At 50.8% G+C, this 57,671-nt stretch carries 51 protein-coding genes and 1 pseudogene (1 of these 52 cut by a window edge); 32 read left to right on the top strand and 20 right to left on the bottom strand.

Annotated features, from left to right (window positions below; genetic code table 11):
- The 3 genes from lipA to recJ form a co-directional block, all read left to right on the top strand.
- Positions 1-190, top strand: the 3' end of a protein-coding gene (gene lipA, locus PGR91_RS02820; protein WP_118655606.1) for a lipoyl synthase. 695 nt of this gene lie to the left of the window's left edge; only the last 190 of its 885 coding nucleotides appear in the window; its start codon lies beyond the left edge, outside the window; it ends in the stop codon at positions 188-190.
- A gap of 7 nt (positions 191-197) precedes the next feature.
- Positions 198-875, top strand: a complete 678-nt coding sequence (gene lipB / locus PGR91_RS02815; RefSeq protein ID WP_101573615.1) for a lipoyl(octanoyl) transferase LipB — start codon at positions 198-200, stop codon at positions 873-875.
- An 89-nt stretch (positions 876-964) separates the two neighbouring features.
- Complete coding sequence (recJ, locus tag PGR91_RS02810) at positions 965-2,731, top strand: single-stranded-DNA-specific exonuclease RecJ (RefSeq protein ID WP_055202984.1); 1,767 nt, start codon at positions 965-967, stop codon at positions 2,729-2,731.
- A gap of 80 nt (positions 2,732-2,811) precedes the next feature.
- On the opposite strand, the gene PGR91_RS02805 is transcribed toward recJ, so the two are convergent.
- The 3 genes and pseudogenes from PGR91_RS02805 to PGR91_RS02795 form a co-directional block, all read right to left on the bottom strand.
- Positions 2,812-3,051, bottom strand: a complete 240-nt coding sequence (locus PGR91_RS02805; RefSeq protein WP_153497721.1) for a hypothetical protein — start codon at positions 3,049-3,051, stop codon at positions 2,812-2,814.
- Between the two features lie 71 nt (positions 3,052-3,122).
- On the bottom strand, positions 3,123-4,535 hold the full coding sequence (ahcY, locus tag PGR91_RS02800) for an adenosylhomocysteinase (protein ID WP_055203570.1): 1,413 nt from the start codon (positions 4,533-4,535) through the stop codon (positions 3,123-3,125).
- Between the two features lie 63 nt (positions 4,536-4,598).
- Positions 4,599-4,943 (bottom strand): annotated as a pseudogene (locus tag PGR91_RS02795) (riboflavin kinase); the annotation flags it as partial.
- Between the two features lie 203 nt (positions 4,944-5,146).
- Here PGR91_RS02795 and PGR91_RS02790 point away from each other — a divergent pair.
- From PGR91_RS02790 to PGR91_RS02770, 5 genes are all read left to right on the top strand, one after another.
- Positions 5,147-5,809 (top strand): MerR family transcriptional regulator, encoded by a 663-nt coding sequence (locus tag PGR91_RS02790; protein WP_409049076.1) that lies wholly within the window; start codon positions 5,147-5,149, stop codon positions 5,807-5,809.
- Between the two features lie 21 nt (positions 5,810-5,830).
- Positions 5,831-6,622: a Nif3-like dinuclear metal center hexameric protein gene (locus tag PGR91_RS02785; protein WP_118655602.1), complete on the top strand. Its 792-nt coding sequence runs from the start codon at positions 5,831-5,833 to the stop codon at positions 6,620-6,622.
- Between the two features lie 16 nt (positions 6,623-6,638).
- Positions 6,639-7,415: a zinc ribbon domain-containing protein gene (locus PGR91_RS02780; RefSeq protein ID WP_055202976.1), complete on the top strand. Its 777-nt coding sequence runs from the start codon at positions 6,639-6,641 to the stop codon at positions 7,413-7,415.
- A 270-nt stretch (positions 7,416-7,685) separates the two neighbouring features.
- Positions 7,686-8,270 (top strand): RNA polymerase sigma factor, encoded by a 585-nt coding sequence (locus tag PGR91_RS02775; protein ID WP_055202974.1) that lies wholly within the window; start codon positions 7,686-7,688, stop codon positions 8,268-8,270.
- 62 nt (positions 8,271-8,332) lie between these two features.
- Positions 8,333-8,473, top strand: coding sequence for a hypothetical protein (locus PGR91_RS02770; protein ID WP_153497722.1), 141 nt, complete (start codon positions 8,333-8,335; stop codon positions 8,471-8,473).
- A 71-nt stretch (positions 8,474-8,544) separates the two neighbouring features.
- On the opposite strand, the gene PGR91_RS02765 is transcribed toward PGR91_RS02770, so the two are convergent.
- The 4 genes from PGR91_RS02765 to PGR91_RS02750 form a co-directional block, all read right to left on the bottom strand.
- On the bottom strand, positions 8,545-9,675 hold the full coding sequence (locus tag PGR91_RS02765; RefSeq protein WP_101573623.1) for an enolase C-terminal domain-like protein: 1,131 nt from the start codon (positions 9,673-9,675) through the stop codon (positions 8,545-8,547).
- 19 nt (positions 9,676-9,694) lie between these two features.
- Positions 9,695-10,867: a C40 family peptidase gene (locus PGR91_RS02760; protein WP_101573625.1), complete on the bottom strand. Its 1,173-nt coding sequence runs from the start codon at positions 10,865-10,867 to the stop codon at positions 9,695-9,697.
- Between the two features lies 1 nt (position 10,868).
- Positions 10,869-12,284, bottom strand: coding sequence for a transglutaminase domain-containing protein (locus PGR91_RS02755; protein WP_118655600.1), 1,416 nt, complete (start codon positions 12,282-12,284; stop codon positions 10,869-10,871).
- A gap of 118 nt (positions 12,285-12,402) precedes the next feature.
- Positions 12,403-13,326: a ketopantoate reductase family protein gene (locus PGR91_RS02750; RefSeq protein ID WP_172970722.1), complete on the bottom strand. Its 924-nt coding sequence runs from the start codon at positions 13,324-13,326 to the stop codon at positions 12,403-12,405.
- Between the two features lie 145 nt (positions 13,327-13,471).
- Between PGR91_RS02750 and fabD the strand changes: the two genes are divergently transcribed.
- From fabD to PGR91_RS02735, 3 genes are all read left to right on the top strand, one after another.
- On the top strand, positions 13,472-14,356 hold the full coding sequence (fabD, locus tag PGR91_RS02745) for an ACP S-malonyltransferase (RefSeq protein ID WP_118655596.1): 885 nt from the start codon (positions 13,472-13,474) through the stop codon (positions 14,354-14,356).
- A gap of 310 nt (positions 14,357-14,666) precedes the next feature.
- The gene (locus tag PGR91_RS02740; RefSeq protein ID WP_055202962.1) at positions 14,667-15,896 is read left to right on the top strand and encodes an ROK family transcriptional regulator; all 1,230 of its coding nucleotides are present in this window, start codon (positions 14,667-14,669) and stop codon (positions 15,894-15,896) included.
- Positions 15,897-15,908: 12 nt separating this feature from the next.
- Positions 15,909-16,448 (top strand): GNAT family N-acetyltransferase, encoded by a 540-nt coding sequence (locus PGR91_RS02735; RefSeq protein WP_228385734.1) that lies wholly within the window; start codon positions 15,909-15,911, stop codon positions 16,446-16,448.
- On the opposite strand, the gene PGR91_RS02730 is transcribed toward PGR91_RS02735, so the two are convergent.
- A complete protein-coding gene (locus PGR91_RS02730; RefSeq protein ID WP_055202960.1) occupies positions 16,428-16,895 on the bottom strand; it encodes a type I restriction enzyme HsdR N-terminal domain-containing protein in 468 nt (155 codons plus the stop codon). The genes PGR91_RS02735 and PGR91_RS02730 overlap by 21 nt on opposite strands.
- A gap of 130 nt (positions 16,896-17,025) precedes the next feature.
- Between PGR91_RS02730 and PGR91_RS02725 the strand changes: the two genes are divergently transcribed.
- From PGR91_RS02725 to PGR91_RS02715, 3 genes are all read left to right on the top strand, one after another.
- Positions 17,026-19,305, top strand: a complete 2,280-nt coding sequence (locus PGR91_RS02725) for an NADP-dependent malic enzyme (RefSeq protein WP_101573633.1) — start codon at positions 17,026-17,028, stop codon at positions 19,303-19,305.
- A 115-nt stretch (positions 19,306-19,420) separates the two neighbouring features.
- Complete coding sequence (locus PGR91_RS02720; protein WP_118655594.1) at positions 19,421-21,277, top strand: glycoside hydrolase family 2 protein; 1,857 nt, start codon at positions 19,421-19,423, stop codon at positions 21,275-21,277.
- Positions 21,278-21,379: 102 nt separating this feature from the next.
- On the top strand, positions 21,380-23,242 hold the full coding sequence (locus PGR91_RS02715; RefSeq protein ID WP_055202955.1) for an SLC13 family permease: 1,863 nt from the start codon (positions 21,380-21,382) through the stop codon (positions 23,240-23,242).
- 322 nt (positions 23,243-23,564) lie between these two features.
- On the opposite strand, the gene PGR91_RS02710 is transcribed toward PGR91_RS02715, so the two are convergent.
- Entirely contained in the window at positions 23,565-23,807 is a 243-nt protein-coding gene (locus tag PGR91_RS02710) for a hypothetical protein (protein WP_118655592.1), read from the bottom strand.
- A gap of 359 nt (positions 23,808-24,166) precedes the next feature.
- Between PGR91_RS02710 and PGR91_RS02705 the strand changes: the two genes are divergently transcribed.
- Genes PGR91_RS02705 through PGR91_RS02680 form a run of 6 tightly spaced genes read left to right on the top strand, consistent with a single transcriptional unit; the run spans position 24,167 to position 31,123 of the window.
- The gene (locus PGR91_RS02705; RefSeq protein ID WP_055202951.1) at positions 24,167-24,841 is read left to right on the top strand and encodes a MarC family protein; all 675 of its coding nucleotides are present in this window, start codon (positions 24,167-24,169) and stop codon (positions 24,839-24,841) included.
- Positions 24,842-24,879: 38 nt separating this feature from the next.
- Positions 24,880-26,169 (top strand): metal-dependent hydrolase family protein, encoded by a 1,290-nt coding sequence (locus PGR91_RS02700; RefSeq protein WP_101573639.1) that lies wholly within the window; start codon positions 24,880-24,882, stop codon positions 26,167-26,169.
- A 10-nt stretch (positions 26,170-26,179) separates the two neighbouring features.
- Positions 26,180-27,655: a TolC family protein gene (locus PGR91_RS02695; RefSeq protein ID WP_118458098.1), complete on the top strand. Its 1,476-nt coding sequence runs from the start codon at positions 26,180-26,182 to the stop codon at positions 27,653-27,655.
- 10 nt (positions 27,656-27,665) lie between these two features.
- Positions 27,666-28,658 (top strand): HlyD family secretion protein, encoded by a 993-nt coding sequence (locus PGR91_RS02690; RefSeq protein ID WP_101573687.1) that lies wholly within the window; start codon positions 27,666-27,668, stop codon positions 28,656-28,658.
- 7 nt (positions 28,659-28,665) lie between these two features.
- On the top strand, positions 28,666-29,844 hold the full coding sequence (locus PGR91_RS02685; RefSeq protein ID WP_118655590.1) for an ABC transporter permease: 1,179 nt from the start codon (positions 28,666-28,668) through the stop codon (positions 29,842-29,844).
- Entirely contained in the window at positions 29,828-31,123 is a 1,296-nt protein-coding gene (locus PGR91_RS02680) for an ABC transporter permease (protein WP_118655588.1), read from the top strand. Before PGR91_RS02685 ends, PGR91_RS02680 begins: the two co-directional genes overlap by 17 nt.
- A 12-nt stretch (positions 31,124-31,135) precedes the next feature.
- On the opposite strand, the gene PGR91_RS02675 is transcribed toward PGR91_RS02680, so the two are convergent.
- Positions 31,136-32,275 (bottom strand): acyltransferase family protein, encoded by a 1,140-nt coding sequence (locus PGR91_RS02675; RefSeq protein ID WP_118655718.1) that lies wholly within the window; start codon positions 32,273-32,275, stop codon positions 31,136-31,138.
- A 528-nt stretch (positions 32,276-32,803) separates the two neighbouring features.
- Here PGR91_RS02675 and PGR91_RS02670 point away from each other — a divergent pair.
- The 7 genes from PGR91_RS02670 (at position 32,804) to PGR91_RS02640 (ending at position 40,977) form a co-directional block, all read left to right on the top strand.
- The gene (locus PGR91_RS02670; RefSeq protein ID WP_007756660.1) at positions 32,804-34,087 is read left to right on the top strand and encodes a site-specific integrase; all 1,284 of its coding nucleotides are present in this window, start codon (positions 32,804-32,806) and stop codon (positions 34,085-34,087) included.
- A gap of 63 nt (positions 34,088-34,150) precedes the next feature.
- The gene (locus PGR91_RS02665; RefSeq protein ID WP_007756662.1) at positions 34,151-35,437 is read left to right on the top strand and encodes a PDDEXK nuclease domain-containing protein; all 1,287 of its coding nucleotides are present in this window, start codon (positions 34,151-34,153) and stop codon (positions 35,435-35,437) included.
- Between the two features lie 12 nt (positions 35,438-35,449).
- Positions 35,450-36,514, top strand: a complete 1,065-nt coding sequence (locus PGR91_RS02660; RefSeq protein ID WP_115485124.1) for a hypothetical protein — start codon at positions 35,450-35,452, stop codon at positions 36,512-36,514.
- Positions 36,515-36,735: 221 nt separating this feature from the next.
- Positions 36,736-37,044, top strand: coding sequence for a DUF3853 family protein (locus PGR91_RS02655; RefSeq protein WP_005654521.1), 309 nt, complete (start codon positions 36,736-36,738; stop codon positions 37,042-37,044).
- A gap of 11 nt (positions 37,045-37,055) precedes the next feature.
- Complete coding sequence (locus tag PGR91_RS02650; protein WP_117589719.1) at positions 37,056-38,123, top strand: AAA family ATPase; 1,068 nt, start codon at positions 37,056-37,058, stop codon at positions 38,121-38,123.
- A gap of 211 nt (positions 38,124-38,334) precedes the next feature.
- Positions 38,335-39,291 carry a toprim domain-containing protein gene (locus tag PGR91_RS02645; protein WP_032839816.1) on the top strand — a complete coding sequence of 319 codons (957 nt, stop codon included), beginning with the start codon at positions 38,335-38,337 and terminating at the stop codon, positions 39,289-39,291.
- Between the two features lie 282 nt (positions 39,292-39,573).
- A complete protein-coding gene (locus PGR91_RS02640) occupies positions 39,574-40,977 on the top strand; it encodes a mobilization protein (protein WP_270399127.1) in 1,404 nt (467 codons plus the stop codon).
- Positions 40,978-41,123: 146 nt separating this feature from the next.
- Here PGR91_RS02640 and PGR91_RS02635 read toward each other — a convergent pair whose 3' ends face one another.
- The 4 genes from PGR91_RS02635 to PGR91_RS02620 are packed head-to-tail and all read right to left on the bottom strand — an operon-like array spanning position 41,124 to position 43,965.
- A complete protein-coding gene (locus PGR91_RS02635; protein ID WP_005924033.1) occupies positions 41,124-41,999 on the bottom strand; it encodes a radical SAM mobile pair protein B in 876 nt (291 codons plus the stop codon).
- Positions 41,996-42,664 (bottom strand): radical SAM mobile pair protein A, encoded by a 669-nt coding sequence (locus tag PGR91_RS02630; protein ID WP_005924036.1) that lies wholly within the window; start codon positions 42,662-42,664, stop codon positions 41,996-41,998. Before PGR91_RS02630 ends, PGR91_RS02635 begins: the two co-directional genes overlap by 4 nt.
- Before the next feature lie 23 nt (positions 42,665-42,687).
- Positions 42,688-43,152, bottom strand: a complete 465-nt coding sequence (locus PGR91_RS02625) for a cupin domain-containing protein (protein WP_005924039.1) — start codon at positions 43,150-43,152, stop codon at positions 42,688-42,690.
- Between the two features lie 33 nt (positions 43,153-43,185).
- Positions 43,186-43,965 carry an MBL fold metallo-hydrolase gene (locus tag PGR91_RS02620; RefSeq protein ID WP_005924041.1) on the bottom strand — a complete coding sequence of 260 codons (780 nt, stop codon included), beginning with the start codon at positions 43,963-43,965 and terminating at the stop codon, positions 43,186-43,188.
- Between the two features lie 136 nt (positions 43,966-44,101).
- Here PGR91_RS02620 and PGR91_RS02615 point away from each other — a divergent pair, with 136 nt between their 5' ends.
- From PGR91_RS02615 to PGR91_RS02605, 3 genes are all read left to right on the top strand, one after another.
- Entirely contained in the window at positions 44,102-45,001 is a 900-nt protein-coding gene (locus PGR91_RS02615; protein ID WP_270399126.1) for a helix-turn-helix domain-containing protein, read from the top strand.
- Between the two features lie 1,019 nt (positions 45,002-46,020).
- A complete protein-coding gene (locus PGR91_RS02610) occupies positions 46,021-46,326 on the top strand; it encodes a helix-turn-helix domain-containing protein (protein ID WP_009133522.1) in 306 nt (101 codons plus the stop codon).
- Positions 46,323-47,588 (top strand): type II toxin-antitoxin system HipA family toxin, encoded by a 1,266-nt coding sequence (locus tag PGR91_RS02605; protein WP_259336704.1) that lies wholly within the window; start codon positions 46,323-46,325, stop codon positions 47,586-47,588. Before PGR91_RS02610 ends, PGR91_RS02605 begins: the two co-directional genes overlap by 4 nt.
- A gap of 206 nt (positions 47,589-47,794) precedes the next feature.
- On the opposite strand, the gene PGR91_RS02600 is transcribed toward PGR91_RS02605, so the two are convergent.
- Both PGR91_RS02600 and PGR91_RS02595 read right to left on the bottom strand, forming a co-directional pair.
- Positions 47,795-48,202 carry a hypothetical protein gene (locus PGR91_RS02600; RefSeq protein WP_118655584.1) on the bottom strand — a complete coding sequence of 136 codons (408 nt, stop codon included), beginning with the start codon at positions 48,200-48,202 and terminating at the stop codon, positions 47,795-47,797.
- The gene (locus PGR91_RS02595; protein ID WP_118655582.1) at positions 48,195-49,109 is read right to left on the bottom strand and encodes an IS1595 family transposase; all 915 of its coding nucleotides are present in this window, start codon (positions 49,107-49,109) and stop codon (positions 48,195-48,197) included. Before PGR91_RS02595 ends, PGR91_RS02600 begins: the two co-directional genes overlap by 8 nt.
- A 226-nt stretch (positions 49,110-49,335) precedes the next feature.
- Between PGR91_RS02595 and PGR91_RS02590 the strand changes: the two genes are divergently transcribed.
- Positions 49,336-49,683 (top strand): hypothetical protein, encoded by a 348-nt coding sequence (locus tag PGR91_RS02590; protein WP_118655580.1) that lies wholly within the window; start codon positions 49,336-49,338, stop codon positions 49,681-49,683.
- Positions 49,684-50,053: 370 nt separating this feature from the next.
- Positions 50,054-50,506 carry a hypothetical protein gene (locus tag PGR91_RS02585; protein WP_147387356.1) on the top strand — a complete coding sequence of 151 codons (453 nt, stop codon included), beginning with the start codon at positions 50,054-50,056 and terminating at the stop codon, positions 50,504-50,506.
- Between the two features lie 500 nt (positions 50,507-51,006).
- Here PGR91_RS02585 and PGR91_RS02580 read toward each other — a convergent pair whose 3' ends face one another.
- The 4 genes from PGR91_RS02580 to PGR91_RS02565 form a co-directional block, all read right to left on the bottom strand.
- A complete protein-coding gene (locus tag PGR91_RS02580; protein ID WP_118655576.1) occupies positions 51,007-52,659 on the bottom strand; it encodes a type I restriction-modification system subunit M in 1,653 nt (550 codons plus the stop codon).
- Positions 52,656-53,819, bottom strand: coding sequence for an AAA family ATPase (locus PGR91_RS02575; RefSeq protein ID WP_118655574.1), 1,164 nt, complete (start codon positions 53,817-53,819; stop codon positions 52,656-52,658). The genes PGR91_RS02580 and PGR91_RS02575 overlap by 4 nt, the downstream gene beginning before the upstream one ends.
- On the bottom strand, positions 53,816-55,018 hold the full coding sequence (locus tag PGR91_RS02570; RefSeq protein WP_101573656.1) for a restriction endonuclease subunit S: 1,203 nt from the start codon (positions 55,016-55,018) through the stop codon (positions 53,816-53,818). Before PGR91_RS02570 ends, PGR91_RS02575 begins: the two co-directional genes overlap by 4 nt.
- A partial coding sequence (locus tag PGR91_RS02565) for a type I restriction endonuclease subunit R (protein WP_259336702.1) occupies positions 55,008-57,671 on the bottom strand: 2,664 nt, incomplete at its 5' end. The genes PGR91_RS02565 and PGR91_RS02570, both read right to left, overlap by 11 nt.

Raw genomic sequence — 57,671 nt, 5'->3', positions numbered from 1 at the left:
GACGATCGGCCAATACCTGCGGCCCACGCTGAAACACCTGCCGGTCGCCGATTACGTAACTCCTGAAAAATTCGCAACTTACAAGGAAGAAGCGCTGCGACGCGGTATGCTTTACGTCGAAAGCGGCCCGATGGTGCGTTCGTCCTACATGGCCGAGAAGGCGATGCAATGTTGCGGAAGCAAAAAATAAACGAAACATGGAAACCGTTACCAGCAAATACGTCGGACGGACGGAATACTCCGCAGCCTGGGAAGAGCAGAAACGCTTCTTCAACGCCCTGCTGGACGCCAAACGAAACGGTGGCGGACAAGCGGAGCAGGTACTGCTCTTCGTCGAACACCCGCACGTCTATACGCTCGGCAAAAGCGGACACGCGTCGAACCTGCTGGTCGACGACGGTTTCCTGAAACGGATCGGGGCCACTTATTTCCAGACCGACCGCGGCGGGGACATCACCTACCACGGTCTCGGACAGTTGGTCGGCTATCCGATTCTCGATCTCGAACGGCTCGGCACGAACCTGAAGGATTATATTTGGACGATCGAGGAGAGCGTGATCCGGACGATCGCCGAATACGGTATCGCCGGCGGACGACTCGCCGGCGCGACCGGCGTATGGATCGAAGGAGATTCCCCGCGCGCGCGAAAAATCTGCGCGATCGGAGTCAAAGCGTCCCGTTACGTAACGATGCATGGCTTCGCGCTGAACGTAACGACCGACCTGCGCTATTTTTCGTACATCAATCCGTGCGGATTCGTCGACAAAGGAGTCACGTCGATCGAAAAGGAGACCGGGATGCGGCCGACGCTGGAAGAGGTCGCCCGCAAATTCGCCGCGCATTTCGGACAATTGCTCCGCTGCGAGGTACGGTGACGGCACGCGGGAAGGGCCGGGGCCCGTCGCCCGGGAAACAGGGACGGATTAAAATTTGATTAATAAGCAATTAATAAATAAAAAACGTTATGTCAGCAGAAAAAAGATGGGTACTCAAGCCCCAAGGGGATGCTGCGAAGGTGGCCGCGCTGGCCGCCGCGCTCGATATCCCGCCGGTGCTTGCCAACCTACTTGTTCAGCGTGGCATCGAAACCGAAGAGGAAGCATGGCAATTCTTTAACCCGAAACTGGAGAACCTGCACGATCCGTTCTTGATGAAGGATATGGACCGCGCCGTCGAACGGATCGACGAAGCCGTCAAACGAAACGAGCCGATCATGGTCTACGGCGATTACGACGTAGACGGAACGACCGCCGTCGCGCTGGTCTATTCGTTCCTGCGCCGGCTGGGACTCTCGTCGCTGCTGTTCTACATTCCCGACCGCTACACCGAAGGCTACGGCATTTCGGTCAAAGCGATCGACTACGCGCAGCGCAAGGGCGTGGGGCTGATCATCGCGCTCGACTGCGGGATCAAAGCGACGGAAAAGGTCGCCTATGCCAAGACCAAAGGAATCGACTTTATCATCTGCGACCATCACCTGCCGGGGGACACCATTCCCGAAGCGGTGGCGGTGCTCGACTCCAAGCGGCCCGACTGCAACTATCCGTTCAAGGAACTGTCGGGATGCGGCGTAGGGTTCAAAATGCTACAGGGGTATTGTCAGTTCAAAGGATTGCCTTTCTCGGAAGTGGAATGCCTGCTCGACCTGGTAGTCGTCAGCATCGCCTCGGACATCGTGCCGCTGGTAGGCGAAAACCGGATTCTGGCCTATTACGGCCTCAAACGCCTGAACGAAAAGCCCGGCAAGGGCCTTTCGTCGATCATTAAAATCTGCGGCCTCGACAAGCATGTCATCACCATCGACGACATCGTATTCAAGATCGGGCCGCGTATCAACGCGGCGGGCCGCATGGAAGTCGATTCCGACGACGAGAACGCCGCTCCGTCGGGCGGACACTCGGCCGTATACCTGATGGTGGCGCGCGACGAAGAGGTCGCCTCCGAATACGGGGCCTTCATCGACACCTGCAATCAGGACCGCAAGAACATCGACCGTTCGATCACACAGGAAGCCCACGAGATCATCGAAAGCCGGCCGGAACTGAAAAACCGCAAAAGCACGGTGATCTATAATCCGAAATGGATGAAGGGGATCGTCGGCATCGTGGCCTCCCGGCTGATCGAGACTTACTATCGGCCGACCGTCGTACTGACGATGAGCAACGGGTACGTCACCGGTTCGGCGCGCAGCGTGCCGGGTTTCGACCTGTACCAGGCCGTCGAATCGTGCGCCGACCTGTTGGAAAATTTCGGAGGACATATCTATGCGGCAGGCCTGACGATGCGGCCCGAAAACGTGGAAGAGTTCACGCGGCGGTTCAACGATTATGTCGAGGAGCACATCGATCCCGAAATGCTGATCCCGCAGGTGGAGATCGACTCGGAATTGCTGTTCAGCGACATCACGCACAAATTCCGGACGACGTTGAACCGTTTCCAACCGTTCGGCCCGGAAAACAACGCGCCGGTATTCGTAACGCGCGGCGTCAGCAACCGCGGCGACGCCCGGTTGGTCGGGGCGGAGCAGGAACACCTGAAAATGGACCTGATCCAGGGACAGAAACCGAACACATCGATCCCGGCCATCGCGTTCCAGCAACCGACCCATTACGAGCATGTGCGTTCGGGCAAATGCATCGACGTCTGCTATTCGGTCGTCGAGAACCACTACCGGGGCACCGTGTCGGCCCAACTGCGAATCAAAGACATCAAAAAAACGCCCGTAAAATAATTTTCCGAGGAAAAACGCAAGAGACTGTCCCGCAATGCGGCGATAGTCTCTTTTTATTGCAAACGGGCATCGTTTCTCCGTTATTTCCGCACCCTGACCCAGACCTCCCGCACTTCGATCTGATCGTCGAGCACTCCCGATATCCGCATCGTATCCCGCTCTACGCCGATTTGATAGACGGCCTGTTTCCCGATAAAACGGACCATCCCCGGCAAGCCGTAATCGATCGTTTCGGTATAGGTATCCCCGTCGAGCCGGTAGGTTCCGCCAACCCCGTTGAAGACCGTTCCCTCGGCTAAAAAAATATTCCTATAATCCAAACACATATACAAAAAAGCGACTCCCCGTCCGAGAAGTCGCTTCCGATAGAGCGATGAAATACCGTTTTATCCTAATACCGGTAGAAATCGGCCTTGTAAGGACCTTCGACCGGCACGCCGATATAATCGGCCTGTTTCTGCGTCAGTTTGGTCAGGTGCACGCCGAGGCTCTCCAGATGCAGCCGAGCCACCTCTTCGTCGAGGTGCTTTGGCAGGCGGTAAACGTTCACTTCCATCTTTTCGGTCCACAGCTCGATCTGCGCCAGCGTCTGGTTCGTAAACGAATTGCTCATCACGAACGACGGATGGCCGGTCGCGCAACCCAGATTGACCAAACGCCCTTCGGCCAGCACGAAAATGGCGTGTCCGTCGGGGAACGTATACTTGTCGACCTGCGGTTTGATCTCGGTGCGCGCGATCCCCGGGTAGGCGTTCAGCTTATCCATCTGGATTTCGTTGTCGAAATGCCCGATGTTGCAGACGATCGCCTGATCGCGCATTTTTTCCATGTGTTCGACCCGCAGGATATCGCAGTTGCCGGTCGTCGTGACGTAAATATTGCCTTCGGGCAGGGCGTCTTCGACCGTCTTCACTTCGAATCCTTCCATCGCGGCCTGCAACGCGCAGATCGGGTCGATCTCGGTCACGATCACCCGTGCTCCGTAAGAACGCATACTCGCGGCGCAGCCTTTGCCCACGTCGCCGTAACCGCATACGACCACCACCTTGCCGGCGATCATCACGTCGGTCGCCCGTTTAATCCCGTCGGCCAGCGATTCGCGGCAACCGTACAGGTTGTCGAACTTGCTTTTGGTCACCGAATCGTTCACGTTGATGGCCGGAAACAGCAACTCGCCGCGGGCCTGCATCTGATACAGCCGGTGCACGCCGGTCGTAGTCTCCTCGGAAACCCCTTTCAACGCCTCCACCGTGCGGTGCCATTTGCCGTTATCCTCGGCCAACAATTTTTTCAGAACGTCGAGAATCACCGCCTCTTCATGGTTGGACGGAGCGTAATCGAGCGTTTTCGGATCGTTCTCGGCCGCATATCCCTTATGAACCAGCAGCGTAGCGTCGCCGCCGTCGTCAACGATCAGATTCGGACCTTTGCCGCCGGGAAAACTCAACGCCATCGCCGTACACCACCAGTATTCTTCGAGCGTTTCGCCCTTCCAGGCGAACACCGGCACGCCGGCCTCAGCGATCGCGGCGGCGGCATGATCCTGCGTCGAAAAAATATTGCAACTGGCCCACCGCACGTCGGCTCCCAACTCGACCAGCGTCTCGATCAGCACGGCCGTCTGGATCGTCATGTGCAGCGACCCCATCACGCGGGCCCCCTGCAACGGTTTCTGCGCACTGTACTTCCGGCGGACGGCCATCAGTCCGGGCATCTCTTTCTCGGCGATCTCGATCTCCTTGCGTCCCCAGCCGGCCAACGCGATGTCGGCCACTTTGTAAGGCAAATTCAAATCCAACAACATATTCCGTATTTTTTTATGATTATCGTTCTTCTTCCCGTTCTTTTCGAAAAACCGGACGATCTGCGCCCGGTCGGCTTCGATCTGCCGCCGAAGCTCTTCGACAGACCCGAATTTCCGTTCGCTGCGAATAAATTCCAACAGGTCGACCGTAACGGTGCGACCGTACAGATCGCCGTCGAACCCGAGCACATGCGCTTCGAGCACCCGATCCAAACCGCTGCCCACCGTCGGCTTACGCCCGAGATTCACCATCGCGGGCCACACCTTCCCGTCCACCGTGAAATGCGCGGCATACACGCCGTTACGCGCCGGCACCGACTCGCCTACGGCAAGATTGGCCGTCGGGAAACCGAGCCGGCGGCCGAGCCGGTTTCCGCCGACCACTTCGCCCGTAATCTGAAAATCCATCCTGAAAAATAAACTCCGCACGCCGCGCACCCCGGACGAAAGCTCCGCCGGAAACGGCAAACAGGCTGCGGATTCTGTTTTATTGCTTACATTTGTGCCTGCAAATGTAGAAAGAATAATCAAGATTTGCGAACGGAATGTCACGCATCCGCTTTCCGCCGGACGGGAAATTCGGAAAAGGCATTGACAAAAAGGTTTGTTTTTTGTACCTTGCTTGGGCTACGAAAGGGTACGCATATTTTGACACGATGGAGCGCAAAAACCGCAAAATATACTACACGATGGGGGAGGTGTCGGAGATGTTCGACGTCAATCCGTCGCTGATCCGTTTCTGGGAACAGAAATTCGACATCCTCAAACCCGACAAGAACAAAAAGGGCAACCGATTGTTCACGCCGAAAGACGTCGAAAACCTGAAATTGATCTATCACCTGGTCAAAGAGAACGGGATGACGCTCGCCGGAGCGGCCAAACGGTTGCGGGACAACCGCGAAGGCGTGGAGCGCAACCTCGAGATCATCGAAAAACTACAGGGTATGCGCGCCCTGCTGCTGGAAGTCCGCGAAGAGCTGAAATCGGGCGGCGACGAAATCTTCATCGACACCTCGGTGCCGGAGACCGCGCCACCGTCGCTGCAAGCCGATGCCGCAGCCGTGCCGGACGCGCCGCCCGCCGCCGAGGAATCCGTCGAAGGACCGGCCGTACCGCGGTTTTTGCAGCGCGAGATCCCGATCCCGCCGCAGCCGGCGACCGCCGCGCCGCGTTTCGACCTGCCGGAAGAGGCCGCCCGCACGGAAGAACCGACCGCAACGCCCGAACCGGAACAGCCCCGGCGTCCGGTAATCGTCGAACAATCGCTGTTTTAACCATCCGATAAAACGAACGACATGAAAATACGCGACGTAGCAACCGTCATCGAAGAGTTCGCTCCGCTGCAACTGCAGGAAACCTACGACAACAGCGGGCTGAACATCGGATTCCCGGATGCCGAACTGACGGGCGTTCTGATCTGCGTGGACGTCACCGAAACGGTCGTCGACGAAGCGATCGGGCACAGGGCCAACCTGATCGTGTCGCATCACCCGCTGCTGTTCCACCCGTTACGCCGGATCGTCGGGGCCGACGCTTCGCAACGGATCGCCGCGCGCTGCCTGATCGCCGGCATCTCGCTCTATGCCGCGCACACCAATCTGGACAGCGCCGACGGGGGTATGAGTTTCCGGCTCGGGCAATTGCTCGGACTGCAAAATATGCGGACGCTGAAACCGAATCCGGAAACAGTTCCCGAATCGGGGTTCGGCATCGTCGGGGAACTGCCCGGCAGAGCGCGCCCGACGCTGGAGTTTCTGCGAGAGACCAAACGACTGTTAAACTGCGGCGCGATCCGTTACAGCGCCCTGTGCCGCGAAACCGTCTCACGCATAGCGCTGTGCACCGGAGCCGGAGCTTCGATGATCGAAGACGCCGTCGCTGCGGGCGCGGATCTCTACCTGTCGTCGGACTTCAAATACAACGATTTCTACACTCCGGACGGACGGATCGTCGCGGCAGACGTAGGACATTTCGAAAGCGAATATTGCGCAATAGCACTTTTGCATGATATTATTACAAAAAAAATAGCTACTTTTGCAGTTCGCAAGAGTGAACATTCGATAAACCCGGTAAATTATTTAGTTTAAGAAATTTCTTACAGATATGGCGACATCCAGCAGAAAAAACAACGAATCGAACGACTATTCCGTAGAGGAAAAGATCATCGCGTTGTACGAGCTCCAGAAAATCGACTCGAAAATCGACGAAATCAACAAGATCAAGGGTGAGTTGCCGCTTGAAGTGCAGGATCTCGAAGACGAAATAGCCGGTCTCGAAACCCGCATTGCCAACATCACGTCCGAGATCGACGGACTGACGGCTTCGACCAAACAGCGCAAGGAAGAGATCGAGCAGGCCAAAACGCTGATCGCCAAATACGAACACCAGCAGGACAACGTCCGCAACAATAGGGAGTTCGATTCCCTGTCCAAGGAGATCGAATACCAGAAGCTGGAGATCGAACTGTGTGAGAAAAAAATCAAGGAATACAGTGCGGACAGCAAGGTCAAGAAAAAAATGATCGAAGACGCTCAGGCGATCGTAGCAGACCGCAAAATCGACCTCGCCGCCAAGAAAGCGGAGCTGGAAAGCATCGACCAGGAGACGGCCAAAGAGATCGAAAGCCTCGCCGTGCAGTCGGAAACCGCCGCCGTGAAAATCGACAGCCGGCTGCTGGCCGCTTACAAACGCATCCGCGAAAACGTGCACAACGGACTGGCAGTCGTTACCGTGAAACGCGACGCCTGCGGCGGCTGTTACAACCGCATCCCGCCCCAGCGCCAGTTGGACATCCGGATGAATAAGAAAATCATCGTTTGCGAATATTGCGGCCGGATTCTGGTATCCAACTTGTTGGACGAAAACAACGCCGAAGAATAGGCCAAAACGCTCCGGGATTTTCCCGATCCGTCTTATCCCGAATCTGCAAATTCCGTATTTCCGGAAATTTTGCAGATTTTTTGATTCCCGCAAATTTCCAGCAGGCTGTTTATCAAATTATGGCACAGCTTTTGTAAAAAGGATCGAAATCATGTTGAGTAGAAAAATTTGCGAATTCAAAAAATTTATGTATATTGCGACGCTAAAGTCTAATTATTTAAAAGAATTGCCTATCGAGAATATCTACTCTAAACTAATAACGAGTAGTATATGAATCTGAAGAAGTTAAGTGACAACGATTTGCTTAATGTCTATCTGTCAGGCAATGAGAATGCTGTAACTGTACTTGTCAACCGGCACCGGCGACGGGTCTTCGATTACATCAACATGATGGTCAAGGACCGGGACCTGGCCGACGATATTTTCCAGGAAACTCTTATCAAAGTAATCCGTTTCGTGAACGACGGACGATACACCGAAAACGGAAAATTTCTTTCGTGGGTACTGCGTATCGCGCACAATCAGGTGATCGACCATTTCCGACAGAAAAAACAGCAAAACCACATCTCCGAAGGCGAAGCCGGATACGACCTGCTGAACAACCGGAAACTCTCCGATTCGACGGTCGAAGACCGGATGATCTCCGATCAGATCGCCGAGGATGTTCGCAAACTGGTGGATTTCCTGCCGGCCGAACAAAAAGAAGTCGTCCTGATGCGCTACTACATGGGACTTAGTTTCAAGGAGATAGCCGACGAAACCAACGTCAGCATCAACACGGCGCTCGGACGGATGCGCTATGCGCTGATCAACATGCGCAAAATGATCGACGAAAAGCAGTTAATCTTGAGTTAAAGGCAATAATCGCCGGAGTCGGGCGTTATATAGGTACAAACGATCAAAATCAAATTGTGCCTATGGACGAAAGTTACAATGAGTACGGTTTTAATGCCGAAAGGCTGGCTGATGAAGAACTTTTCTCCAAAGAAGTAGTGGGGGAAGACAATGATCTGATTTTAGTCGACTGCCTGCTGAGAGAGGCGTTAAACAAAAAGTAAAAACCAAGGGCGCTCAATTCGGCGCCCTTTATTTTATTTATTATATTCCTTACTCGTACTCTTCAAAAAATCTAAACCGGAACGACCCCGATTCCAGGACGGTCGGGCAGCGTCACCTGCCCATCGACGATCCGGGCCCCGTCGAATCGGTCGTTCGAAATCAGCAGATTGCCGTCCAGGTCGGCCCAGTCCATCATCGGCGCCAGTTGGGCCGCCGCCGTTATAGCGCAGGAAGTCTCGGTCATACATCCGATCATCAGTTTCATTCCCAACGCCTTGGCCAACACCGCCATTTTATAGGCTTCACGCAGGCCGGTACTCTTCATCAGCTTGATGTTGATCCCGTCGTACACCCCCTCGGCACGCCGGACGTCCGGCAGCCGTTGTAAAAACTCGTCGGCCATAATCGGCAGCGGGCTTCGCTCCCGAATCCATGCCGTCTCGTCGATCATCTCTTTCGGCAGCGGCTGTTCGACGAACAGCGTATTGCGTTCGCTGAGCCACTCGATCATCTCCAACGCCTTCTCCTTATCCTTCCAACCCTGGTTGGCATCGACGCACAGCGGCTTATCGGTCACCGAACGGATGATTTCGACCAGCTCCTTGTCGTTGTCGAGCCCCATCTTCACCTTAATGACGTTATAGGGCGACGTCTCCTCCACTTTCTTGCGTACGACGTCCGCCGTATCGATCCCGATCGTGAACGACGTGTCGGGAGCTTTCTCCGGCGAGAGTCCCCATATCTTATACCACGGCTGACCGAGCAGCTTTCCGGTCAGATCGTGCAGCGCGATATCGACCGACGCTTTCGCCGCCCGGTTGTCAGGAGCCGCCGAATCGACGTATTCGAGAATTTCGTCCATTCGGAACGGATCGGCGAACTGGCCGAGATCGAGCGATCCGAGGAATTTGCAGACCGATTCCTGCGTCTCGCCGAGGTAAGGCGGCATCGACGCTTCGCCGTAGCCGATCACGCCGTCGTACTCGAGCTGCACCTGTACGTCGGGCGTATGCGTACGCGTATTGACCGCCACGGTAAACGGGTGGATCAACTTCAGATCGTACGGCTCGAACGTCAAATTCAGCTTCCCGCTACGCCCTTTTTTCGGTTTCCCCGCACAAGCGCCCAGCAGCGGCGAAGCGGCCACCCCGGCCGTAACGAGCCCCATCGCCGTGGTCTTCAAAAAGTCTCTTCTGTTCATGGTTATCGGATTGATAGGATTATCGGTTGAAATACCACGGATGGCCGGCCACCCGCGCGATACCGGGCGTTCCGATCCGGCCGACGATCCGGCTGATCGACAGGCACGGATACCCGACGAAGTCCTCCGCTTGCGGGTCGATGCTGTTGACCTTGACGCGCCCCGAAGCATGGATGAATTTTCCGTCGCCGAGATACATCGCCACATGCGTCACGCGGCCGGTCTGCGCGTTGCCGAAAAACAGCAAGTCGCCCTTGCGGCAATCCCGCCACGCTTCGGGCGCGATCTTCTCCCCGGTCAGGGCTTGCTGCGAAGCGTCCCGCGCCAGGATTACGCCATTGGCGAAATAGGCCGTCTTGACCATTCCGGAACAGTCGACCCCTTTGACCGAAGTTCCTCCCCACAGATAAGGCACTCCCATCATGCTGCGCGCCGTGCGTTCCAGGCCGTCCGGCCGCAACTCCCGGGCCGCCCATTCGGTAAAATCCTGCGTTTCGCTGCGTTTCACATAACCGGAGCGTCCGTCCGGCAGCCGGACGGCAATGAACTTCCGGTTCGTCTTACCCGCCGGATCGACCTCCAGCACCGTTCCGAGCACGAGATCGGAAACCCGGGAACCCTCCTCGTCCGGCCCAGCGTAGACGAATCCGATGTATCCGGTGTAGATAAACCGCTGTGACATCCGCCAGGACTCCATCTCACCGGGTGTTTTCAGTGCGATCGCATCGTCGTCCACCCACGAAATATAACCGTCCGGAGTCTGCACCCGATACCAGCCGCCCTGCACGTCGAGCACCCGCAACGGCGTTCCGAGGATCGCCTGGGTCGCAAACTCGGCGGCATGAGCCGGAGCGGTGCGCAGGTTGACCGACGACAGCGTGACGAGCGCCTGCGTCCGGTCGCCGAGCGCACGGGACGGCAGCAGCGTCGTATAATCCTCAAAGGCGACCCCGCCCCGCCTCAACCGCTCGCGGAGCGCACGAACGGCTTCCGGATCGTCGCACTTGCCCTTTAATATATACAGCGTATCGTTGACCTGTTCGGCCTCGATCTCGAAGACCGCCACCCGTTTGTCCGGAGCGTACCGCGCGCGCACCTGTTCCACCAGATCGCCGGCGGATTGCGCTTTCGCGCCCCAAACGGCCAGTGTCAGCGCCGCCGTCCATAAAACCTTTTTCGTTATCCTCTTCATTCTATTCGTATGTAACGTCCATGTGATAATCCCACTCGTCGAAATAGAGATTGCGCTCCGAAGTTTCCGCTTCGCCGCGTTGAAAATCCACCGGCTCGCTACGCATATGCCGTTTCGGAGGATCGAACGGATACCCGTAATCGCTGTTCACGACCAGCCGGTAGCTGTCCATGCCCGTTTTATAGAAATCGCGGACGGCCGGATCGGCGCTCGCAGCCAGTTTGCCGAACGATATATCGAGGGGCACCCACCCGACGCCTTCGTAATAAACCGATCCCCAGTCGTGCAGACCGACATGTCCCGGATGCAGCATCCAACCGCTTTCCCACCGCGCCGGAATCCCGACGCTGCGCAACATCGCGATCAGAAGCAGGCTCACCTGTCCGCAGTCGCCGTGTCCGGCATCGAGCACGTACTCGGGAATATTCGGGATCACGCCGTACTCGATCGCCCCCGCCCACGGAATGTCGTCGATCCAATCGTAAATCCGCGAAACGATCCGCACCGGATCGGTCTCGCCGCCGGCCAACTCGCGGGCCTTCCGTTCGATCCGTTCGCTGAAAACGAGGTGCGGCGGACGCTGGGCCGTATATTTGCGATAAACTTCCGAAAGGGTATCGTACGGTTCGACCCGCTTCGACAGCTCCTCCGGATCGAAATACTGCGCACGCGTCGTCACCCGGAACGCGAGCCTGAAAACGGTCGCGCTGTCGCGACGGGCCGGCTGTTCGAAACAAATGCTACGCTGCGGAGTTCCCTTCGGAGCCACGACATACCGCTCAGGCCATGCCGAAATCAGTTCGACACCGGTCTGGCGCGGCAAACCTTCCTGCGGATAGGGCAGCCAGCAACGGATCGTATCGCCCTCCGGCACGGCATCCGGTTCCACGACAAGCGTATAGCGAATCGTCATCGTCACCGGATTCGTACACATTCCCAGCGAATCGGTCGCTGCAATCACCCGCGCGGCGTGCCTTTCCCGAAAACCGATCTCCGACGAGTCGATCCGCCGCAATCCTTCCAGTTCCGGGGCCAGCAGAATCAGGTTGCCTACCGAACGGCTGAAGTAACGCTTCCGGCTGTCGATCCGCCGCATCTCCAACTTCCCGGACTTTTCCCATCGACGGATCTGCTCCGGAGATACCGTATCGGACACCCGCTGCCGGATCCGGGAGAGAATCTGTTCTTCGTTATAACAAAATTCGATACGCAAACGCCGCATGACCTCCCGCAGCGAGTCGATCGCGCGCAGCTCCTGTTCCGACGCGCCGGGTTCCGCCTCTTCCAGCAACGAGTCCAGCTGCGAAAACCGACCTTCTCCGATCAGATTCGACGCATCTTTCCGCCAATCGGATCGTCCGGCGCAGGAAACCAACGCTCCCAACAGCACCGGACAAAAAAACTTGAACAGATTCATTCCGAAACAGTCTATATTTTCACAAAACTACGCATTTTACCGGCCAATGGCAACAAAAAACCGCCCGGAAATCGCAACCGGGCGGCCGGAGAGGTATGCGGATCACGATCAAAATACGTTAACGTTGCAGCAATCCGGCATACATCCGGTCGTAAGTCGGCGTCGGAACGTCGAGCCGTTTCCCTTCGCGCACGATGTAGCCGGTCAACGACTCCAGTTCGGTGCTGCGGTGCGCCCGGAAATCGCGCTGCATCGAGGTCGTCGTATCGGTCGGAATCCGTTCCATCTGATCGACCACCTGGGCGGCGATCCCGTCGGACAGGACGATTCCTTTGGCCTTCGCCACCGCCTGAAATTCATCGAGCAGCGCCGTGAACTGCGCCCGGTAGTCCGGGTTGCCAAGCACGCCGCCGTAAGGCTCGTCGGTATAGGAAGTCGCCGTGGCCACGGTCGAGATGAACGCAAACTTGTCCCAGACTCGCCGGGTAATATCCGGAACCAACCGGGCGCGGACTTCCGCGCCGGTAAAAATCCGCTCCAGTTCTTCGAGTCGTTCGTCCGGCCCCTGCGCGGAACCGAACAGGTAACGGTAACCGTTGGTATGTTCGGCGATACGGCCCGGCTCGACGATAAACGCAACCACATACACGCACCCGTCCCACACGGCATGTCCGGGCAGCATTCGTTTGATCTTCTCGGCGCTATCCACGCCGTTCAGAAACGGCAGGATCACCGTCCGCGGCCCGATGGCCGGGCGGATCTGCCCGACGGCCCCTTCGATATCATAGGCCTTCGTGCACAGCAGGATGTAATCCATTTCGCCAATCTCGGCGGCCGAATCGGTCGCCGCTTTCGGGCGGGCCGTAAAATTTCCCTGCTGTGACTCGACGATCAATCCCCTGCTTCGGATATTTTCGAGGGCTTGTCCGCGCGAAATAAAATAGATGTCCACTTCCGGGTCGTCCCGGTAACGGCGGGCGAGCAGACCGCCGAGAAATCCGCCGACGCCGCCCGTCCCTACGATGGCTATTTTCGTTTTCATAATCAGTCCGAACGATTTGATTTTCCGCAAAGGTAGCAAAAACCGGAGCATTTCGTTGCGAAATACGCCCCCCGTCGAGAACAGTTGCCGGGTTTCGGCAAAATTACTTATCTTTGTTCTCTGTTAACCAACTAAACGAAAAAATATGCACGCATACGTATTCCCGGGTCAAGGCGCCCAATTCGTCGGAATGGGCAAAGACCTGTACGACAACGTTCCCCTTGCAAAAGAACTGTTCGAAAAAGCCAACGAAATTCTCGGCTTCCCGATCACCGATATCATGTTCGCCGGAACCGACGAACAGCTCAAGCAGACGAAAGTAACCCAGCCGGCGATCTTCCTGCACTCGGTCATCCTGGCCAAATCGCTCGGCGCGGACTTCAAACCCGAAATGACGGCCGGACACTCGCTGGGCGAATTCAGCGCGCTGGTAGCCGCCGGAGCCCTGAGTTTCGAAGACGGCCTGAGCCTGGTTTCGAAACGTGCGATGGCGATGCAGAAAGCCTGCGAACAGAATCCGTCGACGATGGCCGCCATCATCGGCCTGCCCGACGCCACGGTCGAAGAGATATGCAGCGCGATCGACGGCGTAGTCGTTCCGGCCAACTACAACTGTCCGGGACAGTTGGTAATATCGGGCAGCAACGAAGCGATCGACGCCGCCTGCGCCAAACTGACCGAGGCGGGCGCCAAACGCGCGCTGAAGCTGAACGTCGGCGGAGCGTTCCACTCGCCGCTGATGGAACCGGCCCGCGTAGAGCTCGAAGCCGCCATCAAAGCCGCTCCATTCGCCGAACCGGTCTGCCCGATCTACCAGAACGTCGACGCCAAACCGTACACCGATCCGGCTAAAATCCAAGCCAACCTGATCGCCCAACTGACCTCTCCGGTGCGCTGGACACAGATCGTGCAAAACATGATCGCCGACGGAGCCACGCAGTTCACCGAACTCGGCCCCGGCAGCGTATTGCAGGGCCTGATCAAGAAAGTGGACCGCGCCGCCGTTTGCGAATCGAAGCAAACATTGTAATGTCGACCGAAAAAAACGGCTGATACTCATACGATTTTCCCGAACCGCACGTTTTACTAGTGCGGTTTTTTTATGAAATAAGAGGGCGTAAGATTTTAATATTTCGGCTAATTCGGTCGGATATATGAAAAATTTTGCGTTATTTTGCACTCAAAGAAAACCAACGCCACCATTCTAAATTTAGGAAACCGCCGTTTCCCAATTAGATAAGAATGAGTGGCTATCAGCGGACTTCGAGGCCGGCGGACCGGAACTTTCGGAATCCCGACAAAGAAAAACCTAACATCAAACCATAACAGAATTTAACCCCATGAGTTCATTACAGGAATTTTTCAATCAGCCGGAAAACGGCAAGGCCAAAGGAATCGTTCAAAAAAACAACATTCTCAAACGCAATATCATCGCCCGCATGGCGATCGAAGGAGAATGTACGCTGGCGGATCTGGCCAGGGAGCTGCATGTCAGCATCCCGACAGTCACCAAACTGGTCGAGGAACTCCTTTCCGAAAACATCATCGCCGACCGCGGCAAGATCGAAACCAGCGGCGGACGCCGGCCGAACATTTTCGGTCTGACTCATTCGGCCATCTATTTCGCCGGCATCGAAGTGAGTCGCGATCAGATCGTCATGGTGATTACCGACCTGCACAACAACATCATCCAACTGGAACACGAGCAAGATTTTATCCTCGACGACACGGAAGAATGCCTCGACAAAATCGGATCTTCGATCGACCGGTTCATAAACGACAGCAAAATAGACCGTTCGAAGTTGCTCGGCATCGGAATCTGCATTGCCGGGCGCGTGAATCCGAAAACCGGACGCAGCTACAAATATTTCACCTCGCGCGAAGAGTCGCTGAGCGAGATCATGGAAAAACGGCTCGGACACCGGGTGCTGATCGAAAACGACACCCGCGCCCGCTGCTACGGCGAATATACGAAAGGATGCACGGGTTCCGAAAAGAACATCGTTTACCTGAACCTCGCCCGTGGCGTCGCCATCGGAGTCATCATCGACGGCAACCTGTACTACGGGAAATCGGGCTTTGCCGGCGAATTCGGCCATACGCCCTATTTCGATAACGAGATCATCTGCGACTGCGGTAAAAAAGGGTGTTTGGAGACGGAAGTTTCCGGAATCGCCATCGAAAACAAGATGATCCAGCAGATCAAGAACGGACGCACCACGATCCTGATGGATAAATACCAGAAACAACATAAGATCCACATCAACGACATCATTCAGGCAGCCAAAAACGACGACACGCTGTCAATCGAACTGATCGAGGAAGCCGGCGAAAAAATCGGCAAAAGCATCGCTTTTCTGATCAATATTTTCAACCCGGAACAGGTGATCATCGGAGGCAACCTGGCCAACGCCGGCGACTACCTGATGCTGCCGCTGAAATCGGCCGTCAACAAATATTCGCTGCGGCTGGTTTACAACGACACGCTGTTCCGCACGACCAACCTCGACGACAATATCGGTTCGCTCGGCGCGGCAATGCTGATCCGCAACAAGGTGATTTCACTGTAAACGCGGCGTGCCATGACCAATCCGATGGAGAGCGAACTGATCCGCCTGCGGGCGCTCGAGCCGGAAGATGTCAACATCCTGTACAAATGGGAGAACGACACCGAAATCTGGAAAGTGAGCAACACGGTCGCCCCGTTTTCGAAACACATGCTGCGACAGTTTATCGAAAACCAGCAACGCGATATCTACGAAACCCGCCAGTTGCGGCTGATCATCGAATCGAAAGCCGACGGGAAACCCGTCGGCGCCATCGACCTGTTCGACCTCGACCCGTACAACTGCCGGGCGGGGGTCGGCATTCTGATCTACGACCAGCGCGACCAGAGGCAGGGTTACGCCTCTCATGCGGTGTCGATCGTGATCCGATACGGCTTTCAAGTGCTGAACCTCAACCAACTGTACTGCGACATTCCGTCGCAGAACATCCAAAGCCTCGCGCTATTCAAAAGCAAGGGATTTTCGGTGATCGGACTTAAAAAAGAGTGGACGAAAACCACGTCGGACTGGCAGGACGAGTACATGCTACAACTGCTAAACCCGAAAAAATGGTGACAAGTCGGGGAATTCGGCAGTAGGGCAGTAGCGCCCCGATTCCGCATCGCGCCGGCAGCAAACATGCCGCAGCCCGTTCGTAACCAATATGAAAGGAGCCTCCAGCACGCTGTTGTAACGTACCGCCTGGGCGAGCACCCGCTCGTCGAGCGGGACGTGCGGAGCTTTGCATTCCGCGACCAGACAGATCCGGCCGTCCCGACCGGTCACCGTCACATCGGCCCGTTGCCGCGTACCCGCGAGTTCCACCGGACGTTCCTGAGATACGCACGCCGCAAACGCCCCCTTCTCCTCCACCAAAAAACGAATCAAGTGCTGCCGCACCCACTCCTCGGGAGTCAGCACGAGCCACCGTTTGCGGACGCCGTCCCATATCTGCGGCGGCGCGGCATCCATCCGGAGCCTGAAAACGTAACGAGGAAAATTAAGTTGAAAAAGTCGCTCCATCTATCGATAAAAATTCGTACCTTGTACTCGATTTTTTCGAAAAAAAGTCGTCCGGCTCATATTTTCCGGCTTACAAATATAAACAAAGATTTTTCAGAGCACCGAAATCATCTGAATAAACACTTGCGATATGGGAAACAATGCTAAAAGTAAAAAGGAAGAGGCGCTTCTCTACCACTCGGAGGGGCGTCCGGGGAAGATCGAGGTAATCCCAACGAAACCTTACAGCACACAGAAAGACTTGTCGCTGGCCTACTCCCCGGGAGTGGCGGAGCCTTGCCTGGCGATCGAGGACAATCCGGACGACGCGTACAAATATACAGCGAAAGGCAACTTGGTAGCGGTAATCTCGAACGGCACCGCCGTGCTCGGGCTGGGCGATATCGGGGCGATGGCCGGCAAACCGGTCATGGAAGGCAAAGGGCTGCTCTTTAAAACCTTTGCGGATATCGACGTATTCGACATCGAAGTCGATACGAAAGACACCGACCAGTTCATCGAAACCGTCAAAAACATTTCGGTCACGTTCGGCGGGATCAACCTGGAAGACATCAAGGCGCCCGAATGTTTCGAGATCGAAGAACGCCTGAAAGAGGAGCTGTCGATCCCGGTGATGCACGACGACCAGCACGGCACCGCGATCATTTCGTCGGCGGCGCTGCTCAACGCGCTCGAAATCGCAGGCAAGAAGATCGAAAAAGTACAGGTAGTGGTCAACGGGGCCGGCGCGGCCGCCGTATCCTGCGCGAAACTCTACATCGCGCTGGGCGTAAAGCCCGAGAATGTGATCATGTGCGACAGCAAAGGGGTCATTTCGGTACGCCGCCAGAACCTGAACGCGGCGAAAGCCAAATTCGCCACTACGCGCGAGGTCGATACGCTCGAAGAAGCCCTTGTCGGAGCCGACGTATTCCTCGGCTTATCGGTAGCCGACGTGCTGACGCAAGAAATGGTACGCAGCATGGCCGACAACCCGATCGTATTCGCGCTGGCCAATCCGAATCCGGAAATCTCATATGACAACGCGATGGCCGCCCGCGAAGACATCATCTTCGCAACCGGACGCTCGGACTATCCGAACCAGGTCAATAACGTACTCGGATTCCCGTACATTTTCCGCGGAGCGCTCGACGTGCGCGCCACCAAGATCAACGAGGAGATGAAGATCGCCGCCGTGCGGGCGCTGGCCGCATTGACCAAGGAGCCGGTGCCCGACATCGTAGCGGCCGCCTACAACGACAACAATATTTCGTTCGGACGCGAATACCTGATCCCCAAGGCCCTCGACCCGCGGCTGATCTCCACCATCTCGGTCGCCGTGGCCAAAGCGGCTATCGAATCGGGCGTCGCGCGCAAAACGATCACCGACTGGAAAGCGTACGCTACCGAACTGGACAGCCGTATGGGGCGCGACGACAAGCTGATGCGCGCCATCCGCTCGAAAGTAGGCACCGCCGCGCCGCGCCGGATCGTCTTCAGCGAAGGCGACCGCCTGACTACGATCAAGGCCGCCGTTCACCTGGCCAACGAAAACCTCGCTATCCCGCTGCTGGTCGGCGACCGTGCGAAGATCAATACGCTGCTGAAGGACAACCACCTGACGCTCGACCCGAAATGCATCGTCGACTTCCGCAGCGACCGCGAAGAAGCGCGCCGCAGCCGCTACGCAGCGCTGCTGTATAACAAGGTAAGCCGCAAGGGCGTCCGGATGCACGAGGCGATCGAATACATGATGCGCCGCGACTGGTTCACGCTGATGATGGTCGCTTCGGGCGACGCCGATACGTCGATCCTCGGCTATACGCACCGCTACACCGAAGCGCTGAACCCGGTACGCCAGATCTTTACGACGAACAGCAACACGACGCTCGCGGCGATGGAGATCGTTACGACCAAGCGCGGACCGATGTTCTTCGCCGACACGGCCGTCAACCCGAGTCCGACCGTCGAAGACCTGGTCAACATCGTACTGATGGCTGCCCAGACCGTCCGCAATTTTGGTATCGAACCGGTGATGGCAATGCTGTCGCACTCGAATTTCGGAACCGACACCGAACCGCTCGCGGCCAAAATCTCGAAAGCCGTGGAAATCCTGCACTTCCAGTATCCGGAATTGCTGGTCGACGGCGAGATGAAAGCCGACATCGCGTTGAACAAGAAAGCCCGCAACGAAATCTACCCGTTCAACAAGCTGGGCGACCGCGAGATCAACGTGTTGATCTTCCCGAACCTGTCGTCCGCGAACATTTCGTACAAGATGATGGAGATCCTCGGCGGCGCCGAAATCAACGGTCCGATCCTGATGGGACTGAACCAGTCGTGCGTACACCTGATCCCGGAAGTGGCCAGCACCCGATCAATCCGCAACCTGAGCGTCATCGCCGCTGCGGAAACGATCCAGCCGAAATAGCCGGAAAACGCTCGTTTTTAAAAATAGCCGCCGATCATTTTTACCCGGCGGCTATTTTTGTATATTTGCATGTCGGGGTGGCTGCATCTCGATCTTGATTTTATCCGGAAATATTATGAAATACAGCCTCATTATCTCCTTCTCGCTGCTGTGCCTGCTTCGCGCCGGCGGACTGCAGGCGCAAACCGAACTGCAGGACCCGACCCGCACCTCTTCCCGCAGCGAAATGCCGGGCATTCAAATCGGCAGTTACAACAGCCGCGAACTGGCGCTGACCGAAAACGATAAGGAATCGCTCTACATGCAGCGGCTGAACGGAAAATGGCAGGTAAAAACCTATCGTTCGGAAACGGAAATAGACACGACGCTCACCGCGCCGGCGGCGGACGTTTCGGCATGGGAAAGCGTCACGATTCCCGAAAAAGAGGGCAACGGAGCATGGGCGGCCGTCTACCGTACCGAGTTCACGATGCCTTTCAAATGGATCGACCGTGAAATATTCGTCCGGCTCGACGCCGTCAGCCGCGCTTATTACGTCTATGCGAACGGGCATCTGGCCGGTTATCACGCGGATTCGAAAACGCCGGCCTATTTCGATATTACGCCTTACGTCGCGGACGGGAAAAACACGCTGGCCGTGATCGCCTACGCCCATCCGGTTTCGACAACGCTTGAGAATCAGATCAAAACGCCGGGCACCTGCATCGAAGGCGACGTCTCGGTCATCGCGCAGCCCAAAGTCCGCATCCGCGACTTCGTGGCCGACACCCGTTTCGCAACGGACGGCAACGGACTGTTCAGTTTCGGGGCGATCGTAAAATCGCACCTGCTGAATCCCAAAGAGGTGATCGTTTATTACGAACTGATCGCGCCGGACGACAGCACGGTGATCGCGCACGGCAAGCGGGACGCCCGTTTCCACCTGCGGGCCGAAGACACCGTCCGCTTTTTCGCCAACCTACCGGACATCCAGTCGTGGAGCCACGAAAGTCCGAAGCTCTATACCGTCGCACTGAAATTGCAGCACGAAGGCCGCTTTACCGAATATACGAAGGTAAAACTCGGATTCCGCGACGTTTCGTTCGACGAAAAAGGGCTGAAGATCAACGGACGTCCGGTCGAGCTCCGCGCCGTCGATTACGATTGTCCCCCCGATGCGAATGCCTGGCGCAGGGACTTCGCCGCATTCAAAAAGAGGGGCATCAACTGCGTCCGGGTCAAAAATTACCCGCAAAACGACCGGTTTTACGAACTGGCCGACAGCTACGGCCTGTATATCTGCAACCGGGCGAACATCGACGCCCGTCTGAGCGGCAGCTCGCTCGAAACGGGCGGCACGCCGGCCAACGATCCGCTGTGGGAAAACGCCTATGCCGACCGCGTAATGAATATGTACTACACATCGCAGAACCATCCGTCGGTGCTGCTGTTCTCGCTCGGCGAACAGGGAGGGCGCGGCTACAACATGTACGAAGCCTACCGCCGGCTGAAAGCGGTCGAAAAGAAACGCCCGGTGATTTACGAAGGAGCCGGCGCGGAGTGGAACAGCGACCTGGTGGTCGGCAAACCCGGCGGACGCAACGCGTCGGACGACCGTTACACGGTCTTTTTCGCTTCGCCCGAGTCTTTCAACGAAAAACAGTCGCCGCTGGGCGCGACCGCGATCGCGGCCGGAACGGCTCCGGGCAAAGTGGAGATCCGCAACGGCTGTACGATCGCCGACCTGAAAAACTTCCGGGTCGGCTATACGATCGTCGCCGGCACGAAACGAATCGTCAAGGAAGGCGTCTGCAAAGCCGACATCCCGGCCGGGGAAACCGCCCTGGTGGATATTCCGCTCGACGGCGTCAAACCGGGCAAATATACGCTGACCGTCCACGTCGCACATAAAGACAATACGCCACTGGCGCCGGACGGAGAGCGCATCCTCGAACAAACCCTGCCGTTGGAAATTCCGAAAACGGCAAAATGACAAGCAATTCCATCCTGCGGTAAAACGGCAGCGGCATGGTAGTTGAACGGTGGATTCCGTTCCTTCACGTCGGGAGTCATCCTGCATGAAACAACTGAAATTATGTATATCACGCTCGCAATCCTGGTACTGTCGGCCGTCTTTTTTATGAACGGCCGGGTACGTTCCGACCTGGTGGCGCTGTGCGCGCTGCTGGGCCTGCTCGTTTTCCAAATACTGACCCCCGAAGAGGCGCTGGCCGGATTCGCCAACCCGATCGTCATCATGATGATCGGGCTGTTCGTCGTAGGCGGCGCGATTTTCCAGACCGGACTGGCCAAAATGGTCAGCAGCCGCATCCTGGGATTGGCCGGCAACAGCGAACTGAAACTGTTCATCCTTGTCATGCTGGTCACTGCGGCCATCGGCGCCTTTATAAGCAATACGGGAACCGTCGCGCTGATGCTCCCGATCGTGGTGAGTCTCGCAGCCAATGCGAACATGAACGTCAGCCGCGTACTGATGCCGCTGGCATTCGCAAGCAGCATGGGCGGTATGCTGACGCTGATCGGGACCGCCCCGAACCTCGTTATCCAGAACGTACTGACCGACGCGGGCTACCAGCCGCTGACCTTCTTTTCGTTCACTCCGGTCGGCCTGGTATGTATCCTGACCGGAATCATCGTGCTGATCCCGCTGAGCCGATGGTTCCTCGGTCCGAAAAAAGAGAAAAAACAGCAACGGCAGACCGGAAAATCGCTCGGCGAACTGGTCCGCGAATACCAACTCGCCGACAGCCTGTTCCGGGTCAGGGTATCCGCCGGCTCTCCGGCCGGAGGACAAACGGTGCGGGAACTGGGCATCCAACAGCAATACGACCTCAACCTGGTCGAAATCCGCCGAATCCAATCGCCCCAATCGCATTTCCTGAAATCGGTCAGCCAGCAGTTGGCCGACCCCGATACGACGCTCCGCGACGGGGATATCCTCTACTTGATGGGGCTTTTTGAAAACGTGCAACGATTCGCCGCCGACTGCCGGCTCGAACTGATGGACACCCATACGACCGAACAACGCACCGAAGGCAAACCAGGCACGCTCGATTTCTACGACATCGGGATCGCCGAGATCCTGCTGCCGCCGACCTCCCGGCTGGTCAATACGCCGGTCGGCGAATCCGGATTGCGCGAACAGTACGACGTCAACGTACTGGGCATCCGCCGCAAGAACGAATACCTGCTCTCCGGCCTGAAAGACACGAAAATGCACTCCGGGGATATCCTGCTCGTACAGGGCGCGTGGCACGACATTTCGCGTCTGGACGGCGAACCGTCGGAATGGGTCGTCCTGGGGCAGCCGCTGGCCGAAGCGTCCCGGGTAACGCTGGATTACAAAGCGCCGCTAGCCGCGGCGATCATGGTGCTGATGATCGCCTGCATGATGTTCGACTTCATCCCGATCGCCCCGGTCACGGCCGTGATGATCGCCGCCGTGCTGATGGTGCTGACCGGCTGCCTGCGCAACGTGGAAGCCGCTTACAAAACGATCAACTGGGAAAGCATCGTACTGATCGCGGCGATGCTGCCGATGTCCGTCGCGCTGGAAAAAACGGGAGCGTCGGAGCTGCTCTCGCGACAGCTCGCCCAAGGACTGGGCAGCTACGGACCGGTCGTTCTGCTCGCAGGCGTCTATTTCACCACCTCGTTGATGACGATGTTCATCAGCAACACGGCCACGGCCGTGCTGCTCGCGCCGGTCGCTCTCCACGCCGCCGTAGAGATCGGGGCGAGCCCCTATCCGTTCCTGTTCGCGGTCGCGGTGGGAGCGAGCATGTGTTTCGCCTCGCCGTTCTCTACGCCGCCCAATGCGCTGGTCATGCAGGCCGGACAATATGCGTTCAAAGATTACATCAAAGTCGGCCTACCGTTGCAGGTCATTATGGGGATCATAATGATCCTAATACTCCCGCTGCTGTTCCCGTTCTGACCGAAATCATAAAAAGCGACCGTCCCTTTTACCGGGACGGTCGTTCGATTTTCCACTCTGACAAAAAAGCACGATTCCGCATAAATCCGGTCGGCCCGTTTCGCGCCGCCGGGCGACAGCCCGTTAGATCGGCCCCATAGCGATCGTTTCGCCGCTTTCGTGCCATTTGTCGACTTCGAATCCGTTGCCGCGGAAGGGCGGCGACAGGATCCCGCCGATATTCACGTGCAGCGTCAACATATTGCCGGCAGTCAGCGGCCCGGACAGTCGCGACGTATAAAGTCTTTTCCTCCCCGTTGTCGAGAATCATGCGGATCACGATTTAAGGCGCATCGCCAGACGGAAACACCTCTACGGAATTATAAGCGCTCATGCGGTCCGGCGCAAAGCGCAGCGGAATCAGCACCGTCTTCGTCGAATTGGAAGGTTCGACGGTATACAGGTCGAGGCTTTCGGCGATGGAACCCATCAGCGCGCTCATCGTATCGATAGCGGCGGCAAACGGAACATTATCCTTCGGACGCAGCATAATGCCGATTCCGGCAACCTCGCGCTCCTGCTCCACATCGATGCTGCCGGTTCCGATCTCCTCCTCGGTTGCAAAAACGAAATTGTTAACGCGGTGGTAAACCGTATCGCCGGAGTATTGCCTGAGCGAAAAAAACTGCCGCGACAGATCGGCGCTCAGCGACAGCCGGGAAACACGGACGACCGGACAACCGACCGCCGTATCGACCGGATTTTGGAATAGTTATTGATAACGGATAACAAACGAAATAGCAGGCGCTCCGGGCCGCGCCGTTCCGAACGCGGCCCGGAACCGCCTGCCGGCATCGGAATGTAAAATGGCTCGACGCCCGGAAAAACTTTGCAGCCAACCGGGCGGACACGATCGTCAAACACAATAAAACACGGCATATCAAGATGTTAAAAGAAAGCTTCGTCTTCATGTTCATCTCCTCGTTCATGGCGTTGTTTCCGGTGGCGAATCCCGTGGGCACCGGATTCATCATCAACGGGTTCTTGTCGGGACTGGACCGTTCGGAGAGAAGATCCATCGTCCGGAGGATTGCCGTCAACTACCTGCTGATCGGGATCGGCAGCCTGGCGATCGGGCACTTCGTACTGTCCCTGTTCGGACTGTCGCTGCCTATCGTTCAACTGGGAGGAGGTCTTTTGATCTGTAAAACGGCCCTGCAATGGCTCGGCGATTCGGATGCTTCGACAGGCAGCGCGCCGGACAAGCCCGTCGACCCGATCAGCGTACGCAACCTGGAATCCCGGGTATTTTACCCGATCACCTTTCCGATCAGCATCGGACCCGGCAGCATATCCGTCATTTTCACCCTGATGGCGTCGGTCAATATCAAGGACGGCCTGGGAAAGATCATCATAAACTATGCGGTCATCGCGTTCGTCATCTTCCTGATGTGTCTGATCCTGTACGTCATCCTGTCGCAGGGACAGAAAATCACGAAGAAAGTAGGGGTCACGGGCACGATGATAATCAATAAAATGGTCGCATTCTTCACGTTCTGCGTCGGCATCCAGATCATCGCGGAAGGCGTCGAGAAAATATTCCACCTCAGCCTGTCGTAAACCAACCGGAAAACAACAAACGCTTAAACATAAAAACCATGAATTCGAGCATCCTGATAAACAACGTCGAGATCTTCGACGGAACGAACGAGGCCACCGTCCGAGGAAATGTTCTGGTCAAGAACGGCCTGATCGAAAAAATAACGCAGGAGTCCGTCCCGGTCGACCCGGGCGGCGACACCATCGTGCTGGACGGAAAAGGACGGTTTCTGATGCCCGGGCTGATCGACGCGCACTGGCACGCCTACCTGTGCTGCAACACGATGATGGGACTGCTGACCGAAGACGTCTCCTTTTCGCACCTGACGGCAGGACAGGAGGCCGGGGCGACCCTGCTACGGGGTTTCACGACCATCCGGGATGCGGGAGGCCCCGTTTTCGGACTCAAACGGGCCATCGACACCGGCGTCCTGCAGGGCCCGAGAATCTATCCCAGCGGCGCCATGATCTCCCAGACGTCGGGACACGGCGACTTCCGGATGATCTACGAACACGGTCATACGGGCTGCGGCTGCGAAATGGCCCACGTCGAGGAGATCGGGGCCTCGCGCATTGTCGACGGTCCCGATGCCGTCACGGCGGCGACGCGCGAAAACCTGAGGCAAGGAGCCTCTCAGATCAAACTGATGACCGGCGGCGGCGCGGCATCGCTCTACGATCCGCTGGACGTAACCGAATTTTTCGAAGAGGAGATCCGCGCGGCGGTGAGGGCGGCCGAAGACTGGGGCACGTACGTAATGGTGCACGTTTACAATCCCCGGGGCATAGCGAGGGCCATCAAAGCCGGGGTCAGAAGCATCGAGCACGGCCACCTGATCGACGAACCTACGATGAAACTGCTGGCCGACAGCGGCGCTTGGCTCAGTATGCAGGCCTTCACCGTCGAAGACAATACGTATCCTTCGCCCGTTCAACAAGCCAAACACCTGCAGATCTGCAACGGGACGGACCGCGCATACGAACTCGCCAAAAAGTACAATGTGAAACTGGCCTGGGGAACGGATCTGCTGTTCAATCCGGCCCATACGAAAAACCAGAATCACGGGATCGTAAAATTACAAAAATGGTTTTCCAACTTCGAAATCCTGAAAATGGTCACTTCCGACAACGCCCGCCTGCTGGCGATGTCCGGAGCCCGAAACCCGTATCCGGGCAAACTCGGCGTCGTCGAAGAGGGCGCGCTGGCCGACCTGCTGCTGGTCGAAGGAAATCCTCTACAGAACGTCGACCTGCTCGGAGATCCCGGGAACAACTTCAGCGTCATCATCAAAAACGGCGTCGTCTATAAAAACAAACTACAAGACGGCCCGGCATCCGGCAACCGTTAAAACTCGATATATGATCAGACAACCTGTACTATACGCCATCCTACTCGTTTTTCCCCTTTTCGGCGCATCCGCTCAGGAACCGGGTCTTCCGGTCAGCTTCGAGCAGGCCGTCGAAATGGTGAACCGGGACAACAAGAGCATCCGGATCGCCGAGCAGGGACTGGACTGGGCCAAAAGCGAACGCCAGCGGCTGAACTCTTTCTGGTATCCGAGAATTTCGGCCAGCGGAGCCTACGTGCACATGGCGAACGACATCGAAGTCAAGGAATCGCTGTCGGCGTTCACCGATCCGGTCAAGGATTTCATCCACTCGATCGACCCCGGCGAACAGATCATCACTTCGCTGCTGAACAACCTCGGCAGCCACTCGTTCAGCGTCCCGCTGGCCCCCCGGAACGTCTCTACGATCGACGCGACAGTCGCGCTTCCGATCTTTACGGGCGGCAAGCGCATCTACGCCGGCAGAATCGGGAAATCCATGGTCGGCGCAGCCGAGGTGAACCGGAAGCAAGTAAGCGCCGATCAACAAGTACTGCTGGTCGAAACTTATTTCGGCGTGCGGCTGGGACAAAAAATCGTCGAAGTCCGCCAGCAGACCTACGACGCCCTCGAACAGCATTTCCAAAATGCCCTGAAGCTCGAGGCCACCGGTATGCTGACCAAAACCGAACGCCTGCTTTTCCAGGTAAACAGGGATGAAGCCAAACGCGAACTGGAAACGGCGGTAAAGGATCTGAGCGTAGCGCAGAACGCGTTCAAAACGCTCGTCCAGATCGAAACGGACGAAAACATCCTGCCGGTTTCGCCGCTGTTCATCAACGAATCCCTGCCTGCGCTCGACTATTTCAAAAGCCTGGTAGGTCGGGACAACTACATCGTCCAGGGCCTGGGCATCCAGCAGGATATCCAGCAAAACCAGATAAAAATAGCGAACTCGGCCTACATGCCCGCGATCGAACTGTTCGGAAAACAGACCCTCTATTCGTCCGGCATCCGGAAAAACCTGGTGCCCCGGTCGCTGATCGGGGTGGGGTTTACCTGGAACCTTTTCGACGGCCTGGGTCGCGAAAAGCAAATCCGCCAGGCGAAGATCAACCACCGCATTCTGACCGTCGAGAAAGAGAAAGCCGCCGACGACCTGACACTGGCGGTCGATAAATTCTACAACCAGACGCAAACCGCGCTGGACAACGTTACCGCCCTGCAAACTACCGTCGAGATGAGCCGGGAGATCGTCCGGGCCCGGCACAAGTCTTTCCAGGAAGGCATGGCCACCCCCACCGAAGTCATCGACGCGGAACTGCTGCTGTCGAAAGTGAGGGTCGCGATCCTGATGGCCTACTACCAGTTCGACACGGGGCTCATCAACCTGTTGGCCGTCTGCGGGATACCGGAGTCGTTCGATCAGTACAGCCGGAACGGAAAAGACGAAACGTCCCTGACGGACCGGCGAACCGACGCTGTAAACGGAACGATAAACAATTAACCATATCATGATGAACAAGAGTAAAAAATACATAGCGATCGCCTTCGTCGTCGTTTTAATCGTCGTCGTGATCGTATCCACGGTCGGCATTCTGTCGCTGAAGAACAAACCCGAGATCCTGCAAGGGCAGGCGGAAGCTACGGAGATCCGGATCTCCGGCAAACTCCCCGGACGCATCGACAAGTTCCTGGTCGAAGAGGGACAGGACGTCCTCAAAGGGGATACCCTGGTGGTAATCAACAGTCCGGAAATCGTGGCGAAATACGACCAGGTCGATGCGATCAAGAACGCGGCGGTCTACGAAAATCAGAAAATCGAAGAAGGCACCCGCAAGCAGATCGTCGAATCGGCCTACCAGCTCTGGATGAAAAGTAAATCCGACCTCGAACTGGCGACGACCACCTACAACCGCATTTCGTCCCTCTACCGGGACAGCGTGGTCACTTCCCAGCGGAAAGACGAAACGGAAGCGATCTACAAAGCGGCCTTGGCCGGCGAACGCGCCGCCTTCCAGCAATACCAGATGGCTCTGGACGGCGCCCGCAAGCAGGATCGGGAGAGTTCCCAGTCTATGGTCGACGCCGCCCGGAGCACGGTGCAGGAAGTGGCCGCGCTGCTACAGGACGCCCGGCTCACGGCCCCCGAATCCGGCCAGATCGCCGTGATCTACCCCAAGCGGGGCGAACTCGTCGGCCCCGGCACGCCCATCATGTCGCTGGTCGTCCTCGAAGACGCCCACGTGGTGCTGAACGTACGGGAAGACCTGATGCCGCATTTCCGGATGAAAGGAAAATTCAAGGGAGACGTGCCCGCGCTGGCCCGGAAAGGGATCGAATTCGAGATATACTACATCAGCCCGCTGGGCAGCTATTCGACCTGGAAATCGACCAAACAGGTCGGCAGCTACGACATGAGGACGTTCGAGATCAAAGCCCGGCCGACCGCGCCGCTGACGGATCTCCGGCCCGGAATGTCGGTTCTGGTAAACCTCAACGCACAGTAGCCGCACGATGGACCGCACTCAGGGAGCATTTTACCGGGTCGTCCGACGCGAGTTGGACCGGATGGTATCCCGAAGGCTTTACTTCGGGGTCTGCATCGCGCTGCCCCTGTTCTGCATCTTGTTTATGACCACGATCTTCGGCAGCGGACAAATGGAAAACATCCCGATCGGTATCGTCGACCTCGACCAGACAGCCACCTCGCGGCAAATTTCGCGTACCATCGCGACAGTTCCGACTTCCCGCGTAACGGCCCGCTACGCAGACGCCAAGGCGGCGCGCGACGCCGTGCAAAAAAAGGAGATATACGCCTACGTAGTGATCCCGCACAACTTCGAATCGGATCTGCTGGGAGGTCGAAACGTCGCGCTGCCCTATTACTACCATTTCGCCTTGCTGAGCGTGGGGATCGAACTCCACAGCGCCTTCGAAACGGTACTGGCGAACCTATCCGTCGCGCCGGTCGCCGCGGCGGGAATCGGGCAGGGCGCGTCGGAACGCCGGATCGAAAGCTTTATCCTGCCCGTCAACCTGCAGGCCCATCCGCTTTTCAATCCGTCGCTGGACTACTCGATCTACCTGACGAACCCTTTTTTCTTCGTTTTGTTCCAGATCGTCATCCTACTGGTGACCATGTACGTTCTGGGCAGCGAAATAAAATTCAAAACGGCCGCCGACTGGCTCGAAACGGCGGATGCGAATATCTTCACCGCCGTCACGGGCAAACTGCTGCCCTACACGGCGATCTTTATCGCGATGGGCATACTGGGCAACTTCGTCATGTTCGGCATCGCGGGCCTCCCGTTGGGCACGGGTTTTCTGCCCGTCAATCTGGCGACCGCCCTGTTCATCGTGGCGACGCAGGCGTTCGGCGTCTTCATATTCTCGCTTTTCCCGGCGCTGAGCATCATCATCAGCATAGCCTCGATGGTCGGATCGCTCGGCGCGACCCTGTCCGGAGTAACGTTCCCGGTACCGTACATGTACGCCCCCATCTACTACCTGTCGTTCCTGTTTCCCGTCAGGCATTTCGTCGAAATCAACCAGAATATCCTGTACGGGGATTACGGGTTCGCCTATACATGGCAGAACGCGAGCTGCCTGTTCGTCTTCATGCTGGCGGCGCTGCTGATGCTGCCGCACCTGAAAAGAGCCATATTGAGCCGTAAATATGAAAACATCGAATAAAATCAAAGCGGGCCTGACGACCGTCGCGACCTATGTGGCCAGGGAGTTCAGAACCATAGCGACGAGCTATTCGATCCTGCTGGTCATGATCGGAGGGATATTTATTTACGGCCTGCTTTACAACTACATGTATGCGCCCAACCTGATCCGCAACGCGCCGGTCGCCGTCGTCGACCGCTCGGGAACCCCGTTGAGCCGGGAGTACGCGCGCCTGCTGAACGCCTCTCCGCAGGTCGAAATATACAGCTACGCGCCGGACATGCCGGGTGCGAAAATCATGATGGAGACGAACCGGGTCGTCGGAATCATCTTCATTCCGGAAGACTTCGAAGGCAGGGTAGGGCGCGGCGAACAGGCCGTTTTCCTGGCCTACGGCAACACCAGCGCATTCCTGAACTTCGCCTCCGTCGAAGAAGCGGCCGCAGGCGCGATGGAAGAGCTGGACGCCAGGCACCGTCCCGACATGGTCGTATTCGTGCCGCCCGCAGCCCTCTACGCGATGTCGCAGACCCAGTCGATCGACATCGTCGGAACGCCGCTCTACAACCCGACCGAAGGTTACGGCAGCTACCTGATCCCGGCCGTACTGATCGTCATCCTCTTCCAGACCCTGATGATGGTCATCGGAATGATCTCGGGTAAGGAGCGCTACACCGGTTCCATCCTGTACTATTCGCGGCACGGACTCGGCTTCGGCCGGATGGCCGGCGTCGTGCTGAGCAAGACCTTTACATACTGCATCCTCTACGCCGTATTCGCCTACTTTTTAATCGGCCTGCTGCCGGAGATATACAGCATTCCCGATATCGGGAACCGCCGGGATATCGTCATGCTGCTGATCCCGTTCTTGCTGGCGACCTGTTTTTTCGGGCTGACCGGATCGCTTTTCTTTGCAGACTCCGAGAGTCCGATCCTGATGATTACCTTCTTCTCGGTCGGCCTGATCTTTCTGTCCGGCATGTCGTACCCGCTGGAACTGATGCCGTGGTACTGGCAGGCCGCCCATTTCGTGATTCCGGCCTCCCCCGGCGTTCTGGCGTTCATCAAACTGAACTCCATGGGAGCGGGTATGGCCGATATCGAACGCGAATACGTGACGCTGTGGATTCAGTGCATCGTGTATTTCATTTCGGCCTGCCTGGCGTTCCGGTACAACATCCGCAAAGCGATACGCAACCGGCCGGCCGGCGCGCGCGCTGCTTCTCGGAACGACGTCCCTACGCCGGCTCCGGCAAAAGGCATCGCGGAACCGGCGTCCGTCGAAAATACGGTCGAATAAAATTCGGACGGTTTACCGTTTCTTCGACTTCAAAAAACGGTTGGCCAAATACCTACGGACAGGCTCATCGTACAATTTCAAACAAATATATGCCAGCAGGATGCTTCCGACGACTACGGCCAGGGCTCCGGGCAGCGACTCGCCGAACGTAAGCTCTTCGTTCTTGACCCATCCGTAATAAAGGTAAATAAACGGATAATGCACCATATACAAAGGATAGGATATATCTCCCAGGAACTTACAAACCCGGTTCGTATATCGGTCGGTAATTTTGCCGGAGGCTCCCCAGTAAACGATCAGCGGGAAAAACAGGGCGAAACAAACCGTATCGTACAAACCGTTCATCCACAGGCGATCGGCTCCGCCCAGGCGCGGAACGGCCAGCAGAATAATCACGAGCAGGCTGCACTTCCAAAAGGCCCCCCTGACACGGGCCGGCTTGAAAACGCGGGACAGAAGCAACCCGGCGGAGAAAGCGTACAGCAAACGAAAAAATCCTCCCGTAAACTCCGTCCCGGTCAACGAAAACCCGGCGCAAATATCGCCGTAAGGCCCGAAGATGCTAAAAGCGGCCAGGCCGCATCCGGCCGCGACGACCAATACCGCAAGGGCCTTCGTAGAAAATTTACGGATAATCAAAGCATACAAAATATTGCCGATATATTCGAAAAACAGCGACCAGCTCGGCCCGTTCAGCGGATACATCTCCCCCAGGCCCCGAATTTCGGTGCCGGGCGTAGCCGGGATCAACAGCGCATTGACGAACGTGGCCAGCAACAGGGCCGCGACCGTCACCTTCGTAACGTCCCACACCGGACATCCCTGGAAATAAAACATGACCGCCCCAATCACAGCCCCCATGACGACCATCGGGTGAAGGCGTATGACCCTGCGTTTGATGAAATCCTTCACGGTCATCGTTTTCCAGCGGTCGTCGTAAGCATATCCAATGACAAAACCGGACAGAATAAAGAAGAAATCGACGGCCAGATAACCGTGGTTGATCTTTTGATCCAAATGACTCGTCGCATAGGCTTCGAATATATGAAACCATACGACCATAATGGCGGCCACGCCGCGCAATCCGTCGAGGATCATGTAATGCGGTTTCGTGTCTCCGAAAGCCGCGGAAGATATCGGTGTTTTCGACATGAATGAATTGTATTCGGATTTCGTATTTATTTCTTTTGTAAATCTCGATGCTTTCCGGTTTTCGCATCCGTTTGCCTTCCGGCCGCACGGGACTTTCTTTTTCCCGGGCACTCCCCATGTATGCTTCAAATATACAACAAAATAGCCTTACACATAGCTCCGACCGTCTTTTTTTGTTAAAATAGCTTTGGCCGGTCCAATCCGGCTCTTTTCCCGAAAGAAAACTTCGCATCGGCCCGGCAGTCGTTTTAACGGCGTTCTTTCCCTTCCTCCGGATGTTCCCGGCGACAAGCTTACGGGCAATAAAAAACCTACGAATCAATGACTCGTAGGTTTACTTTCATACAACAAATTCAGCGGAGAGACAGGCTCTCGAACTTATACTTTCACAGAATCTCATAAAACCGCAAACAACTGATAATCAAGTGCAAATTACAACATAGAGTAAAACTAAATGTTTCTAAATGTCTTTTGCTATCTCAATAATTGGGTGTATATTTGGGTGTAGAATTTCAAACGCACCCAATTATGAATATCAAGCGCAACATCATTTTTGCATTGGAGAGCCGGAAAAAGAACGGTGTGCCAATCGTAGAGAACGTACCCATCCGTATGCGTGTCATCTTTGCCAGCCAACGCATCGAGTTTACAACGGGCTACCGGATTGACGTAGCCAAATGGGATGCAGACAAGCAGCGGGTAAAGAACGGATGTACCAACAAGCTAAAGCAGAGTGCAGCCGAAATCAATACGGACTTGCTGAAATACTATGCCGAAATCCAGAATATTTTCAAGGAATTTGAGGTGCAGGAGGTCATGCCAACGACCCAACAGTTGAAGGAAGCTTTCAACATGAGAATGAAAGACACCAGCGAAGAACAGCCGGAAGAAGCCCCTGTCAGCTTTTGGGAGGTATTCGATGAGTTTGTAAAAGAGTGCGGTAACCAGAATAACTGGACGGCATCCACCTATGAAAAATTTGCAGCAGTGAGGAACCACCTCAAAGAGTTCAAGGAGGATGCAACGTTCAACTATTTCGACGAGTTTGGATTGAACGAATACGTCAACTTCCTGCGTGATACCAAGGATATGAGAAACAGCACCATCGGCAAGCAAATGGGATTCCTCAAATGGTTCCTGCGCTGGAGCTTCAAGAAAGGACATCATCAGAACATTGCATACGATACATTCAAACCGAAACTGAAAACCACCTCGAAAAAAGTAATCTTCCTGACTTGGGATGAACTGAACAAGCTGAAAGACTACCAGATACCCAAGGATAAGCAATACCTGGAACGTGTGCGTGATGTTTTCCTGTTCTGCTGCTTTACGAGTTTGCGGTATTCGGATGTTCGCAATCTGAAAAGAAGCGATGTGAAGTCCGACCACATCGAAATAACCACAGTCAAGACTGCCGACAGCCTGACGATTGAACTGAACAAATACAGCAAAGCCATACTGGACAAATACAAGGACATCCATTTCGAGAATTACATGGCTCTGCCCGTCATCAGCAACCAGAAGATGAACGATTACCTGAAAGAGCTGGGCGAACTGGCAGAAATCAACGAGCCTGTACGGGAAACCTACTACAAGGGAAATGAACGTATTGATGAAGTCACACCCAAATACGCTTTGCTCAGTACCCATGCAGGAAGAAGGACATTCATCTGCAATGCGCTGGCTCTCGGAATCCCGGCACAGGTGGTCATGAAATGGACGGGACACAGCGACTACAAAGCTATGAAACCCTACATTGACATAGCGGATGATATTAAGGCAAATGCCATGAACAAGTTTAATCAACTATAAAAGTATCAAACAGTTTCATAGATAGTTATCAATGACTATATTTGTAGAAATTATCATCACAATATGAGCAACAAGGAATCCAACATAGAGAAAACGAATTTTGATGCATTCATACAAGCGGTCGGTTCGGAAATAGAACAGGCACAAGTAAGGCTGATTGTTGCAGCCAATGCACAAATGCTGTTCCATTACTGGAAGATAGGCAATTACATCCTTTATCACCAGCAGCTGCACGGATGGGGAAGCAAAATCATCAAGCAGTTGGCAAAGGCTATCCGACTGCATTACCCTGAAAAGAAAGGCTATTCGGAACGTAACCTTACCTATATGTGCCAGTTTGCAAAAGCATATCCTTTAAGAGCGTTGCAAAGTTTCATAGAAACAGATGCAAGCCTGTCTGTCCCAACCATACAGAGTGTGACCAATGAAGTATTAAAACTGAATGACAAGCAATTTACGCAGGAACTTACTGCGCAAATACAATCGATTGATTGTCAATCATTAGCAATTACGCAGGAAGTTCCTGCGCAATTTGAAGATGTGGGAAAAACCGTGTCTGCCATTTACAGGATGGGAATCAGGGAAATAGAAGAAGTTTTCTTGACCTCTCCTATAGCCAAAATAAACTGGACAAGCCAAATGACTATACTTGACAGTTCGCTACCTTTAGGTCTAAGCTACTGGTACATGAAGCAGTCTGTGGAAATGGGATGGAGCAGCAATGTATTGAAAATGCAAATTGACAGTGATTTGTATAGCCGACAAATCAGCAACAACAAGGTAAACAATTTCACGACCACACTTCCGGCTCCACAAAGCGACCTTGCCAATTACCTACTCAAAGACCCGTACATCTTTGATTTGGCAGGAGCCAAAGAAAAAGCAGACGAAAGGGATATTGAAGAACAGCTGGTGAAACACGTTACCCGCTACCTGTTGGAAATGGGCAACGGTTTTGCCTTCGTTGCCCGGCAGAAGCACTTCCAAGTCGGAAACAGCGATTTCTTTGCCGACCTGATTCTATATTCCATTCCGTTGCACGCATATATTGTCATAGAATTGAAAGCCACTCCTTTCAAGCCGGAATATGCCGGACAACTCAACTTTTACATCAACGTGGTGGATGATAAGTTGAGAGGGGAACACGACAACAAGACCATCGGTCTTTTGTTGTGCAGAGGAAAGGACGAAGTGGTTGCCCAGTATGCCCTTTCCGGCTATGACCAGCCCATCGGCATCAGCGATTACCAATTGAGCAAGGCGATTCCCGAGAAATTGAAATCAGCGTTGCCCAGCGTAGAAGAAGTGGAAGAAGAACTGGCTTCTTTCCTTGACAAGGATCCCCAATAATAAGAGTATGCCATGCAGAAAACGATAACAACCCTCATTCCTCAATACGGGGAGCTGAACAGAATCTGCAAAGATTGGATTGTAAGCCATACTTTCTCTTTTGAAAAGCAGAAATTCATCGTTGATTTCTACTCGAAATGGAGCGATATAAAGGCTTTTGAGCAAGCTATCCTTGAACTGGTGCTGCATACACCGCCAGAACCATGTACCCTGCTGCTGAAAAGTCTGAAAAAGGAAGTCAAAGAATACATACGGCTTTATGAATCTTACCGCCTTCTCCATGACGAAGTGATCATACGTGTATGCTACCAATACGCAGACCGCTACAAGGAAACCATCAAGGAAGAGATGGAAGTGGTAAACAGGCTGCGCAAACCGATGAACGAAGCCAACAACCGCTATGATTCCATTGGCTACCGAGAGCATACACCCGAAGAAGAAAAGCTGGCGGAAAGAGAATATGAGCGTTGCAAGGCTGAATATGAAAGGGAGAAAGCCCAACTGGAGCATCTTTATGAGCAGCAAACCCTTCTCTGGAAAGAAGCCCGGCAATACATGAAAAACCGTTGCGACGACATCTACCTGCTTAGCGTACACTTCATGGGCATCCTGACCAAATATGTACCGGACGAAGAAAGCCAACCGAACGAAGCAGACAGGCAGAGCCGTACAGACAGCCAGCCGGAAGCTGAAACTACAACCGCATCGACTACAGCTACGACTGCCGGATTGCCTGAATATTTCAGCATGAAGCTGATTTCCCTAATTCATGAAGTTTGTGCAGGGGAACAGTTTGAAGACATTACCGCACCGGATTTCTATGCCTGCATGAATCTGCATCCCTGCCAGTGCGTACTGAAAATAAAGCCAAGGGAAAAGATACGGGTATGCTATCTGATTTCCCTGATGAGGGAGCAGTTGCCGGGGCAGGATAAGGACAAATGGAAGGAAGCCATCCTGAAACACCTGGATATTGATGAAGACTATTACAAGTCCAAGTACAGGGAACCCGTTTCCGATTTACCCAGTATTCCCAACCAAAAGTTCGCCAAGGAAATGGACGGAATATTCCGATAACCCGTGATATTCCAATATATTTTACGACATGACCACTTATACCACTCAAAATAATTTTTGAGTGGTATTTTTATTTCTTGATATTCAGCGATATAACAGAACAATCCATATCTATCATCCACATACTTACCACTCAAAACCCTACCTAATTTTGCATCGTTCGAGAACAGAAGAAACAGCCTGTGCGCAGGGCTATTGTCAAACAAGTAATCATACGGACGATGAACAACCTCAAAGAACTGTTAGTGAAACCCGTCTGGCAGATGACAGGCGAAGAGTTCCTTTTTCTAAGCAGACACGCTTCGGTACAGGCAGAGGCGCAACCGCAGCCGACCACCGACACGGAAAGAAAGTACGTGTACGGCATACTCGGCATAGCCAAGCTTTTCGGGTGCAGCCTGCCCACAGCCAACCGCATCAAGAAAAGCGGAAAGATAGACAAAGCCATTACCCAGATTGGACGCAAGATTATCGTGGATGCGGAACTGGCGCTGGAACTGGCTGGCAAGAAAACCGGAGGACGCAGATAAAGGAGGTGATTATGGACTATATAAAAGAAATATCACCCGAACAAGCCGTTATCCTCTGGCAGGAATCCCGGCTAAGTCTGTCAAGATGCTACGAAAAAGCCCCCGAAATTCTGAAAGTACACGGCTCTGTCATCGGGACGCTGGGCAATTTCAGCGCATCCATCGGCAAAGCCAAGAGCAAGAAAACCTTCAATGTATCGGCTATCGTAGCCGCTGCATTGAAGAACGGTACCGTGTTACGATATGCGGCTGAACTGCCCGAGGAAAAGCGGAAAGTGCTTTATATAGATACGGAGCAAAGCCCCTACCACTGCCTGAAAGTGATGAAGCGGATCCTGCGGATGGCAGGATTGCCCGATGACAGGGACAGCGGTTATCTGGAGTTTCTCGCTTTGAGAAAATACACCCCGGAACAGCGCATCAGCATTGTAGAACAGGCTATCTACCACTCACCGGATATTGGGCTGGTCATCATAGACGGCATCCGGGATATGGTGTACGACATCAACAGCCCCGGTGAATCCACCCGCATCATATCCAAGCTGATGCAGTGGACGGACGACAGGCAGATTCATATCCATACGATACTGCATCAGAACAAGGGGGATGAGAACGCAAGAGGGCACATTGGTACGGAACTGAACAACAAGGCGGAAACAGTCCTGCTGGTGGAAAAGGACAAGGGGAACAGCGACATCAGCCATGTTTCCGCCATGCACATCCGGGCGATGGATTTCGAGCCTTTTGCATTCTGCATCAACGACAGAGCCCTGCCCGAACTTGCGGAAGGCTACAAGCCGGAAGCAAGGAAGCCGGGAAGACCCTCGGTGGAAAAGTTTGACCCTTACAAGGATATTTCAGAACCGCAGCACCGTGCCGCACTGGAAGACGCTTTTGCACTGAAAGAGGAATACGGCTACAAGGAGCTGGAAGACACCTTAATCAGGACTTATCTGGCAGAAGGGGTTAGACTGAATCACCAGAATGCAGTGGCGCTTATCACCATGCTGCGCAACAAACGGATGATAGTGCAGGAAAACGGCAGGAAGTATTCCTTCAAGCCCGATTACCACTATTAGCCGACAATCCCGAAAATCGCTTCACTTTATTCCCGTATCCTATATATACGACAATTTAGTGAAGTGATTTCAGAAACAGACAAATCACTTCACTTTATTCCGGGGGTCTATATATTAGGAGTTTAGTGAAGTGATTGTACTGACCGCATACTTTTAAGAGTTGCGGGCAAAAAGAGAAATAATCAAAGCACTCACTAAAAACGATTTCCTTATGAACATCGAGACTGCAAAACAAATCAATCTGGCTGACTACCTGCACAGCCTGGGGTATTCACCCGTCAAACAGCAGGGTATCAACCTTTGGTACAAATCTCCCTTGAGGGAAGAAACAGAGGCTTCCTTCAAAGTGAACACCGAACGCAACCAGTGGTACGACTTCGGTTTAGGGAAAGGGGGCGGTATCATTGAACTGGCTGCACACCTGTATGCTACCGACCATGTACCTTACCTGCTGGAGCGGATTGCGGAACAGACACCGCATGTACACCCGGTATCTTTCTCTTTTGGCAAGCAGGACTCTTTCGGTCCGAGCTTCCAACAGCTGGAGATAGTACCGCTATCGTCTCCTGCCCTGCTTTCCTATTTACAAGGTAGAGGAATAAATCTGGAACTGGCAAAAAGAGAATGTAGTGAAGCCCGTTACACCCACAACGGCAAGCGTTACTTTGCCATTGCCTTCCCTAACGGTTCGGGTGGGTTTGAGGTTCGTAACCCCTATTTCAAGGGCTGCATCGCCCCCAAGGAAATCTCCCACATCAGACAGTCGGGAAAAGCAAGGACTGCCTGCTATGTGTTCGAGGGTTTCATGGACTACCTTTCCTTTCTGACATTGAGACAAGAGAGCTGCCCAAATTATCCGGAATTGGACGGGCAGGACTATATTGTATTGAACTCCGTATCGAATGTGAACAAGGCTCTCTATCCGTTGGGCAATTACGAACGCATCCACTGCTTTTTCGACAACGACCATGCAGGAATGGAAGCACTCCGGCAAATCCGCATGGAATACGGCAGAGACCGGTACATCCGGGACGCTTCGCAGATTTACAGCGGATGCAAGGACTTGAACGAATACTTACAGAAACAGGTTGAAAGAAAAAGGCAGCTCCAGTCCGCCAAAGGGGTGCGCAGCCAATCACCGGAGAAGAAGAGCGGCTTCCGGTTATAGCCCACTATAACTACACGCTCCGCTTTCGTAGTTGTGGGCTCTCCCGAGGGGATTAGGGCTTTGCCCTAATGACCCACTCAGGGCGTTTCACCCCTGAGAACCCCGAGCAAAGAGTGACCCTCTCTTTGCAATCTCCGCTTATGGGTTACCCCTAAGAAATCTCGTGCAAATGAGAGCAGAGGCAAACTTGCTTGACCTATGCCGAATGCAGCCGAGATTCATAAAATAACCCCTCTGCGAAAGCGAGCAAAGTAAATTAATTGTAAACAAAGAAAAGAAGCTATGGCAACAAAATCAAGCATACACATCAAGCCTTGCAACATCGCATCGAGCGAGGCACACAACCGAAGGACTGCCGAGTATATGCGTAATATCGGGGAGTCCAGAATCTATGTCGTTCCCGAACTTTCCACCGATAACGAACAGTGGATAAATCCCGACTTCGGCACTCCCGAACTGCGAACTCATTATGACAATATCAAGCAAATGGTCAAGGAAAAGACCGGACGTGCCATGCAGGAAAAGGAAAGGGAACGCAAGGGAAAGAATGGAAAGATTATCAAGGTGGCGGGATGCTCACCCATCCGTGAAGGAGTATTGCTTATCAGACCGGACACCACACTGGCTGATGTACGCAAATTCGGTGAAGAGTGCCAAAGACGCTGGGGCATCACTCCGCTACAGATTTTCCTGCATAAAGACGAAGGGCATTGGCTGAACGGTCAGCCGGAAGCGGAAGACAAAGAGAGCTTCCAAATAGGAAGCAGATGGTTCAAGCCGAACTATCATGCTCATATCGTATTCGACTGGATGAACCACGAAACCGGGAAGAGCCGAAAGCTCAATGACGAGGATATGGCAACCATGCAGACCCTTGCTTCCGATATTCTGCTAATGGAACGTGGGCAGACAAAAGCTGTCACAGGTAAAGAGCATCTGGAACGAAACGATTTCATCATTGAGAAGCAGAAAGCCGAACTGCAACGTATAGAAGAAACCAAGCGACACAAGGAGCAACAGGTAAGCCTTGCCGAACAGGAACTCAAACAGGTAAAAGCTGAGATACGTACAGACAAACTCAAAAGTGCAGCTACCGATGTAGCCACTGCCATAACCAGCAGCGTAGGTTCTCTTTTCGGAAGCGGTAAGTTGAAAGAACTGGAACATAACATCGAGCAGCTACATCAGAAGATTGCCAACCGGGACAAAGCTACTGATGAATTAAAAATTCAGATGCAACAAATGCAGGAACAGCACGGCAGACAAATACGCAATCTTCAAGGAATACATAATAAAGAGATTGAAGCTAAAGACAAAGAAATATCACGGCTAAACACCCTGCTTGAAAAGGCATTATGCTGGTTCCCATTACTCAAAGAAATGCTGAGAATGGAAAAATTATGCTATGTCACTGGTTTTACCAAGGGGATGGTTGATTCTCTTTTATACAAAAAGGAAGCTCTCAGATGTAGTGGAAAAATCTATTCCGAAGAATATAGACAGAGATTTGAAACAAAAAATGTAATTTTCAAAATTGAACGAAGCCCGATCGATAAGAATAAATTGATGCTGACTATAAACCAACAGCCAATCAGCGAATGGTTCAAAGAACAATGGGAGAAGTTACAGCAGCATCTGCGTAACTCAGTGCAGAAAGAACAAAAATCCAGAGGATTCAGGATGTAATATAGAGAAGTACAATTCATCATGGATTGTACTTCTATCGTAATATATAGTACAAAATCTAAGTTGTCTAACTATTCTAAAGTAAAATAAGCAATAAAAGAATATCTTATTCACTATTAATATACCATATTGTCAATATCTTTCCCTCATTTAGTCAATCGTATCTTTTCGTGGTAGAAATAATTTACGATAACCGGCTTGCCTTTTTCCGAGCGCCCGTAAGGCAAATCATTTATTCTATATGGAAACCCCTGTGCCTTGGCGTATTGGGAAATGTCCTGTTCCAATGCCTGCCAGTAATCAAGCCTCTTTTTGTTGTATATTTCTTCGTATAACGGAAAGAGGTCGGGATGCTTCTCACGGATATACGTCATTATCCCTCCCTTGAACTGCCCGCGCAGATTCAGGTTTTCGAGCCATATCAAATCGGCATATCCTTTCACTTTCTCGATAATCGCCTTCATATCGGTTATTCCGGGGAATATGGGCGATACAAAACACACGGTACGGATGCCCGCCTCATAGACCTGACGCATTGCGTTCAGACGACGTTCTATGCTCACGGCATTGTCCATATCCGTACGAAAACGCTCGTCAAGCGTATTGACCGACCATGACACCGTTACTTTGGGAAAACGCTTCAACAGGTCGAGGTCGCGCAGGACAAGGTCGGACTTAGTGCATATCATAATCTCGGCGTTGCTCCCACGCAGCTCTTCGAGCAGCCTGTGGGTACGGCAAAATTGCTCCTCATACGGGTTGTAACCATCCGTCACGGAACCTATCACAATGCGCTCTCCGTCATATTTGTGCGGATTGGCTATCGGTTTCCAGTTCTTCACGTCCAGAAATGCACCCCACGGTTCTGTATGCCCGGTGAATCGTTTCATAAACGATGCGTAGCAATACTTACAGGCGTGGGGGCAGCCCACGTAAGGGTTGACCGAATATCCTCCGACCGGCAGTGAGGATTTGGTCATAACGCTCTGTACGTCTATTTCTTTGATTATTTCGGTATTCATTGTAAGCGTTTTGTAAATTGTTCCGGCAGTTCCTGAATCATCCTTTCTTCGCCCATTATAGGCAGCAAATCCTCTTTCATAAACACGGGGACGCCCTGTGTTTGGGCTTGGTCGGCAATGTGAAGCACCCATTCGGGACGGGAATCCACTTTGCCTTTCCGATGTCCGGTCTCCGTACCTATGACAATCCAGTCGATACCCTCGAAATCTATATCGCCGATTTCATCGAAAATAGGTTCGAAAGTGACATGGTAGTGCTTGGCCTTGATATTTCTTTTCAAATCGTCTAGCCGCTTTTTTTCGGAATTGCGCGTGACGGTCACGCCCATCCATACATTCTCGTCATCTGTAGAGAAACTGATCTTGTCCGGACATTTCGTAAGGAATATATAAGCGTGTTGCGGATTGCTTTTCATTCGTCTGAATATTTCCGCATTCCATTCAGGCTTCCAATCGGAGAAATCGCTCATTCCGGTCATCAGCCATACGTGAGGCTTGGGCGTGTCGATGATACGCAGCTTTCGCACCATATATTCCGGTACGGAGAAGTCGTCCGTAATATGGAAACGGCGGCAGTTGTTACGGGCATAGCAGTAGCTGCACCCGATGGAGCAGCCTACCACTATGTTCATATTCTTTATCAGGGATTTTATACAGATAGTCATCTGCTTAGAGTTCCTTTTTAGAATCATTTCGGAGAGACTTTCCATTTTACCGGTTCTTTCAGTATGATTCCGTCAGTGGCATCCTCCTGTGAGAATGTATTGCTGCAATATTGTATGCAGAGCATGAGGAGCGGAGTCGTTCCGTTGTTACGGACACTTCGTTTTCCTGCAGGAGATACCCTGACAACGCTACCTTCTTCCACTGGGAACACTGTTCCGTCTACTTGAAATTCACCTTTACCGGAGAGGAAAAAATAAAGTTCCTCATGACTCTTGTGACTATGCAGAAATCCGGTTTCTGTACCCGGGGCGAATGACTGGAAAGAAAACTCGCTTCCCGTAGTTCCGAGAGCGGTGCTGCAGAATACTTTTCCGGGAATTTTCACATCCGGGCCAAGCTGAAGTTCGTATTCATTCAGTTCATTCAACTTACCGACACTGATCGCGGCGAAATTCTGTTCTACCGCGATTTTCCTAATCTTTTTCATCTTTCTAATATTTTGAAATGATTGTTTATACAGTTATTTAAGTGTTATGCTTTCTCCGTCTTCCGGTATAATCAGTCGGCTCATATCCGTCCCGTGATGGCGAGCTTCGTTGCGAAGGATGGCACGGGTGGTCTGGCAATGATCGATGGCATCCATGTGTACGGTAATCAGCTTGATGTGTGGGGGGAGTGTGTCAAGCATCGCCATTACTTCCTGTTCATTGGGGATGATACAACCGTCCGTCTTAGAGAATTCGGGGAATACCGCACCGCCACTGTTCACCACAATATAATTAGGACGATACTTTTCCACGGTAGCAAGAGTACATTCTTCCCATTTGCAATCGCCCATGATATAAATAGTCGGAAGCCCTTCGGACATCAGCACATAGCCCGAAACAGGTCCCATCATCTGGCCTATCTGACCGAAACCGTGATGGCCAATAGCACGGTGGATGGTCAGATGACCTAAGGTTATGCTCTCTTCAATCGCTTCTACATTTGAGAAACCATCTTTCAGGATGGCGGCCTTATCTTGTGGCTGGGTGTAGAAAGGAATGTCTTTCGGCAAATGCTGCTTTACACTTGGTTCGTAATGGTCGATGTGGTTGTGGGTGAGCAGTACCATATCAACACCTTCAGTAATGTCGCTAATAGGCATTACGAGATGTACCCTCGGATTCTTATATACACCGAGAGCTGATTGCAGGGTTCCTTTGTCGGCAAATACGGGGTCAATAAGAATGGTATGTCCTGCATAGTTGATTTTCAAGGTGGCACTGCGTACCAACCGAATAATTGCTTTTTCGTTCATGATGTTATGTTTTGTATTATTTTTCGGGTACAAAGTTCGAAAGGATATCCCAATGTCTCTATGCCTTAAAAACAGGAATATATGCCATTTTGATAAAAGAATGATGTATATTTGCAAAAAGCAAAAAACAAGAGTGATGAAAGCTATAATCAATCCCGAAAGACTTGTAAGCGTTCCGTTCAATAAAACGCAATGTGGCGTAGACTTCTACATTAACACAGGCGAAAGCAAGGACATCTGTGGTGTCTTGACCGAGCATAAGGCGTTTAAGACAGATTTTTTCAGCTTCTATTTCTTTCGTCGTGCCAATGGATATTTGTTGCTGAACTTCCGAAAAGTGGAGTTACGGGATGGTATGGTGCTGCTTTTGTCGCCGCACCAGCAACAGGAATGGCACGTGAACGAGGTAGAACTAGATTACACTTTTCTTATTTTCCGCGAAGACTTTATGCGCACGTTCATTGCTGACAAGTTCTTCGTATATCGGCTGTTGTATTATTATCAGACTGATACACCGCCCTACTTGTTTGCCGAGCCGGAGGAGCTGACGGAATATATGCGCCTCTTAAAAAAGATAAAACAAGAACTACAACATCCTGTGGTAGACACTTACAACCTCATTGTGTCAGTGCTTTATTATCTACTGGTAATTATCAACCGGGCATACGCTCAAACTTATCGTCTACCTGTCGAAGTGCCAAAAAACAATTACGCATTCAAATTCAAGGACTTACTCGAAAAACATATCCGAACGACACAGCGCGTTCAAGAATATGCTGATATGCTTCGGGTAAGTCGTATCACCTTGAATAATTCTGTCATAGCGCAATTTGGTGTATCAGCCATTCACTTACTCAAGCAACGTCTTTTGGAAGAGCTGAAAAATGAGCTACTGTTCTCCAATCTGAATGTGAGCCAACTGGCAGACGAGTTCCACTTTTCCGACCCCAGTCACCTCATGCGTTTTTTCAAAAAAGAAACAGGCAAGACTTTTACCCAATATCTAATGAATTACAAAAGAGGAATATATGAATAGAAATTTCATATTTGGCAAATGAATTCCATATTTAAGATATTTATTTTTTTGAATAACTATATTTTTCGTCATAAAGGTTCATTCTGCCAGTCCATAGAAATACCAATCGCTTTGTAATTGACATTCTTTTGAAGAATCTTAAAAAATACAAAAACACCCAATTTTACATTCTTGGGTGTAAAAAAGGGTGTAAATCTCGCAAATGCTTGATTTACACCCTTTATTGCGGAGAGAGAGAGAAATGAACCTAACTCTCCGAAATATCCTGTAATCAGATACTTGCTATATTCTTTCTCGTGTCAGGTAACGATTTGGATACTGAGCTATGGATTGCTGTCCGGAATCGTCTTTTAAGAACCTGCTAACGGCACAAATATACGTATTTTGTTGTGGAAGCGCAAATTCAGAGAACTTGTTTTTCAAAGGTTATGTTTCCTTGTCGTGTAATTGGTTGTATTTGACTGGTAGAAACTTTTTATTTAGCGATAAAAGAGAATGGCTGAGGGGATTTGGTATAAAAATTCATTTTTCGACTTTTAACTTTTATGTTTTGGACAGGGGTTATATATGTATGTATACATATATAACCCCTGTCACAACTTAAATCTTTTGATAACATCAAAAAAGGTGTGACTTTGTTTTGATGAAAAAGAACAAGGTTGCTTGCCTAGTTAAAGTCTGTGTATAAGTAACTGATGAGAATTTCGACTGGAAGTATACTGGTCCAGTAGAAGTCATAAACGCATTAGGGCTAACGGAATGGTCGATAGTAGCCGTGGGCAGAGCGTTTGAGAAAAACGGAAAGGTTTTTCGGATAATTCCTATTCATGAGTATCTGATGGAATCGTAATCTCATACTTACTTTACGATAACATCGGAACATCGCTATGTCGGCCTGCGTTGTTGCTGGAACCCGTACGAAAAAGGTATTCGGGAGTAGTCTGTAAAATAAATCTGTATAATGCGAATTATTTTGAGCAATAATACTTATCTTTGCACAGAATCGTTAATGTTATTGTATGAAACGGGCATTGTTGCCGAGCCAGCGGAAGACGCTTACGGCTCTGGGCGAAAATATAAAGTTGGCACGCCTGCGCCGGGAGTTATCTTCGGAGCAGGTGGCCGAACGGGCCGGAATCTCCCGTAACACCCTGACCAAGATCGAGCGGGGTGAGGAAGGAGTTGCGATGGGATACTATTTCCGGGTGCTGGCTATCCTCGGGCTGGAAAAAGATTTGCTGCTCGTAGCTAAAGACGATGAACTGGGGCGTGCTCTTCAGGATGCCAAACTCGTGGTCGGGGAAAGAGTCTCTAAAAAGCGATGAATGTGATAACGCAGTGCGATATATACGTATATATGGACTGGCCCGAGGATGCGGAGCCGGTCTATATGGGCGTGCTTCACAGCGAAACGATCCGGGGTAAAGAGGTCTTTTCTTATGAAAATGATCCCGCATGGTTGGCCCATCCTCGTTTCCGTGCGTTGGATCCCGACCTGTCGGCATTTGCGGGGAAGCAATACCAACCTTCGGATAAGAGCAATTTCGGATTGTTTCTCGATTCCGCACCGGACCGCTGGGGGCGTACGCTTATGCGTAGGCGGGAAGCCATCAACGCCCGGTTGCAGGACCGAAAACCGCGAACGCTTACCGAGGCGGATTACCTGATGGGCGTGTACGACAGAAACCGCATGGGGGCCCTGCGCTTCAAGTTCTCGAAAGATGGGGAATTCATGGATAACGATCGCTCACTGACCACACCGCCTTGGACATCGATCCGGGAGTTGGAACACGCCAGCCTGCAAATAGAGCGGGAAGATTATACCGATACACCGGAGCATACGCGATGGATCGATATGCTCGTCGCACCCGGTTCGTCGTTGGGCGGGGCAAGGCCGAAAGCCAACGTAGTGGATGAAAATGGACGCTTATGGATCGTCAAGTTTCCGAGTGCCGGAGATACGAAAGATTCCGGGGCATGGGAGATGGTCACGGCCGAGATGGCCCGCTCGTGCGGTATCGAAATGTCCGAATGTCGGGCGCAGCGGTTTGGCAGTCGGCATCACAGTTTTATGACCGAGCGTTTCGACCGGACCGATAGGGGCCGACGGATACACTTTGCCTCGGCTATGACGTTGCTCGGTTATACGGACGGTGCGAGTCGTACGGAAGGAGCCAGCTACCTCGAACTGGCCGAATGGATCATCGCCAACTGCGACGATACGGACCGGAACCTGGAACAGCTCTGGCGTAGGATTGTGTTCAATATCGCGGTTTCGAACTGCGACGATCATCTGCGGAACCACGGTTTCCTGCTTACGCCGCAGGGGTGGCGGCTGTCACCAGCTTACGATATGAACCCTGATGAGTACGGAACGGGGTTGAAGCTCAATATCTCGGAAAACGACAATTCTTTGGAGTTTGACCTGGCCATGAGTGTCACGCCGTATTTCGGGCTGGAACCCGCTCGTGCAGAATCAATCCTCGCAGAGGTCAAACATGCCGTTTCGGGCTGGAGGAAACTCGCCACACAATACGGTATTCCCAAATCTGAGCAGGATGCTATGGAGAGGGCGTTCAGGTATTGAAAATCAAAAAAAATATCAGCCATATTAAATATACAATTGCACTTGATACCTTATGGAAATTTTATATCCTAAACTATCGTATTGCTTTTGTGTTTAACATATAGTAATGCTCGTTATTTTAATTGATGTTAAATAATATTGGTAACTATATACAAATTTACACTGAAGATATAAAGAACAAGCGGAGTTATGCACTCCGCTTGTTCTTATTTAGATTTTGGGTTGTAATCCAATGCCCTTTTCAATAGTTTGTCGAAATCCGATAATTCCGGTTGTTCCGGTGCTGTTGATTCCGTTGTTTCTTTTTGTTCCTCTATGTTCTTTTTATCCAACAAAGAATTATCAAGCAAATTGACAATTCCCGTTTTAGCAAAATATCTCAATCTGTCCTCGCTCAAATTATCCACAATAATATCAATTGGATATGCCAATACATCATTTTTTATTGAGGCATTGTATAAAGTAACGAACGGTATTTTAGGGTCTAAAGGAATACCAAATACATTATCCACATTTTGGGTGTCAATAAATATATCAGCGTTCGCCATTTTATAGAAAATAACAGGCAAACCCGCTATTTCAATAGTTGTCGTTTTCTCTATTCTATTACCCATTTATCAATTCATTATAAGTTAAACGATGCTCCGTATTCTGCAAAAATAGATTAAATCTTTGATGTTCGCCATTGTTGCGCGTATTATAACGAAATACAAATTCATCCACGTATTTTTGAATATGCTTGCGTGAGGTAAAATGGTATATGCCGACAATACCACGTTTCAGAATACTCCAAAAACCCTCAATCGTATTCGTGTAAATACGCCCATTGACATATTCGCCCTCATTGTGCTTTACAAACAGGTGGTCATAAATCTTATTGACCTGCTTATAACCCACCCACTCATCCGTATAAACCATTGCATTTTTAACGGTTTTGACAACCTCCGGTGTGATATGGGCAACCGATGTCGTTTCAATCTTGCGAGCGACAATCTTACCTTTTCTTTCGACCATTCCGAGAATCGGCGTTTTGTCCTTTACGCTCCGACCTTGCGAATTTTCAACTTTTTTATCTGCATGACGATTTTTGTTCTTGCCACCAATATAGGTTTCGTCAATTTCAACTTCATTATTCAATTCGCTATTATTTTCACAGCCAAAACATTTGCGAATACGTTGTAACATAAACCAAGCTGTTTTCTGCGTCACATCAATATCGCGTCCGAGTTGTAATGAAGAAATACCTTTTTTGTGCGATGTGACTATCCATATAGCCACAAACCATTTTCTTAACTCAACTTTCGTATTATCGAATAAAGTGGCTGTCCGGACATTGAAATACTTACCCGTATTCTTACAACGATATTTATTACCCTTGCATTTATAGACTTTTGAAGTCGCATCGAACGGCGAAACAACATTACCGTTCCAGCGCAATGATTCCAAATGCTCAATACAACTTTGCTCAGTCGGAAACGCTTTTACAATATCTATAATTGAGTTAAAATTCTTGGGTAACATATCTCTTGCTTTTAATCATGATACAAAGATAAGTATTTATTTACACTAAAGCAAATTTATTAGAACATATTTACATAAAATGTAGCGATTTAATGTATGCATTATCAATGCAATACAAAAACTCGCAAAATACAGTTTAATTTCTCTTTCGATGTTAGTAGGTAGAGTATGATGGGATACACTAAAGTATCTCTAACTTTAAATAATAACTAAAATTAATGTTATCATGAAAGAAGCTTTCAACCCCGGAGATTTAGTATGTCTGCAAAATCTCACACAACCCATTATGACTGTCAAAGGAATCACACAGAACGGGAAAGGCGAAACTTTTATAGTGTGTAGCTGGTTTTTGAATGGGAAATATATGGAAGAAAATTTTGTACCAGATTCTTTATTGAATTTAAACCATCACATATTATCACAAATTTCGTTTAATATTCAAGTGGACTATGAAAATTATGGATACGAAATAGCATGTATTAAGGCCATAGCCGCCCAAATAGAAAGATTAGAGAGAATGAAAATAGAAGAACCCGAAAGACAAGCAAAAACACAAGATGATAAGGCCGAATAGAGTAACACAACAGCCTTTAACACAATCTTTTGAAGATATGAAGCGGTAAACAGATAATTAAAATTGAAAAATTTGTACCTTTGACGTGAAATTTGGATATGCCTATGGATAGATAAAATTTAGAAGACACATATATAAAAGCGTTAGCTTATTTCGGGTATCTGAAACTTGGACACTTTCACATTATCCCCGTGGAATAAGGCGACGCTCACGCATTCATTTTGCGTGGGCTTTGTTCCATTATTCGGGGATGTAGGTAGTCCAAGACCGCAGATACCAGATATGGCAATTTAGCCCGCGCTTTTTATTTGTCTCATAACAGCGGATTGGGGCTATGAAAACAAAAAATGAATTAAACCTAAATTTTGCTATGAAAAAATTACTATTTATTGCACTTGCCGTTTTTGTGTCTTCTTGTTCGAAATCTGATGCAAATGATGGTACTCCGAACTTTTTTGCAGATACGAAATGGGAATTGATACAAGAAAAAGGATATGAAATAAGTGGGGAGTACAGGGATGAATGGAATGCAAAATCGGATGATTTCAATGCCGTTTATGTTTTCAAAAAAGACAACACCGGCACTTATACGACCTATGAATATATCAATGGAAATATGGAGAGTTCTATATCCGAAATCAGATGGCAACACAATTTGACGGCTGCGGCCTTGGCGATCAGTTTTACTGAATCCGGCGACCAAAAAATGTATAAAATAATGAGCTACGGTGGAGAGCCGATGACATTAACATTAGAAATCAGTAAGGAACAACCAGAATACGATTATAAGTATCACAATGTCGAAACGTATGTAAAAAAATAATCCCAGTTGAAAAAGAGAACGAGTGGCAACTTGTATCTTGCCACTCGTTCTCTTTTTATTCGATAGTTTGTAGTGTAAATTTGTATATAGTTACCATAATATTTTTGATTGAATATCCTTCAATCGAAAGCACATTGGGTTAAAGAATTGGTCAAATACAAGGTTGTGTTGCAAGGATTATCTTTAAAAAAGTATGTAAATTAGAGTTGATATATGTTCTCCTGTTATAAGAGATGGAATATTATAGAAGAATACGCATCAAAGATTTTGCAAAACAAAAATCTACATAGTGTGAATAATCTTGTGTAATAATACATCATCATGCACAAGATAATTAACTACAAGGAAGGTTGAATATCGAAAAACAACATTCACTCTCGAAAGGTTTTAAGAGAAAAGCGACTATATTAGTCGCTTTTCTGGCTTAAAGAGTTCATGGTTAAATATTTGTGTTTTACTCATATGGAATTTAAGGTATTCCTTTATTTGAAATATTACGCCTAATCAGCGATAGGTGGTAAGCCCAATTCTTTAAGGAATTCATTGTGACGAGCTAACGCTTCTTTTGATCTCTTTGCAATATCTTTCAGTTCATCATTAACCTTTTGTAAATCGATTGGCTCCTCTTCTTGTGCCGTGCTGACGTAACGGGTAATATTCAGATTGAAATCCTCTTGTTCGATTCGTTCTAACGAAACTCGCTTGGAATAGCGTGGTTCTTCTTTGCGAAATTGGTAAGTTTCCACAATTTTTTGAATATCGTTAGGCTCTCCGTTTTCACCCTCACGCAATCGGTTTTGACGCTTGTCCTTCTTATATCCTTCGCAGGCATTGATAAACAACACATCTTCGGATTTTTTACATTTTTTCAGGACCAAAATACACACCGGAATTCCCGTGGAGAAAAAGAGGTTGGCTGGCAATCCGATAACAGCATCGAGATTGCCGTCTTTCAGAAGTTTGGTTCTGATCTGCTTCTCTACTCCTCCGCGGAACAATACGCCGTGAGGCAGAATAATAGCCATTGTCCCATCTTCGCGGAGGAAATGGAAACCATGCAGCAAGAATGCGAAATCGGCTGCCGATTTGGGCGCAACACCGTATTTGTGGAATCGAAAATCGGTAGTGAACTCTTCTTTGGGCTCCCAACGGTAACTAAACGGAGGATTAGCGACGATCGCATCGAATTCGATTTTTTTCGCCGGATTCATTTCGTTCAGTATATCCCAGTCATTGAGTAGCGTATCTCCGTGAAAAATCTCGAATTCAGAATCCTTCACCCCATGCAATAACATATTCATACGAGCGAGGTTGTAGGTCGTAATGTTCTTTTCCTGCCCGTAAATTTTGCCGATACCTCGTCCGCCGTTACGTTTCATCTGGTGGCGGACATTCAGAAGCAACGATCCCGAACCGCAAGCGAAATCGAGAACCTTGTCTATTCTCTGCTTCGGACCCGTTGTCGGATCTTGGCTATCCAATGTTACGATCATTGAAAGAATGGTCGAAACTTGCTGCGGAGTATAGAATTCACCGGCTTTTTTCCCCGAACCCGCTGCGAATTGGCCGATCAGATATTCGTAAGCATCTCCCAATGTGTCAGAGTCACTGGAAAATTCAGAGATGCCTTCTGCAATCTTCTTGATGATTTCACATAACTTTTTGTTGCGCTCGGTATAGTTTTTTCCTAATTTCTCCGAACTAAGATTGATTTCCGAAAACAGTCCTTGAAAAGTGCTTTCGAAAGATTCATTTTCAATATACTTGAAACCGTCTTGAAGGGTTTTCAACAAATCGTCGCTTTGCGTTCGGGCCAACTCGTACATGTTCTTCCACAGATATTTCGGCTCGATCACATAGTGGATCTTTCGTCGCATCTGCTTCTCGAATTCCACAATATCGTCAGGATTTCGATCGTACCAAATCTGCAATGGGGCCAAGACTCGATTTTCGTCCGAATCGACATCGGACACTACGGGATAATCCGAACCAAGCTCTTTTTTTACGGCATCTTCATAATTGTCAGAAAGATAGCGCAAAAACAGAAATGAGAGCATATAATCACGGAAGTCGTCCGCGTTCATCGCTCCTCGCAGTTTATCTGCAATTCCCCAAAGGGCTTTACCTAATTTTTGTTGTTCTATTGCGGTCATTCTGATTCAGTCTTAGTTTCTTCTGTGATAATTTCAGGTAAATCGAATTCGTATTTCGCCAGAAAGGCTTTCAATATATCGACAAATAGATCTTTCGTATCGTGCCCCATTTCGACGGGCTCGTAAATTGAATATTTACCGTGGCTCAACAGGTTCAGGGCTCTGGCATACAATACTTCGTCTTCTACACCGTGTATGCACATAGAAAAATCGTTGTAACCGAAGAAGGTTGCGGTCTTTTCCAAAATGCTCCTTAACATGTTGAAATGATAGGTTTTTATGCTGACGTCATCCACCGTTTGCCCTTCTTTCGGTATAAGTTTTTTTAATTCGCTCAACAACGCGACATGATGAAAAAATGGGGTGTCATTCGTTGCTTGTAACGAATATCCATTGTCTCCGTTTTTGTGAAGAAAATAGCGTTTGCATTTTTTCTTTTTCAATTCATTGCACATCACGTTGAAGAAGAGATGATGATGCGACGAAATAACAACATTGAGTTTACCAGTTCCTTTTTGCAAAAGACTTGACAAATCGCTTGCCACAGCAATTGCATTGTTGTCATCGAGCGACGATATAGGATCGTCGATATAGATGTATTTTACCCAGTCGTATGACTCGGCTCCGTCGATCGTTAATTCGCAGATTGCGAGAAATATACACCAGATAAAGATGTTTTCTTCTCCGCGCGAGACTTTGATATTGGTCTGTACGACGGTTTCAGGCTCATCGTTATCGGGTTGATATGCGGGATTGGGAACATCTTTGCTGAACGATATTTCCCATTTTTCATAGTCTATTTTAAAATTGAATGTCGCATAGCGTTGCAGATACTCGAATATTTTCTCTTCGAGTGCCAATTCCCTGAATCCATTGAAAAAATTCGAATCGGTATTGATCTTCAGTACGCGATCCGCATCGGACTCGAGATCGTTGTCCCAGTGGAATAGATCTTCGGTGAAGGCGTTGAAATAAAGGGTGTCTCGTTTGTTTCCCCGACCTTTCTTTCCCCGATCTTTGAATTCCATCGAGAGCCGGGTTTTCCCGGTTCCGTTATAAGCATACAACAACACGAAATCCAAATCTTTCAGATCGGAACGAAGCCGGACGGCAATGTCGGATAACGACTTGAATGGTATGATTTTAGGCGAGTTATTCATGCCTCGATGTCATTTATATTCGGGAATAGTTGTTGCATCAAGCCTTTTTTGTGGATTTTCAGGGCTTCGAGGTGATTTGCTTGAGCGGTAATTAAATCGTCAATAGAGGAAAGGCAATCGGCGATTTTTTGTTGCTCTTGTATATTATTGGGTAATAACAGTGGGAATGCTTCTAAAATGGGCATGCGTAATGACAAAACCGTAGATTTAACGGCTTTTTGTGTTAATATAAACGAGAATGCTGTAATATAATGATACACAAATAAGGCATGGCAAGTGAAATCTTTTAATGCATATGCTCGTTGATGTAAATCAAATTTTCCAATATAATGTTTAGGGATAAATCGTCCTTCTCCCGGGATAATTATCGCCTCACAATCAAATAAGAATTTATTAGAGGTTTTTATTATCTCAGACCTATCGAATAAAGGATATTTGCCATTCTGGACATTATCTTGGACATTTGACTTGCCATTAGAAATTGTACAAATTGCGCCTATCGTAGTTTGTTCCCATTCTCCTGCATCTTGGAACTCAGGGAAGCGGTATTCCGGAACCGTTTTTCCTTCGGCAGGAAACAGATGTTGCATCAAGCCTTTTTTATGGGCTTTCAGCTCGTCTATCTTATTCTCCGCAGCCTTTATCAACGCATCGATTGAAGACAAACAATCAGCGATTTTTTGCTGTTCCCGTTTGTCTGAAATAGATGGTATTGGCAATAATATTTCTGAAAATTGTTTGTAGCTAACCATTTTTCCATCACGTATACCTTCCAGATTCTTATTCAAATCTTGAATAAATACATGCGACTTAAAATAGTACTTAAAGAATTGGTTCTCGATATCCAATCTTTTTCTCAAAATCACATAAGCTGGGCTGCAAATACCTTTGTAATCAGAATATTCTATACCTCCTTGAAATGATCGAAGACTGATTATAAAGTCTCCGACCTCTACAACTTTATAATTTTCAAGCCCCGATTCGGAGACGATAACTTTATAGTCGATTAAATCTCGCGGAACAGCTCCGTGTTCTTGTGAAATTGCAAGTATCGGAAGATCTGAATTGTGGTTTTTATTAGAAATTTGTTTAAAAACCTTATTTCCTCGCAGATAGATCCAACTTCCACATTCTTTAAATTTCGGAAACCGTAAAGCAGGAACAGCTCCTTGTTTCGTATTTTTTTTGTTAGTTTTCATAAGCCGAAAGTCCTGATATTTCGTGGCCGTCGGCCAATCGTTTCAATAGGGGGACAAGGTCGTCCATCAATGCCAGTTCCTTTTGTGTACGCGCTTTCCAACCCAATCCGAGCGGGGCGAGCAGATCGCTGAGTCGTTCACCGTCGAAGATTTCGCGTTCGACAATCTCTTTGACAAATGCATCCAATGCCGGAAACTCCAATCCATATTTGGTCGCTATGGAGGTTATCTCATTTTTATATTTTTCCTCCTTGAAAAACTCGTAACCGTCTTTGATCTCCTGCTCGGTTTTACCATTGATCTCATCGAGACTGTTGATATAGGCGACGATATCTTCTTTCTCTTCCATCAGATTCGCGCTCGATGCGACAAGTGTGATAAGCTGCTCTTTGGTAATCCGCTTTTTGGCAGTACCCCGATTCGTATATCGGGCAATAAGCCCCATGATATAGTCGTAATCGATAATCGCCGATGCGAACAATATGAATTCGAAATCGAGGTCTTCGATTTGTTGGCTGACCTGTTCTCCTCCTCTCTTTTCGCGCTTCTTTTTCAACCGACGAGCAGTATCGATATATATGCCCTTGAATGCCCGAAGCGTATCTTCCTGCATCAAGGAGTCGATCTTTGCTTTATCATCCGACTGTATATCCGTATATTGTTCCAGTCGCATTCTGAAGCGTTGTACTTCCTTGAAGCAGTTGATAAAACCGGCACGGGCTTCATCTCCGCGGAGTTTGTTGACTTCTTCGGGTTTACACTCCAGGCCATGTGACTGCATGAACTTCTCCAATTGAGAGATAGCCTCTTCATATTTCTCGATTACCTTCGGAGCGGGATCGACCAGCCAAATCTGTTTCGGGTTGTCGGTATGTTTCTCTGAAAACATTGCGATTGCCTCATCGACAGCATCCTCCAGTCCTCGGAAATCCAGAATATTGCCATAAGGCTTCGTATCGTTCAGGATTCGATTCGTACGTGAAAAAGCTTGGATCAAATTGTGCCATTTCAGGTCCTTGTCGGTATATAACGTATTCAGGTACTTGGAATCGAATCCGGTAAGCAGCATATCTACTACGATGGTAATATCTATCTTGTCTTTATGCGGAACGTCTTTATTGCCATATTTCTGTGACTTTATCCGCCCTTGAACATCCTGATAGTAGGTGTCGAACTCTGCAATTGTATGATTTGTTCCGTATTGTTTATTGTAATCGGCAATAATCATTTTTAGAGCCGCTTTCTTTTTGTCGGGCTCCTGCTGGTTATCGAAACGTTCTTGAGGCAGGTCTTCCTGTATTTGCTGTATGTCTTTATTCCCTTCGGCCGGCGGAGAGAAGATGCAAGCGATATTCAATGATTCGTATTCGGGGTTTTGAGTTTTCCGTTCCTGCTGGATCGTCTTGAACAAGTTGTAATATTCAATGGCATCGTCGATGCGTCCGGTAGCCATGATCGCATTGAACCGGCGGGAATCGGTTGCTGCATCGTGCCTCTGCAGGATCGAGTTCACGATGGCCGTTTTTGATATCTCATTGCTTTTTGTTTGATTTTTCTCCTTTGGCTTGAAATAGTCTACGTGAAAACGCAACACGTTATTATCTTCAATTGCATTCGTAATGGTGTAGGCGTGTAACAACTTTTCGAAGATGTCTTCAGTTGTTTTATACGTTTTTTGTTCCCCGTCCACTTGTGTCTGCACCGAATTCTTTTCAAATATTGGCGTGCCAGTAAAACCAAACAGTTGTGAGTTCGGAAAAAACTCTTTAATCGCCTTATGATTATTGCCGAATTGAGAACGGTGGCATTCGTCGAAAATAAATACGACGCGTTTATTCTTCAAAGGTTTCAATCGTGCTTGGTAATTCTTTTTGTGCTTTGGATCGAGAGCAATACCCAGCTTCTGGATGGTGGTTACAATTACTTTATCTGCATAATCGTCTGACAACATTCTCCGAACAAGCATTTCTGTGTTCGTATTCTCCTCGACGCAATTTTCCTGAAACTTATTAAATTCCTCCCGAGTTTGACGATCCAGGTCTTTTCGATCCACGACGAACAAGCATTTGTCGATATCTGGATTGTCTTTCATCAGAGTGGAAGCCTTGAATGAGGTCAGCGTTTTACCGCTACCCGTCGTGTGCCAGATATAGCCGTTCCCGCGATTCTGGTGCACGCAATTCATAATTGCCTTTACAGCATATATTTGATAAGGACGCATGATCAACAATTTCTGCTCGCTTGCGACCAGCACCATATAGAGGCTAATCATCTTACCCAGTTCGCATTTGGTAAGTACGGTGCTCGAAAAAGCATCGAGATTACTTACCGGTGTGTTTTGTTCCGTCGCATATTGATACACCGGAAGGAACTGTTCATCTGCGTTGAAAGAAAAATGTTGGTTGTTATTATTTGTAAAATAATAAGTATTAGTTTGATTACTAACGACAAACAACTGAATAAAACAGAGCAAGGTCTTCATGTAGCCATTGCCTGGATCATTTTTGTAATCCACGATTTGCTGCATGGCTCGCCGCGGACTGACATCATAGGTTTTCAGTTCGATCTGAACAACCGGAATACCGTTGATAAGCAAAATAACATCGTAACGATGGTAGCTGTTATCGGTATTCATCCGTAATTGATTGATTAT

The organism is Candidatus Alistipes pullistercoris, from assembly GCF_027665465.1.
GTDB lineage: Bacteria > Bacteroidota > Bacteroidia > Bacteroidales > Rikenellaceae > Alistipes_A > Alistipes_A hominis.
Note: the sequence above shows the minus strand (reverse complement) of the source record. Positions and strands in the feature narration are given on the sequence as shown.

Coding starts and splice junctions, on each gene's coding strand:
- lipB (WP_101573615.1), top strand. CDS start 198: ATGGAAACCGTTACCAGCAAATACGTCGGACGGACGGAATACTCCGCA.
- recJ (WP_055202984.1), top strand. CDS start 965: ATGTCAGCAGAAAAAAGATGGGTACTCAAGCCCCAAGGGGATGCTGCG.
- ahcY (WP_055203570.1), bottom strand. CDS start 4,535: ATGTTGTTGGATTTGAATTTGCCTTACAAAGTGGCCGACATCGCGTTG.
- PGR91_RS02785 (WP_118655602.1), top strand. CDS start 5,831: ATGAAAATACGCGACGTAGCAACCGTCATCGAAGAGTTCGCTCCGCTG.
- PGR91_RS02780 (WP_055202976.1), top strand. CDS start 6,639: ATGGCGACATCCAGCAGAAAAAACAACGAATCGAACGACTATTCCGTA.
- PGR91_RS02775 (WP_055202974.1), top strand. CDS start 7,686: ATGAATCTGAAGAAGTTAAGTGACAACGATTTGCTTAATGTCTATCTG.
- PGR91_RS02770 (WP_153497722.1), top strand. CDS start 8,333: ATGGACGAAAGTTACAATGAGTACGGTTTTAATGCCGAAAGGCTGGCT.
- PGR91_RS02765 (WP_101573623.1), bottom strand. CDS start 9,675: ATGAACAGAAGAGACTTTTTGAAGACCACGGCGATGGGGCTCGTTACG.
- PGR91_RS02760 (WP_101573625.1), bottom strand. CDS start 10,867: ATGAAGAGGATAACGAAAAAGGTTTTATGGACGGCGGCGCTGACACTG.
- PGR91_RS02755 (WP_118655600.1), bottom strand. CDS start 12,284: ATGAATCTGTTCAAGTTTTTTTGTCCGGTGCTGTTGGGAGCGTTGGTT.
- PGR91_RS02750 (WP_172970722.1), bottom strand. CDS start 13,326: ATGAAAACGAAAATAGCCATCGTAGGGACGGGCGGCGTCGGCGGATTT.
- fabD (WP_118655596.1), top strand. CDS start 13,472: ATGCACGCATACGTATTCCCGGGTCAAGGCGCCCAATTCGTCGGAATG.
- PGR91_RS02740 (WP_055202962.1), top strand. CDS start 14,667: ATGAGTTCATTACAGGAATTTTTCAATCAGCCGGAAAACGGCAAGGCC.
- PGR91_RS02735 (WP_228385734.1), top strand. CDS start 15,909: ATGACCAATCCGATGGAGAGCGAACTGATCCGCCTGCGGGCGCTCGAG.
- PGR91_RS02730 (WP_055202960.1), bottom strand. CDS start 16,895: ATGGAGCGACTTTTTCAACTTAATTTTCCTCGTTACGTTTTCAGGCTC.
- PGR91_RS02725 (WP_101573633.1), top strand. CDS start 17,026: ATGGGAAACAATGCTAAAAGTAAAAAGGAAGAGGCGCTTCTCTACCAC.
- PGR91_RS02720 (WP_118655594.1), top strand. CDS start 19,421: ATGAAATACAGCCTCATTATCTCCTTCTCGCTGCTGTGCCTGCTTCGC.
- PGR91_RS02715 (WP_055202955.1), top strand. CDS start 21,380: ATGTATATCACGCTCGCAATCCTGGTACTGTCGGCCGTCTTTTTTATG.
- PGR91_RS02705 (WP_055202951.1), top strand. CDS start 24,167: ATGTTAAAAGAAAGCTTCGTCTTCATGTTCATCTCCTCGTTCATGGCG.
- PGR91_RS02700 (WP_101573639.1), top strand. CDS start 24,880: ATGAATTCGAGCATCCTGATAAACAACGTCGAGATCTTCGACGGAACG.
- PGR91_RS02695 (WP_118458098.1), top strand. CDS start 26,180: ATGATCAGACAACCTGTACTATACGCCATCCTACTCGTTTTTCCCCTT.
- PGR91_RS02690 (WP_101573687.1), top strand. CDS start 27,666: ATGAACAAGAGTAAAAAATACATAGCGATCGCCTTCGTCGTCGTTTTA.
- PGR91_RS02685 (WP_118655590.1), top strand. CDS start 28,666: ATGGACCGCACTCAGGGAGCATTTTACCGGGTCGTCCGACGCGAGTTG.
- PGR91_RS02680 (WP_118655588.1), top strand. CDS start 29,828: ATGAAAACATCGAATAAAATCAAAGCGGGCCTGACGACCGTCGCGACC.
- PGR91_RS02675 (WP_118655718.1), bottom strand. CDS start 32,275: ATGTCGAAAACACCGATATCTTCCGCGGCTTTCGGAGACACGAAACCG.
- PGR91_RS02670 (WP_007756660.1), top strand. CDS start 32,804: ATGAATATCAAGCGCAACATCATTTTTGCATTGGAGAGCCGGAAAAAG.
- PGR91_RS02665 (WP_007756662.1), top strand. CDS start 34,151: ATGAGCAACAAGGAATCCAACATAGAGAAAACGAATTTTGATGCATTC.
- PGR91_RS02660 (WP_115485124.1), top strand. CDS start 35,450: ATGCAGAAAACGATAACAACCCTCATTCCTCAATACGGGGAGCTGAAC.
- PGR91_RS02655 (WP_005654521.1), top strand. CDS start 36,736: ATGAACAACCTCAAAGAACTGTTAGTGAAACCCGTCTGGCAGATGACA.
- PGR91_RS02650 (WP_117589719.1), top strand. CDS start 37,056: ATGGACTATATAAAAGAAATATCACCCGAACAAGCCGTTATCCTCTGG.
- PGR91_RS02645 (WP_032839816.1), top strand. CDS start 38,335: ATGAACATCGAGACTGCAAAACAAATCAATCTGGCTGACTACCTGCAC.
- PGR91_RS02640 (WP_270399127.1), top strand. CDS start 39,574: ATGGCAACAAAATCAAGCATACACATCAAGCCTTGCAACATCGCATCG.
- PGR91_RS02635 (WP_005924033.1), bottom strand. CDS start 41,999: ATGAATACCGAAATAATCAAAGAAATAGACGTACAGAGCGTTATGACC.
- PGR91_RS02630 (WP_005924036.1), bottom strand. CDS start 42,664: ATGACTATCTGTATAAAATCCCTGATAAAGAATATGAACATAGTGGTA.
- PGR91_RS02625 (WP_005924039.1), bottom strand. CDS start 43,152: ATGAAAAAGATTAGGAAAATCGCGGTAGAACAGAATTTCGCCGCGATC.
- PGR91_RS02620 (WP_005924041.1), bottom strand. CDS start 43,965: ATGAACGAAAAAGCAATTATTCGGTTGGTACGCAGTGCCACCTTGAAA.
- PGR91_RS02615 (WP_270399126.1), top strand. CDS start 44,102: ATGAAAGCTATAATCAATCCCGAAAGACTTGTAAGCGTTCCGTTCAAT.
- PGR91_RS02610 (WP_009133522.1), top strand. CDS start 46,021: ATGAAACGGGCATTGTTGCCGAGCCAGCGGAAGACGCTTACGGCTCTG.
- PGR91_RS02605 (WP_259336704.1), top strand. CDS start 46,323: ATGAATGTGATAACGCAGTGCGATATATACGTATATATGGACTGGCCC.
- PGR91_RS02600 (WP_118655584.1), bottom strand. CDS start 48,202: ATGGGTAATAGAATAGAGAAAACGACAACTATTGAAATAGCGGGTTTG.
- PGR91_RS02595 (WP_118655582.1), bottom strand. CDS start 49,109: ATGTTACCCAAGAATTTTAACTCAATTATAGATATTGTAAAAGCGTTT.
- PGR91_RS02590 (WP_118655580.1), top strand. CDS start 49,336: ATGAAAGAAGCTTTCAACCCCGGAGATTTAGTATGTCTGCAAAATCTC.
- PGR91_RS02585 (WP_147387356.1), top strand. CDS start 50,054: ATGAAAAAATTACTATTTATTGCACTTGCCGTTTTTGTGTCTTCTTGT.
- PGR91_RS02580 (WP_118655576.1), bottom strand. CDS start 52,659: ATGACCGCAATAGAACAACAAAAATTAGGTAAAGCCCTTTGGGGAATT.
- PGR91_RS02575 (WP_118655574.1), bottom strand. CDS start 53,819: ATGAATAACTCGCCTAAAATCATACCATTCAAGTCGTTATCCGACATT.
- PGR91_RS02570 (WP_101573656.1), bottom strand. CDS start 55,018: ATGAAAACTAACAAAAAAAATACGAAACAAGGAGCTGTTCCTGCTTTA.